Source organism: Agromyces chromiiresistens (genome assembly GCF_029167465.1).
GTDB lineage: Bacteria > Actinomycetota > Actinomycetes > Actinomycetales > Microbacteriaceae > Agromyces > Agromyces chromiiresistens.
The window spans coordinates 967,978-1,025,648 of sequence record NZ_JARFNL010000004.1 but is presented as its reverse complement, the minus strand read 5'-3'; the positions used below and the strand labels follow the sequence as shown (position 1 = coordinate 1,025,648).

The following is a 57,671-nucleotide window of genomic DNA, read 5'->3' as shown; positions in this document are numbered from 1 at the left end:
CACAGGCGCAGTACATCCCGGTGCCGATCGCCGATCCCGCGGGCGACGATCCCATCGAGGTGGCGATGGCGTGGGCCAGGGCGCGCGTGGCCGACCCGATCGACCTCGACTCGTGGGCCAGGGCGGTGCACCTCTCCCGGCGCACCTTCACCAGGCGGTTCCGCGATCGAACGGCGACGAGTCCGCAGCAGTGGCTGCTCGAGCAGCGCGTCGACCATGCGAGGTCGATGCTCGAGAGCGACGACGTCCCGGTCGAGCTCGTCGCCGCGAGATCGGGCTTCGGCAGCGCCGTCACGCTGCGTCACCACTTCCAGCGCCGGCTCGGCGTGAGCCCCGCGGCGCATCGCGCGCTCTTCCGAGGGCGGACGACAGCTTCTCGGCCCACGTCGGCGGCGGCATCCCCGGCGGAACTGTAGGAACTCTCGCGCGGCACGCCGATCATCCGGGACCCGGCACGGGCGTGCCGCGCGCGAGTTCCTACAGCTCGGCCGGCGGAGGCCGAGGCATCCGTGACCGGGATGCCGCGGCCCGGGCGGCGGCCCGGTGACGCTGCTGTTGCGGCATCCCGCCCGGGGGTTCCATCCCGGGCCGAAGGCGCGAATGATGGGGAGCGGTGCGGAGCACGCCCGCGAACCGCACCGACGACGAGCCGAGGCGCCCGTACCGCCCGGCATGCGAAGGAGCGAATCATGGGCATCATCGCCGCCGACCTGTTCGTCACGCTCGACGGGGTGTACCAGGCCCCGGGCGGCCCCGACGAAGACGAGGAGCACGGGTTTCCGTACGGCGGATGGCAGGCGCCGTACCTCGACGACGAGAACGGTGCCGACATCATGGCCGGCATCGACCGGCTCGACGCGCTGCTGCTCGGCCGCAAGACCTACGACATCTTCGCGGCGTACTGGCCGCACCAGACGGGTCCGATCGCCGAGAAGTTCGACTCGGTGCCGAAGTTCGTCGTCTCGCGCACGCTCCGCGACGCGGAGTGGGAGGGCACGACCGTGCTCGGCGACGCCGCACGCGACCTGCCCGCCGTGAAGGAGCGGTTCACGGAGATCCACACGATCGGCAGCGGCGACCTGCTGCAGACCCTCCTCGACGAGGACCTCGTCGACCGGTTGAACCTGTTCGTCTACCCGGTCGCGTTCGGCACCGGCAAGCGGGTCTTCCGCGACGGGGTGAAGCCGGCGGCGTTCACCCTCGCCGAGCCCGCGCGCACGTACCGTAGCGGCGCGATCGGCCTCGCGTACGACCGGGCCGGAGTCCCGGTGACGGGGATCAGGGTCGACGGGTGAACGTCTGAGCGGGAGGACCGACGACGTGGCGACGCGCGACGAGGGCTTCGCACTCCTCGAAGAGCTCGCGCCGGCATTGCTCGCCGAGCCCGACGTGGGCTTCGGCCGCATGTTCGGCTCGGAGGGCCTGTCGGTGCGCGGCAAGTTCTTCGCGTTCGTGTCGTCGCAGGGCGACCTCGTCGTGAAGCTCGATGCCGACCGCATCGAGGAGTCCGGCCTCGACAACATGGTGATGCGCGGGCGACCGATGCGGGAGTGGGCGGTCGTGCCCGTCGGCGAGGGCGTCGATCGGTGGCGCGAGGTCGCGCGTGAGGCGTACGAGTTCGTCGACTCGATCACGCCGCGCTGAGACGGCTCAACCGTTCGGGTACAGCGGCAGCAGCCAGGGAACCATGGTGATCGCCACGATCATCACGACGAGGGCGAACGGCGTGCCGATCCGCATGAAGTCCGCGAACCGATAGCGGCCCGGTCCGAGCACGAGCGTGTTCACGGGCGACGACACGGGCGTCATGAACGCGGCCGAGGCTGCCAGCATGACGACCATCGCGAACGGGTACGGCGAGGCCCCGAGCTTCTCGGCGGTGGCGATCGCCACGGGCCCCATGAGCACCGCCGTGGCGGTGTTCGACACGAACAGCCCGATCACCGCGGTCGTGGCGAACAGGCCCGCGAGCAGCACGACGGGACTCCCCTCGCCGAGGAGGCCGGTCAGGGCGTCGACCGCGAGGTCGATGCCGCCCGTGCGTTCGAGGGCGAGCGCGAAGGGCAGCATGCCCACGATCAGCAACAGCGTCGGCCAGTGGATCGACCGGTAGGCGCTCGGCATGTCGATGCAGCCGAACGCGCCCATCATGAGGCACGCGATGAGCGCGGCGATCACGTTCGGCACGATGCCCGTGACCATGAGCACGACCATGACGACGACGCTGAGCAGCGCGTACGGCGCGCGGTTCGCCGCGGGCGACTGCTCGCGCACCTCGGCGGGAAGCTCGAGTGCGACGAAGTCCGTGCTGCGGGCGGTGAGCCGCTTGACGTCGTCCCAGGCCCCGACGACGAGCAGGGTGTCGCCCAGTCGCACGCGTTCGGCGGCGAGCGAGCCCGGCAACGCCTCGGTGCCGCGACGCAGGCCGATCACGTCGATCCGGTACAGCTCGCGGGTGCGCAGTTCGCCGACGGTCCGGCCCAGCGCGGCCGAATTCGGCGGCGGCATCACCTCGCCGAGGCCCACCTCGCGGGATCGCTCGGCGAGGAACCCCTCGTCGACCGGGAGGACGCGCAGGTGCAGGCGGCGCAGGTCCTCGGCGAGGTCGTCGCGAGGTGCGAAGACGTCGACGAGCAGCACGTCGCCCCTGACGACCGGTGACGACAGTCCGGTCGCCGTGACGCGGAGCGTGCGCTGCAGCCACCGACGGCGCTCCACGGCGATGACGCGCATGCCGTGCCGGTGCAGGTCGATCTCGGTGGGACTCCGCCCGATGAGCGGCGACCCGCGCCCGACCTGCACTCGCCGATCGCGGTCGGCGAGCCGGTAGTCGCGCATGAGGTGACCGTACGTGCGGTCGTCCGCTGCCGAGTCGTCGGCCGTGTCGGCGCCGAGGAACCGGCGGGCGATCAGCAGGTAGCCGATGCCGAGCGCGAGCACCACGAGCCCGAACGGGGTGACCGAGAAGAACCCGAACCCCGCTTCGCCCGCACGCACGAGCTCGGCGTCGATCACGAGGTTCGGCGCGGTGGCGATGAGGGTCAGCATGCCGCTGATGAGCGCGGCGAAGCTCAGCGGCATCATGAGCTGGCGCGGCGAGATGCGCAGTCGCGTGGCGATGCTCAGCACGACCGGGATGAAGATCGCCACGACCCCGGTCGAGCTCATGAAGGCGCCCAGCAGCGCGACGCTCAGCATGAGCAGCACGATGAGCCGGGTACTGCTCGTTCCGGCCCTCGCCGAGAGCCAGTCGCCCAGCCGGTAGGTGAGCCCGGTGCGCGAGAGCCCTTCGCCGATCACGAAGAGCGCGGCGATGAGCACGACGTTGGGGTCGGAGAACCCAGACAGCGTCTCAGGGACCGTCAGCACCCCGGTGAGCGGAAGGGCGACGAGGAGACCCACCGCGACGACGTCCATGCGCGGACGGTTGATCGCGAACATCACGATCGACGCGACGAGCAGGGTGAGCACAACCAGCAGTTGCCAGTTCACGCTGCCACAGTATCGGCCGGGCGACCGGCCGTCACCCGCGCAGCAGCCCCCGCAGGGTCTGGATCGTGTCGGCGTCGGCCGGCCGCTTGTCGTCGCGATAGCCCTTGACGCGCGCGAAGCGCAGGGCGATGCCGCCGGGGTAGCGGCTCGACCGCTGCACGCCGTCGATCGCGATCTCGACGACGGTGACCGGCTGGACCCAGACCGTGTGCGGGGTGCGCCGCACCTCGATCTCTTGGAAGCGCTCGGTCTGCCAACGCAGCAGCTCGTCGGTGAGGCCCTTGAACGTCTTGCCGACCATGACGTAGCCGCCGGGCTCGCCGAACTCGCCATCGGGATCGAGTGCGCCGAGGTGCAGGTTGGAGAGCCAGCCCGTGCGGCGCCCCGAACCCCACTCGCACGCGAGCACGACGAGGTCGTACGTGTGCACCGGCTTGACCTTGACCCAGCTCGACCCGCGCCGCCCGGCGGCATACGTCGAGCCGATCGCCTTGACGACGACCCCCTCCTGCCCCGCTGCGAGTGCCTCGGCCGAGACCCGCTCGGCCGTCTCGGCGTCGGCGGTCACCTCTCCGGGGATGCGGTGCGCGGGCGCGATGCGCTCGAGCTCGGCGAGCCGCGTCGCGAGCGGCTCGTCGAGCAGGTCGCGTCCGTCGACATGCAGCACGTCGAAGAACCAGGGATGCAGCACCGTCTCGCGGGCGCGCTCGGCGCCGAACCGCGACATCGTCTCTTGGAAGGGGCGCGGCGCCCCCTCTTCGTCGAGCGAGAGCGTCTCGCCGTCGAGGATCACGTCGCGCACGGGCAGCGAACGCACCACCTCGACGACCTCGGGCAGCCGGTGCGTGACGTCGGCGAGGTTGCGCGTGAAGACCCGCACGTCGTCGCCCTCGCGATGCACCTGGATGCGCGCGCCGTCGAGCTTGTACTCGACGGATGCCTCACCCGTGAGCTCGATCGCGGCGGTCGGCGTCGATGCGGTCGCGGCGAGCATCGGCAGCACGGGCCGACCCACGACGAGCCCGACCGCCTCGAGCTGTTCGACCGTACCGGTGAGCGCGAGCCGCGCGGTCTCGCCGAGGTCGCCCGAGAGCATGGCCGCACGGCGCACGACGTCGCCCGGCCGGTCGGCCGCGCGTGCGATCGCATCGGTGAGCACGCCCTCGAGCGCCCCCGTGCGCATCTCGCCGAGCAGCACGCCGCCGAGGAAGTGCTGCTCGCGGTCGGTCGCGCGCCCGAGCAGGTCGGCCAGTTCGCGAGCACGGTCGCCCGACGAGCCGGCACCGCCCGCCGCGGCGAGCCGGTCGAGCGTCTCGTCGAGCTCGTCGACCGTGAGCGACGGCTCGACTGCCGCCTGCGTGGCATCGACCGCGGCGGCGAGCCCGCGCCAGCCGACGCCGACCCGACCCTGTCGCGGCTTGCCGACGAGGAAGCCCACGGCGGGCGCGATCTCGTCGGGTTCGAGTCGGCGCAGCAGTTCGGCGAGCGCGTCGACCTTCGCGAGGCGCGACCGGGTCGACGCGACGGCGTCGGCGGTGGTGACGAGCTCTTGGAGCAGCACGCGCCCAGTCTCGCACCCGCCGCCGACATGCGATCCGTGGTCGAGTGGGCGCGCATGGGCGTATCGAGACCACGAGCCCTCGCCGACGGTGGCCTCGATACGCGCTTCGCGCTCCTCGACCGGCCGGGAACGTACCCTTGGAGCATGACCACCGTGCTCGCCGCCGACGACTGGCGTGCCCGCGCCGGGGCGCACGCCGAGCGGGCCGACGCCCTCACGACCGGTCATCGCGCCCGCGCGGCGGCGCGCGAGAAGCACCCCATCGAGGACTTCCTCTTCACGTACTACTCGTACTCGCCGAGCCTGCTGCGCCGCTGGCATCCCGGCCCCGGCCTCGAGCTCGACGGCGCCGCCGGCACGCCTCGCGCCGAGTGGCGCTGGTACGGCGCCGGCCGCTCCCCCGGATCGCTCGTCGTCGACCGTGACGCGATGCAGGCGGAGAAGGGACCGATGCTCGCGACCGTCGAGCGCATGCTGCGGCTCACGGCGTCACGCCAGGGCGCGTTCGGATGCTTCGGGCTGCACGAGTGGGCGATGGTGTACCGCCAGCGCGAGCACCGCCACCCCGTGCCGCTGCGGCTCGGCCAGGCCGCGACCGACGAGGTCGTCGAAGCGCACGAGCTGCGCTGCACCCACATCGACGCCTACCGGTTCTTCACGGCCGACGCGGTGCCGCGCAACCGCTTCGAGCCGACCCGCGAGACGCAGCCGAGGCTCGAACAGCCCGGCTGCCTGCACGCCAACATGGACGTCTACAAGTGGGCCGTGAAGCTCGGTCCGCTCGTGCCCGGCGAGCTGCTGCTCGACGCGTTCGAGCTGGCCAGGGACATCCGCTATCTCGACATGCAGGCGTCGCCCTACGACATGGAGCCGTGGGGCGGCGAGCCCGTGCGCATCGAGACGCCCGACGGCAAGGCCGAGTACGTGCGTCGGCAGCGCGGGTTCGCCGAGCGGGCGAACGGGCTCCGGCGCAGCATCCTCGATGCCGCGTTCGCAAGGTCGACGCCGGCGACGGCCGGCACGTCGACGAGATCGCGCTGAATCGGGCTGAATCGGGCTGAATCGGGCTGAATCGGGCTGAATCTGGCTGAATCTGGCTGGGCGGGAGATCCACTTCCGTGGAGGCGTCCACAAGTCCACAAATCCACACCCGAGGCGTCCATGAATCCACAAATCCACGCCCGAGGCGTCCGCACATCCACGAATCCACACAGCCGCCGGCGCGATTCCCCGCCGGATCCGCTGAGCGCGGCGAGCGGTGCGCCGTCGCGACGATGCGCGCGAGCGCGACGGCCCACCAGATCGCGAGGCGTCGGTACGGACGGCCTCGGTGGCGACCGGCCTGAGGGCGCTCAGGGCACCTGGTAGCCGGCGGCGCGGAAGAGCTCGTACCACTCAGGGCGCGTGAGCGGCACGGCCGAGCCCGCCGCCGCGTCGGCGACGCGCGACGGGTTGGTCGTGCCGAGCACGACCTGCATGTTCGCGGGGTGCCGGGTGATCCACGCGGTCGCGATCGCGATCGGCGCCACGTCGTACTTCTCGGCGAGCCGGTCGATGGCCGAGTTGAGCTCGGGGTAGTCGGCCGACCCGAGGAACACGCCGCTGAAGAACCCCGCCTGCAGTGGAGACCACGCCTGGATCGTGATGCCGTTCATCCGGCAGTAGTCGACGATGCCGCCGTCGAGCATCGTCGACTGCCAGAACCCCTGCATGTTCGCCGAGATGCCCTGCGCGATGATCGGCGCGTGCGTGATCGACAGCTGCAGCTGGTTGGCGACGATCGGCTGCCGCACCGAGCGGCGCAGCAGTTCGAGCTGGCTCGGCGTGTGGTTCGAGACCCCGAAGGCGCGCACCTTCCCTGACGCCTCGAGCTCGTCGAACGCCCGGGCGACCTCGTCGGGCTCGACCAGGGCGTCGGGGCGGTGCAGCAGCAGGATGTCGAGGTAGTCGGTCTGCAGCGCCTCGAGCGACCCCTCGACCGACTCGATGATGTGCTCGTACGAGAAGTCGAAGTACGGGCCGTCCTTCACGATGCCGCACTTCGTCTGCAGGGTGACCTGCTCGCGCTCGGCGGGCGTCAGCTGCATCGCCTCGGCGAAGCGGCGCTCGCAGGCGTGCAGCGTCTCGCCGTAGATGTCGGCATGGTCGAAGAAGTCGATGCCCGCGTCGCGGGCCGTGCCGATGAGGGTGCGCACCTCGTCGTCGCCGAGCTGCTCGATGCGCATGAGTCCGAGCACGACGTTGGGAGCCGCGATGCCGGCGAGATCGATGGTCTTCACTGGTGCAGGCTATCGGTCGGCCACCCACTCGTCGAACGTCCGGGTCGCACGCACGGCGCCCGGACCGGGCAACGTGACGCCGGATCGCATCGCGGCGAACTGCTTGCCGGGCAGTGACACGGCCAGCACCGGTCCCTTCAGGCCCTGGGCTCTGGCGAGCTTGCGGATCATCTCCTCGAGCCGCTCCTCGCGCGGGCCGGCGAGGTCGGCGACGTGCCCGGCGGGGCCGGCCTCAGCGAGCGCGACGAGTCGCTCGCCGACCTCGCGCGCCGCGACCGGCGCGGTGCGCACCTTCGGCGCGAGGTGGACACCCGCGAACGACATGCCCTCGAGCATCTGCCCGGCGAACTCGTGGAACTGCATCGCGCGCTGGATGGTCCAGGGCACGTCGCCCTGCTCGACGACGCGCTCCTGGGCGAGCTTCGCCGCGTAGTACCCGTACGGCGCACGGTCGATGCCAACGATCGAGAGCAGCACGTGGTGGGGCACGCCGGCCGCGGCCTCTGCGGCGAGCAGGTTCCGCGACCCCGTCGTGAAGAACGCCTCGGCCTTCTTCGCGTCGAGCGTCGTCACGTTGCTCGTGTCGACGACCGCGTCGACGCCCTGCAGCGCCCGGGCGAGTCCCTCGCCCGAGATCACGTCGACCCCGGCCGAGCGGGTGAGCACCACGACCTCGTGCCCGCGTTCGCGGGCGACGTCGACGACGTGGCGTCCGACGGTTCCGGTTCCCCCGGCAACGGCGATCTTCATGATGGGCTCCTCTGCATTCGGGCCGCGGATGCGGCGGCGGGCGGGGCATCCGTTCGCCCCCTCACCATCTCGACGACGCAGCCCGCCGGAATGCAAGGTGCCGGGCGCGTCGCCGCGTGCGAGGCTGGGGGCATGCCCGATGCGCCCATCGCTCCCACCGACGCGCGCGACGAGGCGCTCGACGCCGAGCGGCCCGCCCTCGTCGGCCTCGCCTACCGCATGCTCGGCACGGTGGCCGACGCCGAGGACGCGGTGCAGGAGGGCTTCGCCCGCTGGTACCGGATGCCTCCCGCAGACCGCGACTCGGTCGACCGGCCCGGCGCGTGGCTGATGCGCACGGTGGGCCGCATCTGCCTCGACCAGCTCGGCTCGGCACGTCGGCGACACGAGCACTACGTCGGCGAGTGGCTCCCGGAGCCGTTGCCGACCGCCGACGCCGCACGGTTCGCGGTGCGGGCCGCCGACGACCCGCTCGATCGCGCGATGCTCGACGAGTCGGTCTCGACGGCGCTGCTCGTCGTGCTCGAGTCGCTCACCCCCGCCGAGCGGGTCGCGTTCGTGCTGCACGAGGTGTTCGCGATGCCGTTCGCCGAGATCGCGGAGGTCGTCGGACGCACGTCCGCGGCCTGCCGGCAGCTCGCCGCCTCCGCCCGCCGGCACGTGCGCGAGCGACGAGCGGGCGTCGTCAGCCGCGAGCGCCACGACGAGGTCGTGCGCGCGTTCGTCGCCGCAGCGGGCACGGGGCGGCTCGAGTCGCTGCTGTCGCTGCTCGACCCCGACGTCGTGCTCCACTCCGACGGGGGCGGATTCGTCTCGGCGACGCGACGCCCCGTGCTCGGCCCCGACCGCGTGGCCCGATTCATCGCCGGCACCCTCACCCAGCGCGGTCCGGCGCTCGAGTGGTCGCTGCATGAGACGGCCGACGGGCTCACGCTCGCCTTCGGCGAGGACGGGATCGTCGATACCGTCGCCGTCATCGAGGTGCGCGGCGACGCGATCACCAACGCCTGGGTCATGCGCAACCCCGAGAAGCTCGGGCGGTGGAACGCGCCGGCGTGAACACGCCACCCGTATCCTGAGCCGATGGAGCTCGACTTCAGCGGTGCGCTGTGGTTCTGGCGCGGTCCCGCCCCGTGGCACTTCGTGACGGTGCCCGACGCAGCGTGCGACGACCTCGCGGCGATCGCGCCGTTCGTGAGCTACGGCTGGGGCATGGTGCCGGCGACCGTGCGCATCGGCGACAGCGAGTGGCCGACCGCGCTGTGGCCGAAGGACGGCGGCTACATCGTGCCCGTGAAGGCGTGGGTGCGCAGCGCCGAGTCGCTCGAGGTGGGCGACGTCGTCGACGTGCGACTCAGGGTCGGAACGCCCTGAGCCGCACCGCGACGACTCACGCGTCGGCGGGGGCCGTGACCGGCGCCCAGGCGAAGCCGTCGGGGTCGGTGTACGCGCCGTCGCCGCTCGCGATCACGAGGCGGTGCGAGCCAGAGCCCTCCTCGGGCACGCCCGCGTCCTTCGCGAGCGCGCGGCGCTTGTAGAGGCCGAGGCCGATCGGGCTGCGGGGCGTGTCGAAGTCGACGTAGCTGCCGAAGCTCTTGCCGACGGCGAAGCCGTGCTCGGCGTAGAAGCGCTTGCTCGCCGGGACGTCGTCGACGCCGAGCAGCAGGACGAGCCGATCGAAGTCGCGGCCGACGGGAACCGTGTCCTTCTTCGCCGAGGTCGCGAACTTCCAGATCGCGCCGTCGGGCGCCTGCACCGATGCGCCGACGCCCCAGAGCGACTTGGCGACGGGCTTCAGCACCGTGGCGCCGGCGGCGACGGCGGCGTCGAAGAGGGCCTGCACGTTGCCGGGCTGCGCGACGACGAGCGACAGCGTGTAGCCGCGGAAGCCCGTCGACGGCTCAGTGGCGAGCCGTGTGCGCACCCGTCCGTCGAGGCCGAGGGCGTCGGTGTAGAAGCGGTCGGCGGCGGTGGGGTCGTCGACGTCGAGGGTGATGGATTCGATGGTTGACATGTCGATCACGCTACGAGCGAGGCCCGCCCCGACGCTTCTCGAATCCTGACCGATGTGCGCCGACGTGCTCTGGCAACGCAAACATGTTTACGTTGACATTGCGGCTGGCACCCCCATAGCATTGCGACCGCCAGGCGTCGCCGCGAGTGCAGCCCGACAGCATGACGACGCGGAGAAACGAACAGGGAGGTTCGAATGCATCGTCGCATCGCGACACTCGCAGTGGCCGCGGTCACCGCGGCGCTCGCCGTCTCGGCCATCGTCCCCGCGCATGCGGCGACCGAGTCGACGCCGATCGCACAGGTCACCGGGCCGCAGCTCGCGGCGTCGTGGACGCCGCCGCTGAGCACGAGGGGCCGGTACATCGTCGACGCCGACGGCGACCGCTTCAAGCTCGAGTCCGCCAACTGGGACGGCGCACAGGGCCATTGGAACGGCAGCGGTGACAAGAACGACCCGGCCAACCACAACAGCGGCATGAGCTACGACATCCCCATGGGGCTCGACCGCGTGCCGATGGCGACGCTGATGAGCGACTTCCACGGACTCGGGCTCAACAGCATCCGGCTGTCGTACTCGAACGAGATGCTCGGAATGACCGCCCCAGTGCCCGACGTCGCCGTGGCGGCGAACCCCTCGCTGAAGGGCAAGACCCCGCTGCAGGTCTTCGACGCGGTGGTCGACGCCCTCACGGCCGACGGCTTCGCGGTGATCCTCAACAACCACACCACGACGTCGCGCTGGTGCTGCGGCGCCGACGACGGCAACTCGAAGTGGTACAGCAGCCAGACCACCGAGAAGTGGATCAGCGACTGGGTGATGCTGACCGAGCGCTACGAGGACAACCCCCGCGTCGTGGGCATGGACCTCCGCAACGAGGTGCGGCGCGACGTCTGGAACGACCCGAACTGGGGCATGGGCGACGGCAACGATCTCTACCAGGCGTTCCAGAAGGCCGGCGTCGCCATCCAGCAGGCGAACCCCGACGTGCTCGTCATCATGGAGGGCATCAACTGGCAGGGCATCCCGCTCGACGGCTTCTTCCACGACCGGCCGCACCTCAAGCCCGTCGCGAACCTCTCGAACGCGCTCCCCTACCCCGACAAGCTCGTCTACGCGGCGCACATCTACGCCTACACGGGGCCGAAGCACACGGGTGCGACGGGGCTCGGCGAGACCCACGACCCCCGCTACCGCGACCTCACCCAGAGCGAGCTCGTGGCCGAGGTGAACCGGGCCGCCGCGTACGTCAATACGGCGGGCCAGCATTACACCGCCCCCGTGTGGTTCAGCGAGTTCGGCATCGGCCACGCCGCCGACACCGGCGCGCTCGACAAGGCCTGGTGGGTGAACTTCACCGACATCCTGATCGCGAACGACAGCGACTTCGCGGCGTGGCCGCTCGTGACGCAGGCCGATGCCGCCGGGAACTTCGCCGACGGCTACTCGCTGCTCGCCTACAAGCCCGACGGCACGAAGCTCAGCATCGCCGACGACTGGCGATACCCGCAGTGGGTGAAGCTCGTGAACGCGAACGGCAAGACCGGCCCCGTGGCCTCCGCGCCGCGCTGGAACATGATCGGCAGCGGCAGCTTCGTCGACAGTCAGTCGTCGCTGCGCATGCTGCAGGCGGGCGACTGGTCGCCGGGCCAGTGGAAGGGCACCTGCCCCGACAGCCAGCGCCTGCAGGGCATCGCGCGGAGCACCAACCGGGGCCTCTGCACCGACATCGGCGGCATCGCCACTTCGAACCCGCGCGTGCAGAGCGGCGAGGGCAACATCACGAACGACTGGGCCCCGGGGTACAGCAAGCTGCAGTGCAACCCGGGCGAGGTCGCCGTCGGCTACAGCCTCGGCACCGGCACCGGTACGAAGGCCGCGATGTGGAAGCTCGCCTGCGCGACGAGCACCACGGCGCTGCCGGCGAGCCAGGGCCGCCTGATCTGGTTCGACCAGGGCGACAACCGCCCGGCGGGCGGCGGCTCGACCGCGAGCGACTGGGCCCCGGGCTACTACAAGGGCCAGTGCAAGGACACCGAGTACATCGCGGGCGTTGCCTTCACCTACAACTGGAACCACGGCGGCGTGCCCGACGCGCTGCTCTGCAAGCCGCTGACCTGATCGGCGGACGACGAACGGGGCCGGGTCGCGATCGCGACCCGGCCCCTTCATTCCGCCCCGGCTGCTCGGCCGGCGTCCACGCGTGCCCGGTGAGACCAGCGGGCCGTTCCCGGCATCGAGAGCGAATCGGCCGCCGACGCTTGACGCGAGACTTCGCGATCGCCTAGGTTCGACTCCAACTTAGTTTACTAAGTCAACAAAGTCACCAGCGCGAAGCCCTCCAGCGGCGACGCGTTCACAACTTTCACACTCCTCGGATTCGTCGCCGGTGACGAGTCACCGCGACGGATCAGAGGCAACACCGACCCACACCCTGGGTCGAGGAGGCTGGATGATGCGCCCGATAGCAGGCCGCAAAATGATGCTCGGAACGGTGCTGATGTCAGCGTTGACGCTGTCATTGCTTTCCCCCTGGGTTGCGAACGCGGAGCCGTCCGCAACGCGGCCGTGCAAGTACGACCTGTATCCCAAGGTCCACAGCTGCACCTCTGGGCCGAGAAGCATGGCGATTCCGGAACAGACGACGATCAATCTCGTCGTCGACGATGGCGTCGGCCCCAACACCGCCGCCAAAGCGGAGGCACTGTTCGAGACGCGTGGCTTCGCGGTGACGACGGCGAGCCCGGACTCATCGCGGCGCGACATCGACGTTCTGGTGGGTATCGACGACGACGAGGGCGCCGATGACGCCTACCTCGACGGGACGTACGACCCGGCTCGTTCAATTGCCAACGACGACGGCTACGTACTCGAGATCAATGCCGCCGATCGGGTCGTCGCCATCGAGGGCAGGGACAACGACGCTGCGTTCTACGGCGTGACCACCCTCGATCAGATCCTCAGCCAGGCGGGCGTGGTCCTCCGCGACACACTGATCGAGGACTACGCGGACGTCAAGTTCCGGGGATTCATCGAGGGCTTCTATGGAACCCCCTGGTCGCACGAGAATCGGAAGGACCTCATGGTCTTCGGTGGCGATCACAAGATGAACTCCTACCTCTACGGACCGAAGAATGATCCCTACCACGCCGCCCGCTGGCGAGAGCCGTATCCCGCCGAGAAGCTTGCTGAACTGAAGGAGTTGGTCGACACGGGACGTGAAACCAACGTGCAGTTCGTCTGGGCGGCACACGTCGGCGGCAAGATCGACCTCGGCTCCGATGCGGATGTCCGAGCCCTCGAGGACAAGTTCGATCAGCTCTACGAAATCGGAGTCCGACAGTTCGCGATCTTCTTCGATGACGCCGCGACGAACAACGATCAGTTGGTGAACTTCATCACCCGCATCGATCGCGAGTACATCAAGCCCAAGGGCGACGTCCGCCCCATCATCTTCTGCCCGCAGTACTACCGAAAGGACGGCGGCAGTCTAGCGACGATCAACTACCTGAAGAGCATCAGCCGTTTCCCGAAGGATGTGGAGATCATGTGGACCGGCGACAACGTGGTGTCGCCGGTCTCGCAGAGCGCCATCGACTGGGTGACGCAATACATCGACCGGCCCGTCTACATGTGGTGGAACTACCCGGTCAACGATCTCGGGCGCGCCGGATATGTCCATATGGGACCGTCGAAGGGCCTGCACGCGGGCGTGGAGAACGTCTCCGGCTTCGCCGCGAACCCGATGAATCAGGCCCAGGCATCGAAGGTCTCCCTCTTCAGCGTCGCGGACTACACGTGGAACACCGACGATTACAATGCAGACCTGAGTTGGCAGGCCTCGTTCGCCCGCATCATCCCGGACGATGCGACGGCGGCCCGGGCGTTGCGGATCTTCTCGGCCCATGCCTCAGCCGGCCTGAATCCGTTCGACACCCCGGAGTCCGCCTATCTGCTGCCGGAGCTGGCCTCCTTCAAACAACTGCTCGCTGCCGACGGTGAGGTCGACGAATCAGGCGCGACCCTGATCCGATCCTTCGACGAGATCAGTAGCGCGATCGACACGCTCGAGGCGTACGACGGATCGAACGGCATCTCCGGAGAAGTGGGGCCTTGGCTCGACGAGCTCAAACGGATCGCGCAAGTGAGCAGGGCCACGGTTCAGGGAATCCTCGACCTGGACGACCTCACTCCGGATGATCCGGCGTCGATCCGAGCTGCGATGACCCTCATCTCGGACCAGCGAGCCGGCCTCAAGGCCGCAGTCTCGTCTTCGCCGAAGGTGATTGCGCAGAAGGAGCTCGTTCCCTTCATCGAGGAGATCCTCTCGCTCGTCGAGATTCGACTCATGAACGCGCTCTCGCTGCCGCCCAAGATGCATGGCTTCGGAAGCACGACCTTGGACTACCCGAAGATGCTGGACGGCGACCTGTCCACAGCGGCCGGATCGGGCGCATTCGTGTCCCGTGGAGCGTACTTCGGTGTGAATCTCGGCAGAACGACGCGCATCGACAACGTGCTCATCAGCATGGACGCCAAGAACTACTACAAGCAGGGCGTGCTCGAGGCATCGATCGACAACGCCACCTGGTCCGAAGTGGCCGGTTTCGACAGCAGTTCGGTCTCCGCTCGGCAACTCGACGTCGAAGCACAGTTCCTGCGCTACCGCGCCACCGACGAGTTCACGGATGAGGTCACCGGCTCGCCCAATCGCGGGTTGTCGGTCAAGGAGTTCCGCGTGAACGTGGAAGACCCTGCCGAGGTCTTCACGAACGTGGCCGGTCTGCAGGGTCGTGCCCTCTCCTTCGAAGGATCGACCGTCGCGCTGCGAGGCTCCGGCGGTCTCACCGTGGAGCCGGGAGAGTACTTCGGCTTCCGCTTCAACAAGCTCAAGAACGCGCATTCGCTGAGGATCGACGATGACCTGAGGTTCCTGAGCGCCGAGTTCTCGACCGACGGACGTGCATGGACCGCGATGAACTGGTCGGATCCGCGCATCAACGCAGCGACGTACATTCGCGTGGTGAACACGTCGACGGTCGCGCAGGACATCGCGCTACAGGAGCTCTCCGTTGCACTCGGCGGCTCCATCCGCCCCACGGCGAGCGCGCACAACGTGAGCGTCTACTCCGGAAAGGTCGAGAACATCGTCGACGGCGACCCGGTCACGTCCTTCTGGCTCCGAGGGGCGGGCGGTGACCGGCACTTCGTCTTCGATCTGGGACGCGAAATCCCGGTCTACGACCTGTGGATCAGATCGGAGAAGGACCTCGTGTCTTCGGGCCGCATCGAGTTGAGTTCTGACGGGACGAACTGGCGTGATCCGGTCACGTTCGCCAAGGCCGGGGCCGACAACGTCGTGAAGCTCGGCGGCGAATCGGCTCGCTACGTGAAGCTGACGGACGGCGTGCAGAGCAACTGGCTCAAGGTGCTGGACGTCGCGGTCAATTCGACTGTCGACGAAGACACCACGGTGCTCACCGGTGATCCGGGCGGCCTCGAGAGGCTGCTCGATCTCGACCTCTTCACCTCCGTCGACGTGGGCGACACGGCCGGCGCATTGACGTACAGCAACGTCAACACGCCCGACGCGACCAACCTCATCCTGGTCAAGGACGAAGAATCGGAGGTCGACCTAAAGGTCAAGCCGGCTGACGGTGAGGAGTGGATCGATGCGGGGACACTGACCGGCGGTTATGTCAATGTCGATCTGAGCAGGTTCGGGGAGATCTCCGAGTTCAAGCTGCAATGGACCTCGGGCTCGGGACTGCGGCTGAACGAGTTGTTCGTCGGGACGCTCGGCTAGGAACGACGAAAGGGGCCGGGTCGCGATCGCGACCCGGCCCCTGCTCGTTCGGGCGTGAGAGGTCAGGCGAGCGGCGCGAGCCGCACCTCCTGCAGCACCGTGCCCGCGAGGTCGCGCATCGTGAGCACGAGCTCCTCGGCGCTCGCCTCGCCGTCGATCCAGGCGGCCGCCTCCTCGCTCGTCACGTCGAAGTCAGGCCCGCCGCCGATGAGCTGCGCGTACGGGACGTCCTCGGTCGCCGGCATCCACGTCTGGTAGTGGGTGTGCCCCGAGACGACGATCTGCGCGCCCCACTCGACGAGCGCGTCGTGCCAGGCATCGCGGCTCATCCGGCTGAACCAGTCGTAGCCCTCGTCGTCGTAGTCGACGACCGCCTCGTCGATCCAGCGCAGCGGGATGTGGCAGAACACGACGCGGTACGGGGCGTCCCGGAACTCGGGGCGCGCGGTCACCTCGCGCAGCCACTCGGCCTGCTCGGCGCGCAGCGGCTCGAAGGCGACGCGCCCCTCGAACGTCGGGTGGGCGTCGGGCTTGTCCTCGCCGGTGTGGAGCACGACGCACGCGACCGGCCCGATGCGGAACGCGGTGAACGGCCGCCCCTCGGGCGTCGCCACGAAGTCCTCGAGCTGGTACGCCCAGGTGCCGCGCACGTCGTGGTTGCCCACCACGATCGCGAGTGGGCGCCCCGCACTGACGTCGAGGCCCGCCGGGTTCAGCATCGTCGAGGTGAACCACGACGGGTCCTTCCAGTCGTTGCAGAGGTCGCCGTTCCAGACGAGCACGTCGACTTCGGGGGTCGCCTCGTGCAGCGCCCGCAGGGTGTCGTCCTGCTGATGGGTGTCGTTCCACACGGCGAAGCGCGCGCGATCGGATGCCGCGTCGAGGGTGCGCACGGGCTTCCACCCGCTCTCGTGCCGCTCCGCCGGCGCCTCGACCGACTCGGTGACCGAGCGCACGCGCAGGGCGGTGCCGGCGGGCCACCCCGCGGTGCGGACACGCAGCACCCGGTCGCCCTGGGGCACCATGCCGAAGGCGTCGGCGGTCGCGGTGCCGCGCGTGCCGTCGGCCCCCTCCCACTCGAGCCATCCGCGGCTGAGCCGGCTCACACCCCAGACGACCTCGAACCCGTCGGCGCGCGGCGCCATCACGACGGGCGGGCTCGTCACGAGCTCGTCGCTCACCTGCCGAGCTCCAGTTCGAAGCGGTAGCTGAGGTCGTCGTCGAACCACATCCGGAAGTTCGTGCCCCAGACGTTGTTGTGCAGGTTGACGTGCAGGCCGTCCGCCGGCTCGGCCACGAGATCGTCGAACCGGAGCAGGCGCGGCTCGCCGACCGCGACGAGCGGGGCGTCGATCGTGCGGAGGCGGAAGTGCTGCGAACCTCGGCATTCGACCGCGGAAACCGCGTGCAGGCTGCGGTTGCCGCGCGAGACGACTCGTCGGGGGTCGACCGGCACGCCGAGCTTGTCGAGACGCCAGTCGCCGTCGACCCTCGGGCGGAAGCCGAACCAGCTCGCCTCGGGAAGCCGCGACGCCTCGCGGTCGAGCACGTCGAGCTCGATGCCGATCGGGGCGTCGGCGTGCGGGAATCGATAGCGCAACCGCAGTCGGCGGGGCGAACCCCAGAGCGCGGCGGCCCGCTCGGGCATGACGAGTTCGAATTCGATGCGGTCGGCATCGGCCTCGGTGATGCGGCCCGCTGACTCGACCACCGGTGCGGACACCTGCGCCGGCTGGCGTTCGGCGATCGAGAGCCCCGGCTTCGACTGGTCGGGGATCGCCCAGAAGCCGGTCTCGTCGAGGTCGCGGCAGTACTCGTCCACCCAGCGCGCCTCGTCGCGCTCGTCGAAGGTCTGATGGCGGTACGCACCGAGTCGATGCTCGGGACCTGCCCACTGCCGGCCCGCTTCGTCGACGAGCGAGACGATCGAGCCGTCGTCGCCGAACCGCACCGTGAACCCGCCGAGCGCGAGATCGTCGCCGTGCTCGACGGGTGTGCGCCGGGCGTCGCTGCTCGATGTGCCCCGCGTCTCGCCCGCCGACGTCGGCGTGAGGCCGGCGATCGCCGCGCGCGCCGCCGCACCGCGTTCGGGTGCGAGGGCATCGACCGCACGGTCGAGGTAGCCGCGCTGCTCCGCCCACGAGGCTTCGAAGCCCGAGTAGCGCAGGCCCTGCGCCCCGGCGTGCTCCGCGGCCCACTCGAACCGCGCCGCCTCCGGGGGGTTGGCGGCGAGGTCGATCTCGTCGCGCGAACGGGCCGCCGCGAAGTCGTCCTTCGTGTAGTTCGCGTAGTCGGGCAGGAAGGTCTTCAGGTCCTCGCCCCAGGTGTGCTCGGCGATGAGCAGCAGCGCCTCGCTGAACCGGTCGCACTCGTCATCGCCCTCGACGAGGTCGCCGTTCGCGATCCACTCGGCTCGCAGCCCGAGCAGGCCGCGCAGGCCCGCGGTCAGCAGCGGGTCGGCCCCGACCCCGTGGATCCAGGTGTCGCCGATCTCGTCGTCGACGACGGGCAGCTCGTCGCGCACGGCGAGTACGGCTCGTGCGAAGTCGTCGAGGCCCGAGGCCACGATGCGCGCATCCGGGTGCGCCTCCGCGAGCTGCGCGAAGAGCACCTCGACCTCGTCGGCCGAGGGTGGGCCGAAGTTGTCGCCCGTGAACGCGAGGTGCAGGGCGTCGGTGCCGCCGGGCACGACGGCGAGCCCGAGGTCGGTCGCTCCGTAGCTGCCGGCGTAGTTCACGACGACCTCGCTGCCGTCGGGTGCGACCCAGCGGAAGAACTCGGGGACCTCGGGAACCGCCGAGGCGCCGTTCACCCCGAGGTGCAGGTAGTCGAGCCCGGCCGCTGCGAGCGCGGGGACGAGGCCGACGGTGTGGCCGGGCACGTCGGTCATCTTCGCGGCGAGCGTACGACGTTCGAACCGTTCGTCGAGGCGCTTCGCGATCGAGATGCCGTAGTCGACGAGGGCTCGGTCCATCACCTCGGTGTGCGTCGTCAGGGGGAGGCCGTGCCAGTGGATGCGGCGCTTCCGGATCGCCTCCTCGAGCCGCGCCCGCTCGGCCGGAGCGCTGGATCGGAGGGCCTCGTGGATGAGCCACGAGCCGGTCGTCCAGGTGAACCGCGCAGGGCCGCCGCGCCGCTCGAGCTCCTCGGAGAGGTCGATCGCCCTCGGCAGGTACGAGTGCAGGTACCGGTCGGCGATGTCACTGGCGAGCGCCGTGAAGCCGATGTCGAGGTGCGTCTTGAAGACGACGTGAATGGTGCTGATCATGCGGTGCTGGCTCCTTCGCCGACAGTCTTGCATAACTGGTGTTTGCGCAAACATGATCCTGACGTATACTCCACTGGGAACGCAAACATTCACGAAGGAGTGCGACCGCGCATGACGAAGACGTCACCCGCCCGAGGTGCGAGAGCAGGCCGCAGATGACCACGGCGCACGTGCAGGCCGATCCCCCATCCGGCGTCTCCGCCGCGACGTACGCGAGCCGGGTCGCTCCCGATGCCGCGACGGGTCGAACCGGTCGCCGCAGGGTGCGCCGCGACTGGGCGGGCTGGTGGTTCGTCGGACCGTTCATGCTCGTCTTCGCGCTCGTGCTCATCGCGCCGCTCGCCTACGCGATCTTCCTCAGCCTCTTCCGCGAGACCCTGGTCGGCGGCACCCACTTCGTCGGGCTCGAGAACTACGCCCTCGCCCTGACCGACCCCAAGTTCTGGGACGCGACGATCCGGGTCACGGTCTTCCTCTGCGTCCAGGTGCCGATCATGCTCGGGCTCGCCCTCTTCGTGGCGCTCGCGCTCGACAGCGCGCGCCTGCGGTTCGTGCCGCTGTACCGACTCAGCATCTTCCTGCCGTACGCGGTGCCCGGCGTCGTCGCCGTCATGATCTGGGGCTACATGTACGGCTCCCAGTTCGGGCTCGTCGCCGACCTCAACCACTGGCTCGGCACGACCATCCCGGCCCCCCTCTCCGACAGCTACATCATGCCCGCGATCGCCAACATCGTGACCTGGGAGTTCGTCGGCTACAACATGCTGATCTTCTTCTCGGCCCTGAAGGCCGTGCCGCAGGAGCTCTACGAGGCGGCCGAGATCGACGGTGCGGGCGCGTTCCGCACGATCTTCGCCATCAAGCTCCCGTCGATCCGCGGAGCGATCCTCGTGGCGACGATCTTCTCGATCATCGGCAGCTTCCAGCTCTTCAACGAGCCGGCCGTCCTGCAGTCGATCGCCCCGAACGTCATCACGAGCTACTTCACCCCGAACCTGTACGCGTTCAACCTGTCGTTCGCCGGCTCGCAGTTCAACTACGCCGCGGCGATCGCGATCGTCTCGGGCCTCATCACGATGGTCGTCGCGTACTTCGCGCAGTCGACGGGCAACAAGCAGGAGAAGCGCTGATGGCCACCGAATCGATCACCACCGCCGGCCGTCGGCCGAGCCGTCTCGCGAGCGGGCGGGTGCCCTTCGCGAGCCGCCCTGCGCAGCGCCGCGGTCCGCGCAACCGCCGGGCCTCGATCACGCTGACGATCCTCATGATGCTCATGCTGCTGTACTGCGTCGTGCCGCTCGTGTGGCTCGTGATCAACGCGACCAAGAGCCGATCCGACCTCTACGACACCTTCGCGCTCTGGTTCGCACCCGACTTCGCCCTCTTCGACAACATCGTCGAGGTGTTCACGTACAACGACGGCGAGTTCACCCGCTGGTTCGCGAACACCCTGCTCTACGTCGTCGTCGGCGCGGGCGGCGCCACCCTGCTCGCCACCCTCGCGGGGTACGGGCTCGCGAAGTACCGCTTCCCCGGACGCCGCGCGGTGTTCGCCATCATCCTGGGCGCGCTCGCCATCCCCGGCTCCGTGCTCGCGGTCCCGCAGTTCCTCATGTTCAGCGGCATGGGCCTCACGAACACTCCCTGGTCGGTCATCATCCCGTCGCTCGTGAGCGCCTTCGGGCTCTACCTGGTGTGGGTGTACGCCGCCGAGGCGATCCCCGACGAACTCCTCGAGGCGGCGCGCCTCGACGGCGCGGGCGAACTGCGCATCTTCTTCTCGATCTCGCTGCGGCAGTTGGCTCCCGCCCTGATCACCGTGCTCATGTTCGCCGTCGTCGCGACGTGGAACAACTACTTCCTCCCGCTGATCATGCTGAGCGACCCCGAGTGGTACCCGCTCACGGTCGGCCTCAACCAATGGGCCTCGAAGTCGACCGCCGTCGGCACCCTGCCCATCCCGAACCTGGTGATCACCGGATCGTTGCTCACCGTGATTCCGATCTCCGCGGCCTTCCTCTACCTGCAGCGCTACTGGCAGTCGGGGCTCACCGCGGGGAGCGTGAAATAGCCGCCCCTGTCGGCCCGCACCACCCGCACCACCCGCAAGACACCTGCAAACACCTCAGATACAGCACCCGAGAAAGGGACCGCACGTGAAGAACACCACCAAGCGCCTGTGGAAGCGCGCCGGCGTCGTCGCCGGCACCGGCGCACTCCTCGTCGGCGCGCTCTCCGGCTGCGCCGCCGGCGCGTCGGGCGATGAGAGCACCGACATCGAGGCCGCCCTCGACACCGAGACCACCCTCACCTGGTGGACCTGGGGCGACACCACCCAGGCCTGGGCCGACGCGTTCATGAAGGAGCACCCGAAGATCACGATCGAGGTCGTCAAGGTCGACAACCCCGACGCCGCGGTGACCAAGCTGCAGAACGCCGTGAAGGCCGGCTCCGGGGCCCCCGACATCATCCCCGTCGAGTACCAGACGCTGCCCCAGCTGACGCTCGGCGACGCCCTCGCCGACCTGACGCCCTACGGCCTCGCCGACAACGAGGACGAGTTCACCGCATCGACGTGGAACGCCGTCAACGTGCAGGGCGAGCTCGTCGGCCTGCCGCTCGACTCGGGCCCCATGGTCATGATCTACAACACCGATCTCTACCAGAAGGCGGGCGTGGCCGAGGCCCCGAAGACGTGGGACGAGTTCGCGGCGGCGTCCGCGAAGATCCACGCCTACGACCCCGAGGCGTACATCGCCAACGCGGGCGACGCCGGCTTCTTCACGAGCATGATCTGGTCGTTCGGCGGCCAGCCGTTCAAGACCGACGGCGAGAACGTGACGATCGACCTCCAGGACGAGGGCTCGAAGCAGTTCGCCGACTTCTGGGGCGGCATGCTGGAGAAGGGCGAGCTGTCGCAGGTCCCGACCTGGTCGGACGAGTGGAACCGGGCGCTCGCGGCCGGCAAGCTCGGCACGCTCATGATGGGGGCCTGGGAGATCGGCGGCCCGACCGATGCCGGCGACACCTGGAAGGTCGCGCCGATGCCGTCGGCCGACGGTCAGCCCGCCTCGGCCGAGAACGGCGGCAGCGCGATCGCCGTCACCGAGCAGTCGAAGCACAAGGCGGCGGCCGCCGCCGTGCTGCAGTGGCTCGCCACCGGCGAGGGCCGCGACCTCGTCAACCAGGGCGGCTTCCCGTCGACGACCGCGACCATGAGCGACCCCGAGTGGCTCGGCCGCACCTGGCCGGAGGTCTACGGCGACCAGACCGCGAACGAGGTCGGCGCCGCCGCGGCCGAGTCCGTCATCCCCGGCTGGCAGTACCTGCCCTACCAGGGTTACGCGAACAGCGTGTTCGGCGACTCGGTCGGCAAGGCGCTCGCCTCGGAGAGCGACCTGAACGCCGCCCTGCTCGAGTGGCAGGACACCCTCGTCGAGTACGGCAACTCGCAGGGCTTCACCGTCAACGAGTAGCCGCACCGAACCGCGGGGGATCTGCTCGCGCAGATCCCCCGCGGCATGCCTCCCCACAACCGCTCCGAGCGTTTCGCCCGAGCCAGCACCTCCGAGAGAGCCCCGATGCCTTCCTTCACGATCGGCGAGACCGACTTCCTGCTCGACGGAGCACCGTTCCAGGTGATCTCCGGCGCGATGCACTACTTCCGCGTGCACCCCGACCAGTGGGCCGACCGGATTCGGAAGGCTCGGATGATGGGCCTCAACACCATCGAGACCTACGTGCCGTGGAACGAGCACTCCCCCGAGCGGGGCGCCTTCCGAACCTCCGGCGGCCTCGACCTCGCACGCTTCCTCGACCTCGTGCACGAGGCCGGCATGTTCGCGATCGTGCGCCCCGGCCCGTACATCTGCGCCGAGTGGCACGACGGCGGCCTGCCGGGATGGCTCACCGCCGACCCGTCCGTGACGCTGCGATCGAGCGATCCCGCGTACCTCGACGCCGTCGGCGAGTACCTCGACGCGGTCTACGACGTCGTCCGCACCCGCCAGGTGCACGAGGGCGGCCCGGTCGTGCTCGTGCAGATCGAGAACGAGTACGGGGCCTACGGCGACGACGCCGACTACCTGCGGGCGCTCGTCGAGCGCACCCGCGATGCGGGCATCGGCGTTCCGCTCACGACCGTCGACCAGCCCCTCGACGGCATGCTCGCCCGTGGCGGCCTCGACGAGCTGCACCGCACGGGTTCGTTCGGCTCGCGCGCGTCAGAGCGCCTCGCGACGCTGCGACGCCATCAGCCCACCGGGCCGCTCATGTGCTCCGAGTTCTGGTGCGGCTGGTTCGACAGCTGGGGCGAGCCGCACCACACCACGCCCGCCGCCGACTCGGCCGCGGAGCTCGACACCATGCTCGCCGCGGGCGCCTCGGTCAACATCTACATGTTCCACGGCGGCACCAACTTCGGGTTCACCTCCGGGGCGAACGACAAGGGCATCTACCGACCCATCGCGACCTCCTACGACTACGACGCCCCGCTCGCCGAAGACGGCACCCCGACCGAGAAGTACTGGCGCTTCCGCGAGGTCATCGCGAAGTACGCGCCCGTTCCCGACGAGGCTCCCGCCGAGCGCACCGACGCGCCGGTCATCGACATCGCGCTCGACCGCCGGGCGGCGGTCGGCGACACGGACCTCGTCTGCGACGCGACCTACGAGGGCCTGCCGGATGCCTCCGCCTTCGGCGCTCCCCGCGGCTTCTCGCACTACGCCGTCGACGTCGATCACGGCGGTCTCCTCGCGTTCTCGGAGGTGCGCGACCGCGCCCACGTCTTCCTCGACGGCGCCCGGGTCGGAACGATCGACCGCGAGCACGGCGAGCGGGTCATCGCGGTGCCGCGCGCCGGGCGGCTCTCGCTGCTCGTCGAGCATCTCGGCGGGGTCAACTACGGCCCGCGCCTCGGCGAGGCGAAGGGGCTCATCGGGCCGGCGACGCTCGACGGGCGGCTGCTCGAGGGCTGGCGTGCCGGCGGACTGGATCTCGGCATCGATCGGGTGCGCTCGGCGATCGCCGCCGCCGACCACCGCTCGTCCGCCCCCGTCGTCGGTCCGGCGTTCGCGGCGGGCACCTTCCACCTCGACGCGCCGAGCGACCTGCACCTCGATACGCGGGCCTGGGGCGCCGGGGTGGCCTGGGTGAACGGCTTCAACCTCGGACGGCACTGGAGCCGCGGACCGCAACGCACCCTCTACGTGCCCGCGCCGCTCGTGCGGGCGGGCGAGAACGAGCTCATCGTGCTCGAACTGTCGGGCCTCGTCTCGGCGACGGCGCGGTTCACCGACCGGCCCGACCTCGGACCGACCGAGGTCTGATGAACTCCAGCGGCCCACTGCCGGCACGAGGCATCCGCCCGCTATGCGGTGACGCGGGCGGGCCCGGTGCTGTCGCGCACGACGAGCCGGGTGGGGATCAGGATCTTCTGCCGCTCGACGGCCCCGCCGTCGATGAGCGCGAGCAGCGACTCGGTCGCCTTGCGGCCGACGTCGTCGAAGTTCTGGTGCACGGTCGTGAGCGCGGGCCAGAAGGCGAGCGCCTCGTCGCTGTCGTCGAACCCGACGACGCTCACGTCGTCGGGCACGCGCAGCCCCGCCTCGTGCAGGGCGTGCAGCACGCCGAGCGCCATCTGGTCGTTGCCTGCGAAGATCGCGGTCGGCACCTCGCCCGACTCGATGAGCGCGCGGCCGTGTGCGAGCCCGGAGGCGGCCGACCAGTCGCCGACGAGCACCTCGGGCACCGGCAGTGCGGCCTTCTCGAGCACACGACGATAGGCGTCGGCGCGGCGGGTCGCCGAGTACGAGTTCTGCGGGCCGGAGACGTGCACGATGCGGCGATGGCCGAGGCCGAGCAGATGGTCGAGGGCGAGCCTCGCGCCCTGCTCCTGGTCGGTGTCGACGATCGTGTACGGCAGTTCGGCGTCGGAGTCGACGATCACGACCGGGAGCCCGGCGGTGATCGTCCACTCGTCGAGCGGACCGACCTCCGCCGACATGACGAGGATGATGCCGTCGACCGCCTGCTCCTCGAGCCGGCCGAACGCGCCCGCGACGTCGAGCTGGGTGGGGTCGGCGATCGAGAGCAGGGTCGTCGTGTAACCGGCCGACTCGGAGGCGACCGTCACGGCGTCGAGCGTGCGCTCGTTGCCGAGCGTGGCCAGGTTGAAGGTCACGAAGCCGATGCTGCGGAAGCGGCCCGACTTGAGATTGCGAGCTGCGCTGTTCGGACGGTAGCCGAGCTCGCGCATCGAGGCCAGCACACGATCGCGCGTCGACGGCCGTACGTTGTTCTGCCCGTTCGCCACCCGCGAGACGGTCTGCGCGGACACGCCGGCGTGCGCCGCGACGTCGTTGATCGAGGCTCGGGCGGAAGAATTCGGACCTTGCTTCATGGCAACGTAAACACTATCCACAACCGCCCAGCGAGAGGAACCCTCCCATGACCGTCGTCTCAGATTTCGGCCTCCTCCTGCGCTCGGGCGGCGTCGCGCTCGCGCTGGACGTGCGCGGGGGCGGACTGCCCACGGTGGTGCATTGGGGGCCCGACCTCGGCGATCTCGACGCCGTCGGGTTCGGCGCCCTCGCCGACGCCGGAATCGCCTCGGTCGCGGCGAGCGAGGTCGACGAGCCGGTGCAGCTCTCGCTGCTTCCCGAGCACAGCCGCGGCTGGCTCGGGCAGCCCGGCATCAGCGGCTCGCGCGACGGCTCGGCCTGGTCGCCTCGCTTCACCACGACCGGTGCCCGGCTCGACGGGAGGCGGCTCGACGTGCTCGCGGACACGGGGATCGCGTCGCCCGCCGAGGCTCGCGCCTCGGGACGAACCCTCGTGAGCTGCGGCGCGGGTCGGGTCGTCTTCGAGGCTTCCGACCGGGTGGCCGGGCTCGGCCTCGAGCTCACCGTCGAACTCACCGAGTCGGGCGTCGTGCGATGCCGGGCCGTGCTCGAGAACCTCGAGCCGACGCCCTACCGGCTCGACGAGCTGCTGCTCTGCCTGCCCGTTCCGCCGTTCGCCGCAGAGACGCTCGACTTCGCGGGCCGCTGGGGCCGCGAGCGCGCAGCGCAGCGGCAGCAGGTCGGCGTCGGCCTGCACCGTCGCGAGGGACGCCACGGCCGAACCGGCCTCGATGCGGCGACCCTCCTCTTCGCCGGCGAGCCGGGGTTCGGCTTCGCGAGCGGCGAGGTCTGGGGCGTGCACACCGCGTGGTCGGGCAACCACGTGCACCAGCTCGAACGCGACCTCGGCGGCCGTCAACTGCTCGGCGGCGGCGAACTGCTGCTGCCGGGCGAGATCGTGCTCGAGCCCGGCGACCGCTATACGAGCCCGTGGGTGTACGGCGTGCACGGCAACGGGCTCGACGAAGCCGCGCGCCGCGTGCACCGGCTGCTGCGCGCCCGCCGGCAGCACCCGAGATCGCCGCGGCCGGTGACGCTCAACACCTGGGAGGCGGTCTACTTCGACCACGACTTCGACGTGCTCGCCGAGCTCGCCGAGCTCGCCGCCTCGGTCGGCGTCGAGCGGTTCGTGCTCGACGACGGCTGGTTCGGCGGCCGCCGCAACGACCGCGCGGGCCTCGGCGACTGGACCGTGTCGAGCGAGGTCTGGCCCGACGGGCTGCATCCGCTCGTCGACCGGGTGCGCGGACTCGGCATGCAGTTCGGCCTCTGGGTCGAGCCCGAGATGGTGAACCCCGATTCCGAGCTCGCGCGGAGCCATCCCGAGTGGATCATGTCGGCCCGCGACGGATGGCCCGTCGAGTCGCGCCACCAGCAGGTGCTCGACCTCGCACACCCCGGCTGCTACGCGCACATCCGCGATGCGCTCGTGGCGCTGCTCGACGAGTACGACATCTCGTACCTGAAGTGGGACCACAATCGAGACCTCGTCGACGCCGGCTCGGGACCCGGCCGCCGACCCGGCGTGCACCGGCAGACGGCCGCGTTCTACCGGCTCGTCGACGAGTTGAAGGCGCGGTACCCGCACCTCGAGATCGAGTCGTGCTCGTCGGGGGGCGGCCGGGTCGACCTCGGCGCACTCGAGCGCACCGACCGGGTCTGGGTCTCCGACAACAACGATCCGCTCGACCGCGGCGACATCAACCGCTGGACGACCCAGCTCGTGCCGCCCGAGCTCATGGGCACCCACATCGCCTCGGCCCGCTCGCACACGACCGGACGCACGCACTCGCTCTCGTACCGCGCGATCACGGCGCTGTTCGGCCACCTCGGCATCGAGACCGACCTGCGACGTGCCGACGATGCCGAGCTCGCCGAGCTCGCCGACTGGGTCGCGCTGCACCGCCGCCACCGGGAGCTGTTGCACGACGGCGACCTGGTGCGCCTCGACCACCCCGACACGTCGCTCGCGCTCGAGGGGGTCGTTGCCCACGACCGCTCGCGCGCGCTGTACGCCTACTCGTCCCGGGCGCGCTCGCCGCTGGCGGGCGCGGGCCGGATCCGGTTGCCCGGGCTCGCGCCGCACCGCGACTACCGTGTCGAGCCCGTGCGCCTCGGTGAGCAGCCCGATGCCGGCGACCGCCCAGCCTGGTGGGACTCCGGCCGGCTCGTGCTCACCGGTGCGGCCCTCGGTTCGGCCGGGGTCGCGATGCCGGCGCTGCACCCCGAACAGGCCGTCCTGCTCGAGGTGACCGCCGTCGACGCCGAGGTCTTCGCCGACCTCCCCGGGGGCGACCAGGGCACCTCGTGAGCCCGATCGTGCTCGCCGCGGTGCTCGGCGCCGCGGTGCTCCACGGCACATGGAACGCGATCGCCAAGGCCATCCCCGCGCGCCTGGTCGCCTCGGCGCTCATCGGTGCCGTCTACCTCGTCGCGGGGGCCGTCGGATGCCTCGTGCTGCCGCCGATCGCGGCGGCGAGCGTGCCGTACCTCATCGCGTCGGCGATCGCGCAGACGCTCTACCTGGTGCTGCTGACGGCCGCGTACGCGCGCAGCGAGTTCGGTCGCGCGTACCCGCTGACCCGCGGGCTGTCGGTACTCGGAATCACGCTCGCCTCGACGACGCTCCTGGGCGAGCGGCTCACCCCCGTGCAGCTGCTCGGCATCGCGGTCGTCGCGCTCTCGCTGCTCTCGCTGTCGTGGACGCGCGGGGGCGCACCGGGCGACCGGGTCGGCACGCTGCTCATGATCGCGGTCGGCGCGACCGTGACCGTCTACTCGGTGCTCGACGGCATCGGCGTCCGCGCCTCGGGGCAGCCGCTGGGCTACGCCGCGTGGCTCTTCCTGCTGCAGGGCGCGGCGATCCCGCTCGTGTGCCTCGCCCTCGCCCCCGATCGCCGGGCGTTCGTGCTGGGGTTGCGCACGCACGCGATGCTCGGGGTGATCGGCGGGGTGATCTCGCTCGCCGCGTACACGATCGTCGTCTGGGCCCAGTCGGTGGCCCCGCTGGCGGTCGTCTCGGCGCTGCGCGAGACGGGCGTGATCGCCGCGAGTGCGATCGGCTACGTCGTGTTCCGCGAACGGCTCCGGCCGTGGCGCCTCGTCGCGAGCCTGTGCGCCGTCGCCGGCATCGTGGCGATCCGCGCGGGCGGCTGACCGCCCGTCCCGACCGGCGGTCACCCGAACCCCGCCGCGGTCAGTCGAACGCGACCGCCCTGACCGGCGCCCCGTCGAGGTCGACGCGCAGCGGGAAGAACCCGATGCGCACCCGCTCGGCGAGCCCCTCGAGCCCGGTGAGGTTCTCGACGATGAGCCGATCGCTGCCGAGCACGGCCTCGTGCACCGGGAACGCGGTGCCGCCGTCGACCGTCGGGTCGGGGCTCAGGGTGTCGACCGCGAGCACGTGCATGCCCCGGCGAACGAGCTCGGCCGCGGCGGCCGGGTCCATCGCCGGATGCTCGAGCGCGGTGTCGGTGTCGAACAGCCGCGCCCAGCCGGTGTCGACGACGACGATCGGCGGCACCCGATCGGGCAGCGGGGCGCCGAGCGCCGCCTCGAGGTCGGCGAGGCCGTAGTGCGAGCGCGGCGCGAGGCCGCCGAGGTGCACGACGATCGCGTCGCCGACGAGCTCGTCGAGGCCGATCGCCCCGGTGGTGCGACCGCCCGCGACCGTGTGCGACGGTGCGTCGAGATGCGTTCCGGTGTGCGAGCCGAGGTGCAGCCGGGCGACGTCGACCCCGTCGGCGGCGAGCTCGAGCGCCGGTTCGATGCGCACGTCGGGGTCGCCGGGGTAGACCCGCATGCCCCCGACGACGGGCCGGCTGAGCTCACGCATGCGCCGAGGCATCCGCGTCGTCGTTCGCCTCGACCTCGGCGAGGTGCACGCTCGGTTCGCGCACGTTGCGCGCCCGCTCGGGCAGCATCGCGACGAGGTAGAGCACGAACGTGATGACGAACGCGGGGATCGTCGCGCCGACCGGGCTCGGCCACACGTAGACCATGAGGTACGACGCGACGGCGCCGATCGCCCACGCCGCGACGGCGATCCAGTTGACGCCGGCGAGATACCAGTACCGGCCGCCGCGGTGCTCGAGCAGGTCGCGGCCGTACGACGACCGCTTGATCAGGTAGTAGTCGACGATCATGATCGCGAACACCGGCACGAAGAACGCGCCGATCACGGTCAGGAAGGTCGTGAACTGGTCGAGCAGCGCGAGCCACGTCGAGCCGACGATCGAGATCACGCCCACGACGAGCGCGGTCGGCAGGAAGCGCAGCCTCGCACGCCCGGCGCTCGCGTTCACGATCGAGGTGGTCATGCCGTAGACGACCATCGAGTTCGTCGCCATGACCGAGACGAAGATGACGATCGCGATCGGGGCGCCGAACGCCGCGACGAGCACGCCCGGGTCGAAGGGGGCCGCCTCGCCGCCCGAGAGGATCACGTAGCCGATCGCCGTCGCGCCGAGCGTCATCGCGATGACCGTCGACAGCGTGTAGCCGATGCCCGAGCCGAGGATGCCGGCGCGGCTCGACACCGCGAGCCGGTTGAAGTCGGCCGAGAGCACCGTCCACGACACGGCGGTCGCGATCACGATGTCGAGCACGATCGCGGGGGTGTACCCGATCGCCTCGTCGACGGGGATCGCCTGGTACGCGCTCGGCGCGAAGCCCGTGAACGCGACGACGAAGATCCACGCGATGATCGCGAGCATGAGCACGGCGAGCCACGGCTCGACGCGCGCGATGCCCTCGTGGCCGAAGATCGCGAGGATGACGACGATGGCCTGGCAGATCACCGAGAAGAGGATGGGGCTCGAGAACCCGGTGAGGCTCTCGACCAGGTAGTTCACGGTGACGCCCGCGAGCATCGCCTGCACCCAGCTCCAGCCCATGAGGATGATGACGTTGGCCGCCATCGGCAGGTAGCCGCCGCGGGTGCCGAACGCGCCTCGGGTGAGCGCCATCGTCGGCAGGCCCGTGCGGGTGCCGATGTTGCCGACGAGCGTCAGCACGACGGCGCCGCCGAGCGTGCCGAGCACGATCATCGTGATCGCGACGCCGTAGTCGACGGCGGGGATGAACAGGGTGCCGGTGAGCAGGGTGGTGACGACGAGGTTCGCCGCCAGCCAGATCATGCCGATGCGGGGCGTCGACAACGTGCCGCGGACCGGCCCGGAGTTGTCGGCCTGCTCGGCGAGGCGGCGGTCGAGACGGGTGTAGAGCGACATTGCTGCTTCTCCTCGGGGGTGGAGGTCGGGGTGGGTCGTCAGTCGGCGGATGCCTCGGCGCCGGCGCCGGGCAGGGGCGAGAGGTGCTCGTGCACGGCGAGGAGTGCGTCGCCGTCGACGCGGAAGACGATGGTCTCCCGTTCGCGGTACGCGTCCTCGCCGTCACCGGTGTCGACCCGCGTCGCGACGTCGTGCGAGAACACGGCGCCGCCGGGGTGGGTCTGCACGAGCCGGTTGGCCGACTCGCACGCGAGCACGTGCCAGCCGCCCGCCGTCCACTCGGCCCAGAGGGCCTCGTAGGCGGCACGGTCGTCGAGTCGGGCGGGCTCGGTGTGGAACATGAAGCTCGCGTCGGGGGCGAAGCCCGCGAAGTAGCGGGGGCCGTCGGTTGCGGCGAACGCGTCGACGATCGCGTCGGCGGCGGCGAGCACCTCGTCGCGGCTCGGTTCACGGGTGGTCATGTCGATCTCCTTCGATCGTGGAGTGGGCGGCGAGGGAAGGTCAGGCGCGAGGCGCCATCGCGCTGATGAGCTCGTAGGCGACATGGGATGCCGCGACGGCGGTGAGCTGGGCGTGGTCGTAGGCCGGGGCGACCTCGACGACGTCGGCGCCGACGATGCGCTTGTCGGCGAGCGCGCGGATGATGCGGAGCAGTTCGCGGCTCGTGAGCCCGCCGGCCTCGGGGGTGCCGGTGCCGGGGGCGTGCGCGGGATCGAGCACGTCGATGTCGATCGAGATGTAGAGCGGCTTGTCGCCGATGCGGGTGCGGATGCGCTCGATCGCGGCCTCGACGCCCCGCTCCTCGATGTCCTCGCTCGTGACGATCGCGAAGCCGAGGCGGGCGTCGTCCGTGAGGTCCTCGACGCCGTAGAGCGGGCCGCGCGTGCCGACGTGCATGCTCGCGGTGAGGTCGATGAGCCCCTCCTCCGAGGCGCGGCGGAACGGCGTGCCGTGCGTGATCGGCGCGCCGAAGTACGTGTCCCACGTGTCGAGGTGGGCGTCGAAGTGCAGAACCGCGACCGGGCCGTGCTTCGCCGTGACGGCGCGCAGCAGCGGCAGGGCGATCGTGTGATCGCCGCCGATGACGACGAGTCGGTCGGCCTGCCCGTCGAGCGCCTTCGCGCCGGCCTCGACGTCGGCGACGGCCTCGTCGATGTCGAACGGGTTCACGGCGATGTCGCCGGCGTCGGCGACCTGCTGCACGGCGAAGGGCAGCACCCCCTGGGCGGGGTTGAACGGGCGCAGCAGGCGCGAGGCCTCGCGCACGTGCGACGGGCCGAAGCGCGCGCCCGGACGGTAGCTCACGCCACTGTCGAACGGCACGCCCACGACCGCGATGTCCGCGTGCGGCACCTCGTCGAGGCGCGGCAGGCGGGCGAACGTGGCGATGCCCGCGAAGCGGGGCACGCGGCTCGCGTCGACGGGTCCGACGGGGGTCGGCCGGACAGCGCCCGATGCGGCGGCGCCGGAGGTGTTCTCGGTGTCATCGAGTTGCATATCAGTAAACCTTTGATATCCTTGAGGAAACTTGCGGCCATGCTACGTCGCCCGTGCCGGGCTGTCAACGCCGCGGCCGTCGACTGCGAAGGGGGCACCGATGCCACGACCCGTCCCGCCCGGTCCGAGCGGCTCCCCGCTCGCCATCGGCGCGCGAATCCGCAACGCCCGCACCGCCCAGGGCATGACGCTCGCCCAGGTCGCCGAGGCGAGCGGACTCACGAAGGGGTTCCTCAGCCGGCTCGAGCGCGACGAGACCTCGCCGAGCGTCGCCACGCTCGTACAGCTCTGCCAGGTGCTCTCGCTCACGATCGGCTCGCTCTTCGCCGAGCCCGAGATCCAGCACATCGCGCTCGACGGCGCACCGCGCGTGAACTTCGGCGGCACCGGGGTCGTCGAGCGGCTCGTCTCGCCGCGCGGCGAGTCGCGCGTGCAGGTGATCCGGTCGTCGATGGCTCCCGGCGCATCCGGCGGCGCAGAGCTCTACACGATCTCGAGCGACGTCGAGGTGCTGCACGTGATCTCGGGGTCGGTGACGGCGCGCTTCGTCGACCGCGTGGTCGAGCTCGCCGAGGGCGACGCCCTCACCTTCCCGGGTCGCGAGCCCCACTCGTGGGAGGCCGGCGACGGCGGCGCCGAGGTCGCCTGGATCATCGTGCCGGCGCCGTGGAGCGGCGCGGCCTGATCACGCCGCAGGCTCGTCCTCCGCGCGCAGCGACAGCCCGCGCGGGCCCTGCAACTGCTCGATCATGCGGTCGACGTAGAGCGCGACGGCGGCCGCCTCGTCATCGTCCGGCCGCCAGAACATCGCCCGGGCGACGTCGTCGATGAGCGCTTCCGGCACCTCCGCGTACTCGGCCAGCAGCGTCGACACCGTGTGCCGACCGTCGTCGAGCAGCGCGCGTGCAGCGCGCCGGCGCGCCCATCGCTCGCGCTCCGCGTCGCGGCCGTCGAACCGGTCGGGAATCAGGTCGCACTCCGTCACGAGCGCGGCCCGGAGGATGCGCGCGGCGTCGGCGAGCGCCTCGACCTCGTTCGCATCGAGGTCCGACCGCTGCACGACCCGCGTCTGCGTCGCGGGGACGACGAGGTCCTCGGGTGAACGCACCCCCGCCCGTTCGAGCTGGAGCCTGACCCTGCGGAACCGTTCGATCTGCCAGGCGTCCTCCATCTCGAGGAGCACCGCGTCGCGCATCCGGACACGGCGCGGCCGCTCCGACCGCCGAGGGTCGACGAGCGGGGCGAGCTCTGGATCGGCGAGCGCGAGGTCGCGGTACTCGTCGACCCAGCAGACGCCGCCGAGCCGCCGGACGAGGTCGTCGAACTCGGCCCCGTCGCCCGATTCCTCGTCGACGATGCAACGGCTCTGGTAGCACGCGACGGAGTACTTCACCTCGATCGCATCCGACTCCATCGCGGCTCGCTTCCACTCCGTCGCGAGGCGGATCCGCTCGCGCGAGACCTCGTCGTCCGCTGCCTCACCCAGGCGCCGGCATTCCTCGGAGAGGAGCAGCAGGCCGAGCGCAGCGCGCTGCTCCATGCGTTCGAGCGACGTGCGCTGGTCGGCGTACTGGGCCCTCCGCCGCCGCTTCTCCTCCTCCTGCTTCAGCTCGCCGAGGGCGGCCACGAGTTCGCCCGCGACGCTCGTCGCCCGACGGAGCCGGTCCCGACGCTCGGTGGCCTCGTTCAGCACGTCGTCGTCCGAGACGAGCCAATTGCGCATCGTCATGAGGTAGTAGCTCTGCAGCCGCAGCATGAGCATCGGCGGCTCGTCGAACTGCCGGCGGCGCCTCCGGGCCCCGGCAGCGGCCTCGGCGGCCTCGCGAGCCGGGCCTGCGTCGACGGGCGGTGTCGTGCCGTGCCAGGGCTTGCGCTGTGCGCCCGCGAGTCCGAGGTGCCGCCCCGTCTGCTCGGCGGCGACCTCGATCATGGGTTCGAGCCGGTCGATGAGTTCGCGCAGTCGTCGCGCGTCGGTCACCCCGGCGTACCGCTCGTAGAGGTCCTCGAATTCGACCAGGATGCTTCGGGGATCGGCGTCCCTCGCCCGCGCGATGTACCGCTCTCGGAGTTCGGCATCGTCGGTGCGGCGCGCGACGCCGATGAGCCCGAGTCCGAGCCAGTTCTCGGTGTTGTAGAAGCCGACGATGTCGGGGTACTCGTGCGCGACCTTCACGGCGGCGAACGCCGCGGCGAGCGTGAGCAGCTCACCGGGATGCTCGCCGTCGGCCGGCGGGGCGGGCAACCGGAGGGAGGCGTCCTCGACGACTCGGCCGTTGCGGCGCAGCCGCGCGACGCCCGAGTCCGCGTTGAACACCGTCACCTCGAGTCGCCACGGGGTGAGGTTGAGCAGCATCGCCATCGCGCCGCCGACGAGCGCGACCGCCCAGTTGTCGGTGCGGTCGGCGATCGCGACGAGTTCGTTGAGGTCGGATCCGTCTGGCCGCTCGATGCGACCCTTCGGGTTGTCGGCGTTGAGCTCGCGCATGCGCACCGTCACCTCGGTGGCCCACGCGTCGTTCGTCGCGCCGCCCGTGCCGGTCACCGTGATCTTGAGCCAGGGTGTGGTCGCCATGCCGAAGGCGAGCACGACGACGCCGGCGGCGCCCAGGAGTCCGACCGTGACCCACGCGAGCGGGGTCAGCGGCGCGATGGCACTCGTCATCGCACCGACCGCGACGAATGCGGCGGCGGCGAGGGCGGTGATGAGGCCTCCGAGCACCTTCGCCGTCATGCTCCGGTGCCGCGTCGTCGGCCGCCTCGTCCAGAACCTCAGCGCCGAGAGCAGTCGCGCAGCCACGACCGCGACGAGCCAGACCGCGACCCAGACGACGCCGAAGTCGATGAGCGGCCCGATGAAGCCGGCCTGGAAGAGTCCCCAGTCCGACGCGTCGTCCGCCTCGGCGGCGACGGACGCGATCATTGCGAGGGTGCCGTCCACGTCTCCTCCCGATGGTGCGTGCCGCGATGCGGCTGGGCTGAACCATCGAAATGATAGAAGCTCGGGTTTCGCCGCGTCCTCCGGGCTGCCACCGAATCACGCGAGCCCGGGCATCCGCCCTCGTGGGCATGACGAACGCGTGACGGATGCCTCGGCGCAGCGTGCGCGCCGAGGCATCCCGCCCGTCAGATCGTGTCGAGCGCCTCGCTCACGTCGACGAGCAACGTGCCCTGCAGGGCGTTCCACTCTGCGGTGTCGGGGTCGGGCCAGGTCGAGAACTTCACGATCACCGAGTCGGTCGCGGGGTCGAGCCAGAGGTTCTGCCCGTGGATGCCGATGCCGCTCACGTTGCCGCGATCGTTGCCCATGCACCACCACTGCGCCGTGTACGAGCCGCCGGGGAACGCACTCGTGAAGCCCTCGTACGTCATCGCCTCCCGATCGCCCCCGGCGAGGATGCCTCGGGCCCACGCCTCGGAGACGACCCGGCCGCCGGGCGCGACGCCGCCGTCGAGCACGGCGCGGCCCACCCGGGCGAGGTCGCGCGCCGTGCACGAGACGCCGCCGTTCGCGAAGCCGAAGCCCGACCGGTCGACGGTGATGGTCGCGTCTCGGTCGGCGCCGAGCTTCGACCAGACCAGCTCGGAGACGACGTCGTGGTAGCGGGCGCCGGTGACCCGCTCGACGATCCAGGCGAGCACGTCGGTGTTCGCCGAGCAGTACTGGAACTCCCCCACCGCTCCGCTGCCGCGGAGCGTCGTCAGGAACGCGTACGTGTCGACGGGGTCGCTCGGTCGGCGCACCCGCCAGCCCGCCGAGCGGTCGTGGGTCTGCACCTCTGCCGCCGGGTCGACGTAGTTCTCGTCGTAGTCGATCGCGACCTGCATGTCGAGCACGTGGCGCACGGTCGGCCCGTCGTAGACCGAGCCGGCCAACTCGGGCACGTAGTCGGTGACGCGGCGCGCCGGGTCGATGCGACCCGCGTCGACGAGCGCGCCGACGGTGAGGCCGCAGATCGACTTCGAGACGCTCATCAGCAGGTGCCGCTGGTCGGGCGCGAAGCCGGGCTTGTAGTACTCGGCGACCACCTCGTCGCCGCGCAGCACGAGGAACGCGTCGGTGAACGTGGCCTCGAGCCGGCGTTCGAGGTCGGGCAGCGCGTCGCCGAACGCCTCGAGCCGCACGGTCGCGGCGCCGGCGCGGTCGCTCGGCGGGGTGCGGGAGATCGTCGCCGTCGGCACGAGCTCGCCGAGGTCGCCGAACGCCCAGCGGTTGCCCGGCGCCTCCTGCCAGGTGTCGAGCGTCGGCACCCCGGCCGGCGCGCCCGGGTAGCGCGGCGGGTGCGGGCCGGTCGCGGCGGGGTCGTGCGGATCGATCGGAAGGGTCGCGTCGCTCATGTCCGCCATCATGCCGCGGGCTCGGTCGAGGGGTCGGCGGGGCTCGCGGCCCGCGCGGGCTGCGCGGCCTCCGCCACCTGTGCGGCCCGAGCGGTCGGCACCTCCTCGAACCGACCGAGGCCGGTCTTCGAGAGGCCGAGATAGACGAGCGCGGAGACGATCATGCCCACGGGCACCGACAGGTCGACCCAGCCCATCGCCTCCGAGACCGGCCCCGTCCAGACGTCGGTCGAGAGGCAGGCCGCGGTCGCGATGCCGCCCACGACCACCGACGTCATGCCGGGGATGCTCCAGCCGGCGGTGTACCAGTACCTGCCGCCGCGCTCCTCGTCGAAGAGGTCGGTCGCGTCGTAGCGGTTGCGGCGCAGCACGATGTCGGTCGCGAAGATCGCCATCGCCGGGCCCGAGACGATCACGAGGAACTGCAGCATGAGGTTGACGGCGTCGAGCAGGTTCGTCGACATGACGAGGTAGAGGGTGAGCGCGGTGCCGATGACGCCGATGACGATCGCCGACGGGATGCGGCGGATCGGCACCCCGACCGACTGCAGCGCCATGCTCGAGGTGTACGTCGTCATGCCGTTGAGGGCGATCGTGTTGACGATGACCGCGAGCACGAGCGGCGGGCCGAGCCAGGTCGGAAGCAGCCCGAGGATGGCCGATTCGATGCCCGCCTCGAGCTGGGGACCGGTGAGCCCGGTCACGATGAGCGCGCCGACGACGGTGAAGAAGATGCCGGGCAGTGCACCGCCGAGCGCGGTCGCCGCGATGATGTGCGAGGGTTTCGTCTCGCGCGGCAGGTAGCGGGCGATGTCGGGGCTGTTGATGTACGAGAGCGGCGTCGAGGCGAGGATCGTGAAGCCGATCGTGATGGCCGACCAGAGGGGCACTCCGGTGAGCGCCTCGGGCGCCTGGTAGCCCCAGTCGACGGTCGGCAGTGCGAACGCGGTCACCGCGAGGAAGATCACGAGCAGGCCGATCGAGATCGCGGTGTAGCTCTTGATGATGAGCCCGTGGCCGTAGACCGCGACGAGCACCGTGATCGCCGAGACGACGAGGGTGACGGCGACGGGGCCGAACACGGGGTCGGCGAAGCCCCACTGCGCGAGCAGGTCGGCACCCATGAACGACGAGGCGAGCCAGTTCAGCGCGAGGAAGACGGCCGAGACGAGCCATCCGGTGAAGGCGATGATGACCTTGTTGCCGATGATGCCGTAGAGGGCGCGGCTGATGACCGAGCCCGACGTGCCCGCCGCGGGACCCGCGATCGCGATGAGGCCCGGGAAGACCCAGAGCAGGTTGGCCGCGACGATGACGGCGACGGCCTGCCAGATCTCGAGGCCGAGCAGGATCATGGTCGCGCCGATCGTGAAGTTCAGGATGCTCACGTTGGGGGCCGCCCAGACCCCGAAGAGGTCACGGGCACGACCGTGCCGCTCGGACGGGCTGACGACCTCGATGCCGCGGGTCTCGGGCTGGGTCGGCGCGTCGACGAAGTCCTGCGACGCTGCGGGAGTCTGGGATGACACGGGGGATCCTCTCGGCGGGGCCTGGGTCGCGTCGTCAGGGCCCTGCCGGTGGCGACGCTGCTATTGGTCGCTTGACCAATGGGCTATTGGTCGCTTATCCAATAACATGATCGACATGATGTCAAGCGCGCCGGCGACCCGCGCCCGCAAGCCGCCGGCGGAGCGTCGCGCGGAGATCGTCGCGACCGCCGCGGCGATCGCGCTCGACGACGGGCTCGAGGGCATCACGCTGCGTGCGGTCGCAGATCGGCTCGGCGTTCGGCCCGGGCTCATCAGCCACTACTTCCCCGTCGCGGAGGACCTCGTCATCGCCGCGTTCGTGCACGCCGTCTCCGACGAGCGCGAGACGCTCGTGCCCGAAGGCGGCGAGCCGCTCGAACGCATGGCCCGTCTCGTCGCCCGGGTCGAGAGCCCCGAGGCCCGCCCGATCTCGCGGCTGTGGCTGAACGCGCGCCATCTCAGCCGTTTCAGCCCCGCACTCGACGAGGCGCTCGAGGAGCAGGAGGCGCTCGACCGCGCCCGGCTCACCGAGCTCGTCGACGCCGGCATCGCCTCCGGGGTGTTCGCGCCCGACGACGCGTTCGCCGCGTGCGTGCGCATCTTCGTCGCGATCGACGGCTTCGGCGCCTACGCGAACAACACCGGCGCGTTCGACTCCGACGCCTACTGGCGCTTCGTCACCGACGCGACCGAATGGGCGCTCGGCCTCGAGCGCGGGCGCCTGCGCGCCGAGGTGGCCGCGCTCGGGAGCTGAGGCATCGGCCGTCGCTACTCGGCCGTCGCTACCCGCCCGGCGCGGCGCCGCCGTCGAGCTCGCGCCGACGGCGCTCGAGCTCGGCGCGCTGCTCGTAGAACTCGATCTCTCGGTCGAGGTCGGCGAGCTGCTCCTCGGTGCTGCGGGTGTCGCGCGGCACCGCCGGCGGTGCGACGTACGGCTCGGGGCTGCGCCCGGCCGGGGTGAAGCCCCCGAGGCCGGCACCGCGGGGCGCGTACTCGCGCCCGAGCACGAACCAGAGGATCGTGCCGATGAGCGGCAGCAGCACCACGAGCAGGATCCAGCCGAACTTCGGCAGGTGCTTCACCTGCGACTCGTCGCGCATGATGAGATCGACGAGCGCGTAGACCATGCCCGCGACGACGACGACGGAGAAGATCAACGGCATGGCCGCCAGCCTAGGGCGACGAGGCCGGGCGGGTCGAGCACGGCGCGATCACGGCCGGGACCGCCGGTCACGGCGCCTCACGGAGGTGCACGCGCTCGCCCTGGGCGCTCAGCAGGTTGAGGATCTCGGCCGGTTCGAGCGACGCACTCGCGGTGCCGTGCGGCACGCGCGTGTCGAACTCGGCGGCCTCACCCGGCTCGAGCACGAGCTCTTCGTCGCCGAGCGCGAGCCGCACGCGACCACTCAGCACGTACACCCAGTCGTACCCCTCGTGCGCCCGCCGCTCGACGGGCGCCTCGGGCGGGTGCCCGGGCAGCACCATCTTGAACGCGTGCACGTCGGGGTTGCTGCGGGTGAGCGGGATGATCGCCTTGCCGTCGCGGTAGAACGGCTTGGGGTGCACCCTCGGGTCGGCGATCTGCGGTGCGCCGACGAGGTCGTCGAGGCTCGCCCGGTACACCGCGGCGAGGCGGATGAGCAGGTCGAGGGTCGGCCGGCGGCCACCCGACTCGAGCCGCGACAGGGTGCTCGCCGAGATGCCGGTCTCCTCAGCGAGCTCGGCGAGGGTGAACCCTCGGCGGGTGCGAAGCGCTCGCAGTCGTGGTGCGACGCCCTCGAGCATGCGGTCGAGGTGCAGGTGCTCGGCGTCGTCTGACATGGTTTCCCTTTGCTGTTTCGGCAAACTTGCTTGCCATTCCATCATGTGCGGCCGACGATCGGAAGATGCAGCAGACCTCGTGGGACGTCATCATCGTCGGCGGCGGCAGCGCCGGACTCAGCGCCGCGCTCATGCTGGGCCGCTCCCGCCGCCGGGTGCTCGTGCTCGACGAAGGCAGCCCGCGCAACCGCTTCGCCGGTCACATGCACGGCGTGCTGGGTCGCGACCACACCTCGCCGCTCGACCTGCTCGCCGACGGACGCGCCGAACTCGAACGATACGAGGGCGTGACCGTGCGCGGCGGGATCGCCGTCGACGCGCGCGCCCTCGACGACGCAGCGGAGCCCGGCCGCACTGCGGAGTCGAACGGCCGCGGGCCGCGCGTCGCGCTCGAGCTCGCCGACGGCGAGCGCCTGCACGCCCGGCGACTGCTCGTCGCGAGCGGCCTGCGCGACGTGCTGCCGCCCGTGCCCGGTCTCGCCGAGCAGTGGGGCCGCGGCGCGTTCATCTGCCCGTACTGCGACGGGTGGGAGGTGCGCGACCGGCGCATCGCCGTGCTCGCCGCGAGCGCCGCGCAGGTGCACCAGGCCCAGCTCATGCGGCAGCTCTCGGTCGATGTGACGTTCTTCGCGCACGGTGCCGAGCTGACCGCCGAGGCGCGCGCCGGCCTCATCGCACGCGGCATCTCGGTGGAGGATCGCGCGGTCGCGGCCGTCGTCGCCGACGACGGAGGCCGCCTCCGAGGCATCCGGCTCGATGACGGCACGGAACTCGCGACCGACGCGATCTTCGCCGGGCCCGTGCCCGAGCCGAACGACCCCGTGCTCCGGCGTCTCGGCGCCGATCGTGCGCCGCACCCGATGGGCGGCGAGTTCGTCGTGGTCGACGCGATGGGCCGCACGAGCGTGCCGGGCGTCTGGGCCGCGGGCAACGTGACCGACCCCCGTTCCTCGGTGCCGTTCGCGATGGCGGCCGGCAGCATGGCGGGAGCGGCGATCAACGCCGACCTCGTCGAGGAGGAGGTGCGCGCGGCCCTGGCGGCGAGCTGACCGCTCGCGTCCGGCGAGGATGACGCGACGAGACATCCACGGCCGGCGTTCACCTTCGAACGCCTAGGCTGAGGGGATGCTGGTCATCAGCTACAACCTGCGCAAGCACCGCGCCATCTCCGAGCTGGCGGCGCTCGATGAGCGGTACTCCCCCGACGTGCTCTGCCTGCAGGAATGCGACACCACCGACCTCGCCGAGGCCGTCGGCCGGCTCCGGCTCGCGCACTCCACGACGGGCAACCGGCTCGGCCTTGCGATGTACTACCGCGCCGATCGCTTCGAGCCCCGCGACATCCGCGCCTTCGCCCTCAAGAAGTCGTTGCACGACCGCATCCTCCGCCCGGCCCACGAGCGCCTGCTCGGCGCACGCCTCACCGACCGCGAGCACGGGCGCGACATCGTCGTCGCATCGTTCCACGCGGCACCCCTCACCGCGCTCAACTCGCTACGGCGGCACCAGATCAATGCGGCGCTCGGCTCGCTGCAGCTCATGGGCCCGCACCTGCCGACGCTGATGGTGGGCGACTACAACTACCCGGTCTTCAAGGACAACCTGGCCGAGAAGGTGCGCGACGCGGGTTACGAGCTCACGCTGAGCGACAGCCGCACGTACACGCGGTACAAGTACTTCCGCGGGCACTTCGACTTCGCGACGTCGGCCGATTTCGAGATCCGCCGGGTCGAGACGCTGCCGCGCGGGTCGAGCGACCACCTGCCGATCCTCGTCGACGCGCAGTACGTGGGCCTGCTCGCCGACGACGCGGTCGACGTCGTCATCTGATCGTCCGCGGCTCCGAACCCCTGCGAGCGGGCGCCGCGACCGGACGGCCGATCACGCGGCGAGCGCGACCCCCACGCAGGTGAGGCCGAGGAACAGGTCGAGCCCCATGCACCAGAGCGCGAGCGAGCGACCGACGACGACGTTGCGGCGGTAGTGCACGGCGTCCCAGCCGGCGTGCGCGGCGAGCGCGAGGCCGGCGATCGCGAGCCCGGCCCGCGGGTCGAGCGCGAGGGCGACGACCGCGACGCCGAAATAGGCGAGCATCGCCACCGCCTGCGGAGCGGTCACCCGCGGACGGCGGATGACACCGACGACCGCCAGCACCAGGCCCGCCGCCGCGATCACGAGCCACCTCGGCACGTCGAGCAGCTCGGCGCCGAACACGAGCACGGTGCCGAGCACGACGACGAGCCAGGCGACCCAGCGCACGCCGGTGACGGCCGCGGCGAGGTAGCAGAGCGTCGCGATGCCGAGGGCGGTCATCGGCACGGTCGTGCCGAGCGCCTCTGGATAGCCGCTGAAGAGCAGGCCGACGCCGCTCGCGACGCCGATGACGAGCACGACGACGATGAGCCAGGCGGGCTGTCTCGTCGTCGCCTGCTGTGTGCGATCGGCCGTGGCCGCCGTTGATTCGAGCCGGTTCATCGGGATGCCTCCTCGCTGATGCGTATCATCGGATATCTATACCCCCTGTGGGTATATCACATCGGTGTGCGGGCCGCCACCCCTCGAGGGACGCCCGGATCGCAGCCCCCGCACCCCCTCGATGTGGGGCCGCGCTCGACGTTCGCGCTCCCTACACTGGCGCGCATGACCGACTCGACGAGGCCCGAGCTCCCTGCCGAGGCCGCACTGCGCACGGCCTGGCTCGTCGTCGCGATCCTGGTCGGCCCGACCCTCATCGTGGCGGTCCTCGCCGACGGCCTCGGCAGCTTCGGCTCCGAGAACTCGAATCCGTGGGCAGGTCCGCTCACGGTGGCCTGCTGCATCGTGAGCATCGTGTGCGGGCTCGCGGCATTCGCGTTCGAAGCCCCCTGGTGGTCGGCGCTGCTCATCGCGAGCCCGGGCTTCACGTGGCTCGCGACGAGCTTGACGCAGGACATCGTCTGGTCGATCGCCATGGTGCTCAGCCCGCTCGCCGCGCTCGGCGGCGCCGTCAGCGGGTTCATCGTCTCAGTGGCGACGGCGGCCGGCGACGAGGGCTCCGCCGACGAGTGACCGGCCGAGTCGACGGGAGGCTCGAGGCACCCCGCTCACCGGCGAAGATGGAGGGCATGCAGATCATCGTCATCGGCGCGGGCGCCTGGGGGCTTCCGGCCGCGGCCGAGCTCGCCGGGCGCGGCCACCACGTCACCCTCGTCGACCGCTACGGGCCGGGCAACGCCCTCTCCTCTTCGCACGGACCGACCCGCATCTGGCGGCTCGCCGACCCCGACCCGGCGAAGATCGCGATGACCCGGCAGAGCCTCGAGGCGATGGAGCGGCTCTCGTCGATCGCCGGAGAGCCGGTGTTCCTGCGGCGCGGGCTCGTGTGGCGCGACGAGGCGGCCGCCCTCGACGGCTTCGAGTGGGCGCTCGCGATGGAGGGGATCCCGCACCTGCGCCTCGGCGCCGATCGTGTCGGCTCCCGCTTCCCGGGGCTCGTGCCCGACGGGCGCGGCGCGATCTACACCTCCGAGGCGGGCCCCGTGCTCGCCGAGGTCTCGCTGCGCGCGCAACTGCGGCGCTTCGAGCAGGCGGGCGGCGAGCTGCGCATCGCCCACGTCGTCGACGTCGAGGCGGATGCCTCGGGTGACGGCCCCCGCCGCGTGCACCTGGCCGGCGGTGAGGTGCTCGAGGCCGACGCCCTCGTGATCGCGGCCGGCCCCGGGGCATCCGCCCTGCTCGACCGCCTGGGGCTCGCGGTGCCGCTGCGTCCGCACCTCGAGCAGGTCGTGCACGTCGCAGACCCGGCGCAGGCGTTCGACGACCTGCCCGACCTCATCGACATCGCTGCGGGCGAGCGGCCGACGCTCTACGCGATGGCGACGCCGGGGGTCGGCTACAAGCTCGGCCTCGACGCACCGCTGCGCGAGGCCCGGTGGGGCGTCGACGACGACCGCACGCCCGACGATGCCCGCACCGCGACGCTGCTCGACTACGCGCGCACGGCGCTCGGCATGACGGGGGCCGCCGTCGTCGACGCGAAGGTGTGCAGCTGGACCGACTCCCCCGACGGCCGCTTCGTGATCGGCACTCCGCTGCCCGGCGTGACCGTCGCCTGCGGCGACTCGGGCGAGGGCTTCAAGTTCTCGGCACTCATGGGGCTCGTGCTCGCCGACCTCGCCGAGGGTGAGATGCCGCCGGTCGACCTCGCGCCGTTCCGGTTCGACCGCTTCGCCGGCGCCGACCCCGCCGCCGCTGCGGCGGCCGCGGGCGCGCTCGACTCGCCCACCGCCCTCGGCGGCGCGCCCGAGGCATCCGCCGGCTGACCCGGCCGTGCCCGCCGCCCCCGCGACGCGCTACGCGGACCCGGCGCCCTCGGTCGTCGGCTCGGTCTCGACCGATGTCGGCGCTCGCCCCGGCCGGAGCGCACCGATCGCGGCCGCGACGACGAGCGTCGCCATGAGCACCCAGTTGATCCAGTCGGTGCGGCCCGTGAGGAGGTCGAGGTTCGTGAGCATCAGGTACAGGCCGGCCGCGAGGCCGACCACGCCGAGCACGGGCGCGACGACGACCCGGAACACGCCGTGCCCACGGCGGTCGCGGCTGAAGAACCGCACGACGCTGACCATGCAGAGCAGCTGCAGCGCGACGATTCCGATGATGCCGACGCCGTTCGTCCAGAGCAGCAGGTGCAGGTACGGGTCGCCGCGCAGCCCGAGCGTGATCGCGATGAGCACGACCGACGCGATCGTCGTCACGAGGCTCGCGAGCACCGGCGAGTGGAATCGGGCGTGGGTGCGCGCGAGCTTCGCGGGCAGCACGCCGTCGCGGCCGAGCGCGAAGAGGTAGCGGGAGGTCGCGTTGTGGAACGCGATCGTCGCCGCGAGGATGCTCGTGACGATGAGGAGCCCCATCACCGTCGACGCCCACGCGCCGAGGTACGACTCGGCGAGCATGAAGTAGAGGCCCTGGAACGCGTCGGACAGCGAGAACTCGGTGAGGCCGTCGATGCCGAGCGCGGCGACGGCGACCCACGCGATGAAGCCGTAGAACAGGGCGAGGAACCCGACCGCGATGTACGTCGCCCTGGGCACCGTGCGCTCGGGGTCGCGCGCCTCCTCGGCATAGATCGCGGTGCCCTCGAAGCCGATGAACGCGCCGAGCGCGAGCACGAACATGCCGCCCGAGGCGAGGTTGAACACGTTGCCCGGCGCGAACGGCTCGACGGTGAAGTTCGCCGTGCCCTCGGTGGCGAGCACGGCGATCGCGAGCACGACGAGGATGAGCACCTCGAGGGTCATGAGCACGGCGAGCACGCGGGCGCCGACGTCGATCTGCCGGTAGCCGAGGAAGGCCACGATCGCGACACCCGCGAGCGCGTAGACCGACCAGTGCACGTCGACGCCGAGCATGCCGTTGAACGTCTCGGCGGCGTAGAAGCCGAGGAACCCGTAGAAGCCCCCGCAGATGAGTGCGTACGACAGCAGCGCGACGAGCGCCGCGGCGCCGCCCGCGCGCCGACCGAGGCCGCGCCCGATGAAGGCGTAGAACGCGCCGGCGTTGCGCACGTGGCGGGCGAAGGCCGTGAACCCGGCGGCGCACAGGATGTACACGATGCCGCTGAACACGTAGGCGCCCGGGGCGCCGATGCCGCCGAGCCGGAACGCGAGCGGGGCCGCGCCGGCCATGACGGCGAGCGGGGCGGCCGCGGCGACCACGAAGAAGAAGATGTCGAAGGTGCCGAGCTTGCCGCGGGCGAGCGTGCCGCCGGCGGCGGTCGTGGGGGTGGTGGACGTGGAGGTCATGGTTGCTCCTGGTCAGCGACGGTGGTGACGGAGGGACTGGGGGAGGTTCGGGCCGGGGCGGCTGCGGCCGCCCCGGCCCGGTGGGTCAGAGCTCCGGCCACCAGGCCGGATCGGTCCAGAGGGCGAGCTCCTGCTCGAGGGCGGCGCCGACGCGGAAGACGGTCGCGTCGTCGTACGTGCGGCCGACGATCTGCACGCCCGTCGGCACGCCGTTCGACGCGATGCCCGACGGCACGGCGAGCACCGGTACGCGGCCGATCACGTTGAACGGCAGCGTCATGAGCTTCGAGAAGATCGCGGCGCTGTCGGTCGACGCCTCGTCGGCGGCGAACCCGGTCGTGGCGATCGTCGGGCAGACGAGCACGTCGTAGTCCGTCATGAGCTCGGCGAAGGGGCGGTAGAACGCCGTCTCGGCGACGAGTCCGTCGACGTAGGCGCCGCCCTCGGCGGCGGCCGCGGCGAACGCCCGCGTGTACGGCATGAGCTGCTCGGCCCGGGCGGGGTCGCCCTCGAGGATCGACTCGATGAACGGCCCCATGACGGCGCCGAAGTGCGGCCACGCGGTCGCGAGCGTGCGCTCGGGGCCCCACGGCAGCTCGACGACGTCGACGGTCGCGCCCGCAGCCGCGAGCGCGAGCGCGACGGTGCGCGTGTTGAGCTCGACGGCCGGGTCGACGTCGTAGCCGCCGAGGTCGAGGCAGAGGGCGATGCGCACGCCCTCGAGCGAGCCCACGGTCCCCGAGACGGTCGCGATGTCGCGCAGGGATGCCGCGTCGCCGACCCACGGGCCGGAGATGACGTTCTGCAGCATCGCGACGTCGGCGACGCTCCGCCCCATCGGCCCGTCGGCGCAGTACGTGTCGGAGTTGAACGGCGCCATGCCCGGCACCCGAGCGAACGGGGGCTTGAACCCCACGACTCCGCAGAACGACGCCGGGATGCGGATCGACCCGCCGATGTCGGAGCCGGTCGCGAGCAGGGTCGAGCCCGCGGCGAGCACGGCGCCCGACCCGCCCGACGAGCCGCCGGGCGTGAGGTCGGTGTTCCACGGGTTGCGGGTCACGCCCCAGAGCTTCGAGTGGGTGACGGGCGCGCAGCAGTACTCGGGCGTCGTCGTGCGGGCGTGGATGACGGCGCCTGCCGCCTGGATCCGCTCGACGATCGGGTGGGTCTCGGAGGCGACGTGCCCCTGCTCCAGGAGGCATCCGTCTTCGAGGAGACGGCCCGCGACGGGCTGCTCGTCCTTGAGCATGAGCGGGATGCCCTCGAGCGGGCGCAGGTCGTCGCCCGCGGCGAAGCGCGACTCCGACGTGCGTGCGGCGTCGCGCGCCTCGTCGATCCACTGCTCGGTGACCGCGTTGATCGAGGGTTCGGTCGCCTCGGTGCGGGCGATGACCGACTCGAGCAGGTCGACGGGCGACAGCTCGCGCCGGCGCATCAGCTCGGATGCCTCGGTGGCGGTGAGCCGGAAGAGTTCCATGTGGTGCCTTTCGGGGTGGGGCGGGGGTCGGTCGCGAGCGCGTCGGGCGTGCCGAACGTGTCGAGATCGACTCGTACGTCGTACGCTTCCGTACACTGTACGGACGATACTCTTGCACGCATGGCCTCACGTCAAGCGGCAGTTCCGGCGAAGCCGGGGTCGCGCGCTCGCACGGCACGCCAGACCCTCACCCGCCGCGAGGTCACCGATGCGGCGATCGCCCTCGTCGAACGCGACGGCCTCGACGGCCTGACCATGCGCCGCCTCGCGACCGAGCTCGGCTGCGCGCCGATGAGTCTCTACACGCACGTCAGCAGTCGCGACGACCTCGTCGACGCGATCGTCGAGCAGCTGATCGAGCGCCTCGACCTGCACGAGCAGCCCGGCGAGACGTGGCAGCAGGCGGTGCGCCGCACGCTCGCGTCGTACCGCGACCTCGCCGTGCAGGTGCCGCACGCGTTCGAGCTGCTGGCGCTCGCCCCGTACGACACCTCTCCCGTCGCACCGCACCTCGCCGGCGTGCTCGCCGGCCTCGAGCATGCGGGCCTGACGGCCGACCAGGCCCGGCAGGTGCTCGGCATCGTCGACGCCTACGCCTCGGGGTTCCTCGTGGTGTGGGCGCGCAGCCATGCGGCCGAGCGCCCGTCCGGCGCAGGGGTCGCCGCTGCCTCGACGGCCGACGTCGCCGGCATGCGCGAACTCGCAACGTTCGACCAGGGCCTCGAAGCACTCATCGCCGGGCTCGACGCGACGCTCGTGTCGGGCGCGAGGGCCACCGACCCTTGACACCGGCCGAAGCGCCCACTAACGTCGCTCGGCGATGGGTACGCTGATCTACTCCTGAGTGGTGAGCCGTGTCGAGCAATGCTCCACGGCTTCCGCATCGATGCCGGCGCTGAGCGCCGCTGATCGACGCGCAATCGAACGCCACTGATCATTCGGCTCGCAGCCGTCGACGCTCGCGCGCACCCCCTTCGGGCGGTGTCCGCCGACGAACCTCGACCGGCGCTCGCGACCTCGCGAGACGGGCCGGGAAGGAGCTTCCTCCATGTACCCCACCAGCCAACTCTCCCTCCACGCCGTGACCAAGCGCTTCGGCGAGCGCGTCGTGCTCGACCGGGTCGAACTCTCGCTCCGCCCCGGCGAGCGCGTCGGCATCATCGGCGACAACGGCTCGGGCAAGTCGACCCTGCTGCGCCTCATCGGCGGCGCGCTGAGCCCCGACGCCGGCGAGCTCGTCGCGCGCTTCGCCGGTGGCGTCGGCGCGCTCGACCAGGTGCTCGAGCTGGCGTCGGACGCGACCGTGCACGACGCGATCGACGCGTGCTCGACCGAGCTGCGCGGGCTCGAACGCGAGATGCACGCGGCCGAGCAGGGGCTCGCCGACCTCGAGGGTGCCGCGCTCGACGACGCCCTCGCCGAGTACGCGGCCATCACCGAGCGCTTCGAGGCGCGCGACGGCTACGGCGCTCCCGCCCGGCTCGATGCATCGCTCGACGCGCTGGGCGTCGGCGGCCTCGACCGCGACCGCGCGTGGGAGACGCTCTCGGGCGGCGAACGCTCGCGCGTCGCGCTCGCGGCGACGGTGGCTGCGAACCCCGAGCTGCTGCTGCTCGACGAACCGAGCAACGATCTCGACGACGACGCGTGGCAGTGGCTCGTCGATCGCCTGCGGGTGCACGACGGCACCGTGGTCGTGGTGACGCACGACCGCGCGTTCCTGCAGGCGCTCACGCAGGTGATCTGGGAGGTCGACGCCGCCTCGGTCGCGCGCTACGGCGACGGCTACCCCGGCTACCTCATCGCGAAGGCGAACGAACGCGAACGGCACCGGCTCGCCTACGAGACGTGGAAGGCCGAGCTCGCCCGCAACCGCGAGCTCGTCGCGGCGAACGCGGGGCGGCTCGCCGCGATCCCGCGCAAGCTCGACAAGGCCGGCATGGGCACGGGCGCGTTCCGGCCCCGTGGCCGCGACCACGGGGCGATGGGCCGCATCCGCAACGCGAAGGCGAGGATGTCGCGGCTGCTCGCCGCGCCCGTGATCCCGCCGGCCAAGCCGCTCTCGTTCGCGCCGACGGCCTTCACCGGTTCGGTCGACGCCCAGGTCGAGGGCGCCCCCTTGCTCGTGCTCTCCGGGGTACGGGTGGCCGAGGCATCCGTCGACGACCTCGTGCTCGCGCCCGGGGGCCGGCTGCTGATCACCGGACGCAACGGAGTCGGCAAGACGAGCCTGCTGCGCGTCATCACCGGGGAGCTCCGCGCCGATGCCGGCACGGTGACGGCCACGCCGCGCATCGGGCACCTGCGCCAGCAGAGCGCGATCCGGCCGAGTCGTCGCACCCTGCTCGAGGCGTACGCGGCGGGGATCCGCGAGGACCGCGAGACGGCCGAGGCCCGGCTGATGTCGCTCGGGCTGTTCCATCCGCGGGACCTCGTGGTGCCGGTCGGCGCGCTCTCGTACGGGCAGCGGCGGCGGCTCGAGCTCGCGCTGCTCGTGAGCGAGCCCCACGAGCTGCTGCTGCTCGACGAGCCGACGAACCACCTGTCGCCCGACCTGGTCGAAGACCTCGAAGGCGCGCTCGAACGGTTCACCGGCGCGGTCGTGCTCGTCTCGCACGACCGGCTGCTGCGCGAGCGGTTCGGAGGTCAGCGGCTGCGGCTGGACGGGCCCGAGTAGGCCGCACCGCGACATCGGGGATCGCCACGGTCTCGGTCCGACCGGCGCGGATCCTTCCGATCCTGCGGCGATCTCCGATCGCGCGGAGGCCGCCCGGCGACGCGCGAACGCCCGGCCCGCTGGATGCGGGCCGGGCGTTCGCGCGGCGGATCAGCCCTTGCCGGGCTTGGTCGCCTCGATCGGGAAGCTCCACGCGTTGACGCCGTCGCCGCTGCCCGCCTCGATGCCGCCCTGCTCGGCGTACGAGACGAGGATGCGGGCGTCGTCGGCGAGCGCCGCGCGGGTGGCCGCGTCGATCGGCACGGCGAGCTTGCCCGTCCCGGCGTCGACGGCCTGCTCGAACGAGCCCAGCAGTCGGCCGCTCATGTCGGGCGCCCACGGCGGGGCCGCGCCGTCGGCCGGCGAGCAGGCCTCGAAGCCGTACACGTCGCCGGCGCAGCTCGTGGCCCAGACCGGGATGAACGTCGTATCGCCCTTCCAGAGGAAGACGCGCACGGTGCCCGCCTCCTCGGCGTCGTAGGAGATGCGCACGTTCTTCTGCTGGACCTTGACGTCGGTGACGCTCATCGCATCGCTCGGCTGCACCCCCGAGATCGTGCCGCCCCTGGTCGCCGACTGCGCGACCGTCTGCGGCGACTGCACGCCCTGCAGGGCGGTGTCGGGGATGATCGGCGCCGACGCCTCGGTCGACCGGTCGACCGGCGGGGCGTACCCGTCGAGGTAGGCGTGACCCCAGCGGTAGGGCTCCGACTGCTGGCTTCCGAAGGCCGACCACGCGGTGCGGGTCTGGCCGATGAAGTCCTGCGTGTCGGAGTCGTACGGGGTCACGTTGAGCCCCAGGTACCGCGGGTCGACGTCGTTCTGCGCGGCGTCGCCCGACGGCACGGCGCCGGTCGGGCCGACCGCGGCGGGCAGGGCCGCGAGCGGCACCTTCACCTCGAGGTCGTAGCCGCCGCCGGCGTAGGTGCCGTCGGCCTCGCGGGCGACCTCGACCGCCACCTCGACGCCGACGGCGTTGAGCCCGCCCTCGACGGTCTCGGCGAGCGGCCCCGTCGAGAATCCCTGGTGGTTGTCGGCGTCGCGCGACCAGCACGGGCCGTCCTCGCCGTTGCCGTTGGCGCCTTCGGCATCGTCGGTGAACGGGAACATGCCGAGCTTGAACGTCGTCGACGTGTCGACCGAGTCGCCGCGCGGGTCGAGCAGCAGCTCGACCGAGTCGACGAGCCAGTGGCCGAAGCACCGGTCGGGCGTCGCGGCGGCGCTCGCCACGTCGTCGGTCACGCGGATCTGCGCGTAGAGCGCGTCGTCGTACCAGCCGAGCTTCGCGAGGCTGCCGTCGCCGCAGTCGACGCCCTCGACGGCGCAGGCCGCGCCCTCCCACCGGGTGCCGATGTCGACCGGCTCGCCCGTGTAGACGTCGTCGGCGGTGCCGTCGACGGTCGGGGCCGAGGCGAGCTGCGGGATCACGACCGTCGGCACGAGGTACACCGTCTCGTTCTCGGTCGAGGTGCCCGCACCCGAGGTCGTCGTCGCGGTGAACGTCACCGTGCGGCTGCCGGGGTCGGCTGGGTCGGTGTGCGTGACGACGAACTCGACCGTCGCGGTGTCGCCCGCGGCGAGCCCCGTGAACGGCTTGGATGCCTCGTCGGCGACGAACCCGGCGGGCAGCGCGAGCGCGACCTCACCCGACTCCGTCGAGGCGGTGCGGTTGGTCACCTCGACCGGCACCGTCACCGTCTCGCCGGCGCCGATCTGGGCGACGGCGTTCGAGCGACCGCCCACGTAGGCGTCGTGGTCGCGGGTCCACTGCTCGTACTCGGCCATGTTGCCCCAGCGTTCGAAGCGGCCCTCGACGGGCGCGACGAGCGCGATGCGGGTGTCGTTGTACGCGGTGACCTCGCCGTCGAACGAAGCGGCGAGCTTGTAGACGCCCGCTGCCGCGTCGGCGGCCGGGGTGACGGTGAACGTCGCCGTCGAGGCATCCTCGTCGCCGATGCCGTCGAGCTCGACGGGGTCGGAGACCTGCCAGCCCGCGGGAACCGCGAGGCTCACGGTGCCGCCGCCGAGGTCGCCCTCGCCTGAGCGCGCCGAGACGGTGACCTCGAACGGCTCGCCGGCGGCCTCGTAGTAGTCGTCGACCGCGAGCGAGAACTCGGAGCCGAGCGGCATGCCGCCGGGGTCGGCGACGACGGCGCCGTAGAGCACCGCGTCGTCGTTCGCGGAGGCCGGCGAGCTGTTCGGCTGCATCGGCACGATCGACTGCGAGACGCCGTAGCGCTGGCAGGTGGGGTTGGTGAGGCCCTTCTCCATCACGCGCGCCTGCGTGGGGTGCGCCCGACCGCCCTCGCGACCGACCTGCGCCCACGACTTGGCGGTGCCCGCCTGCTGGCCCTGCACGTTGCCCTCGGCCCAGACGTACGGCGAGTCGTAGCCGGTCCACGTGCCGACGACCGTGAACGGGTTCGTCGCGGCCGGCGTGAAGCCGGTGTTGCAGTTCGGCGCGGCCGTGCCTCCCGAGCCGGTCGTGAGGCCGCCGGCGAGGATCTTCTTGACCTGCCAGGTGTCGACGGCGCCCGTGCCTTCGAGCTGTTCGGGGAACATCTCGGGATCGGCGGCCGCGGCCGCGGCCTCCCAGATCATGCGGCCTTGCGCGTACTGGTGGTTGCCGTGCCCGGCCGCGAGCGACGGCGTCGAGCCGACCAGGATCTCGGGCTGGGTTTCGCGGATGATGCGCACGGTGCGGCGCAGGGTCTCCTCGGCGTCCCACACCTGCGCGGTGAGCGCCGCCGAGGTGTTGTAGAAGAAGTCGACCCGGTCGAGGTTGAAGATGTCGATCGTGCCCGAGCGCACGTGGGAGGTGCGGTCCTCGTTCTCCCGGCGGAGGCCGAGGTCGGGGCCGGCCTCGGGGCCGACCGAGTTCGAGCCGCCCTCGCCGCGCGTGGCCATGATGATGCCGCAGCGCACGCCGTAGAGGTCGTGCCAGACGCCGCAGGGCGTCGTGAACCCGGCGTCGTCGTCGGGGTGGGCCCAGATGCCCATGATGTCGATCTTGCCGCGCTCGGTGTCGATCGCGATCGAGGGGTCGCCCGCCTCGAGCTTCGTGGCGGCATCGGCCGCCGGGGTTTCGGTGCCCATCGTCGCTGCCATCGCGGTACCCGGTCCCATGAGTACGGCGGCCGTGACCAGCGAGGTCAGCAGCATGGCGTGATGTCGTTTCATGCGGTCCTCCGTTGGACGCTCGGACGACGGACTGCCGCCCGATCTCCCATCAAGCTAGAGCAGACTCGATCGAACAATCAAGCAGTTTCACGCAGTTTCACGCATTAACGCGTGCGCGGAGTTGCGCACAGCGGGCACGCCGATGCGGGGTGCACGCCGAGACGACGCGCGCACCCCGCTCTGCGCCGGCCGGCGCGCGGGCCTCACTCGCGCACGGCGCCCTCGATCATGCCCTTGATGAAGTGCCGTTGCAGGAACACGTAGAGCAGCACGATCGGCAGCGCGACCATGACCGCGCCCGCGGCGAGCAGCGCCGTGCCCTGCGTGTACTGACCCTGGAAGAACGCGAGCCCGAGCGGCGCGGTGCGCACCGACCCGCTCGGCGACATCACGAGCGGGATGAGGAACTCGTTCCACGTCCACATGAACGTGAGCAGCACGAGCGTCAGGATCGCCGGGCGCCCGATCGGCACGAGCACCTGCCAGAGGATGCGCATCGAGCCCGCCCCGTCGAGGCGCGCGGCGTCGATCAGCGCCCGGCTCGAGGTGCGGAAGTACGTGCGCATCCAATAGGTGCCGAACGCGATCGACATCGCGATCTGCGGCGCGGCGACGCCCCAGACCGTGTTCGTCAGCCCGACGACCCGCAGGTCGAAGTAGAGCGGCACGATGAACGCCTCGGTCGGCACCATGATGCCGAGCAGGAACACGTAGAACATGAGCGTCGCGCCGCGGAACTTCATGGTGCCGAGCGCGTACCCGGCGAGGATCGACGCGAGCACCGCCACGACGACCACGATCACCGCGACGATCACCGAGTTGAGCATGTACTGGCCGAACCGGCCGATCTCCCACGCCTCGGGGAAGTTCTCGGGGTGGAACAGCCCGCCCTCGCGTGCGGCCGACGCGCTCTGCGGCCCGAAGGCGAGCGAGACGATGACGGCGATCGGGCCGAGCACGATGAGCGCGAACGCGACGAGCACGACGTAGTTCGCGCCTCGTTCGATCGGGGACACCTTCACTTGCGGTCTCCGATCATGTTCACGACGCCGTTGATGGCGAAGACGATGATGGTGAGCACGACGCCCACCGCGGTCGCGACACCGACCTCGCCGAGCTCGAACGCCCGACGGTAGATCTCATAGCTCGGCACGGTCGTCGACGTGCCCGGCCCGCCGCTCGTCGTGACGTAGACGAGGTCGAACGTCTTGAGGGCGGCGACGATCGTGAGCGTGAGCGCCACGGTGATCTCGCCGCGCACCATCGGCAGCGTGATCGCGAAGAACTCGCGCACCGGGCCCGAGCCGTCGAGCCGCGCCGCCTCGTAGAGCTCGCGGGGCACGCGACTCATGCCGGCCATGAGCAGCACGGTCACGAGGCCCGTGCACACCCACGTGCCGATGAGTCCGACCGCGGGCAGCGTGAACGCGTAGTCGCCGAGCCACGGACGCGCGAGCGCGCCGAGCCCGATCATGCGCAGGAACCCGTTGAGCGGGCCGTCGGGCGCGTAGATCTGCCGCCAGGTGACGGCGACGACGACCATCGCGATGACCTGCGGCAGGAAGATCACGCTGCGGAAGAACCCGAGCCCGCGCACCTGGGCGCGGGTGAGCAGGCTCGCGAGCAGCAGGCCGATCACGAGCGGCAGCACCGCGTAGAAGAACACGAGCACGAGCGCGTGCCAGAAGGCCTCGCGCAGGCGCTCGTCGAAGATGATCTCGACGTAGTTGTCGAACCCCACGAAGGTGGAGGCTCCGAGCCCGTCCCACTCGAAGAACGAGAACTGCGCGGCCCGCACGAGCGGGAACAGCAGGAAGACCCCGTAGAGCAGGAGGGCGGGGGCCAGGTACGCCCAGGGAACCCACGCCGATCGGGCGGAGCGCCGAGAGGCGCTCCGCCCGACCGTGGTCGTGCCGTCAGCCATTGCTTTCGACGAACTCCGAATAGTCGGCCTCGAGGGTCTCGGTGAACTGCTCGGGTGTCGCCTGCCCGGCGAGCAGGTCCTGCAGCGCCTGTCCCATCGTGTCGCCGAAGGTCGGCGTCGCGTAGTCGAGGTAGGGCAGCAGGCTGCCGTTGCCGGTGACGTCGCCGAACACGGTGAACACGTCGGCCATCACGCCCTCGCTCGGGGCGAGTTCGGCGGTGCGGTTGACGGGCAGGTTGCCGGTCTCGGCGAGCACGTCCATCGCCTCATCGCTCGTGATGAAGTCGATGTACGCCGCGGCGACGTCGGTGTTGTCGGCCGCCGAGGTGATCGTGAACGGCAGGCCGGTTCCGCCCGTCGTCGCGGGCGTGCCGTCGCCGGTGTTCGGGATGAAGAACCCGACGTCGTCGCCCATCGCGTCGGCGAGGTCGGCGGCGAGCCACGAACCGCCGATGAGGAAGACGCCGTCGCCGGCCGCGAGCGACTGCCAGGCCGCGTCGTAGTCGGTGCCGTTCACGCCGTCGTTGAAGTAGCCGGCCTCGACCCAGCCCTGCAGGGTCTCGGCGGCCGCGACGTTCTCGGGCGTGGTCCAGCTCTGGCCGGCGTTGCCGAGGCCGAGGTCGGTGATGACCTCGGCGTCGACGTCGTCGCCCTGCACCGGGCCGAACACGTGCAGCGCGGGCCACTTCTCGATGTTGCCGAGCAGCATCGGCGTCTCCCCCGCCGACTTCGCGGTCTTCAGGGCCGCGTCGAACTCGGACCAGTCGGCCGGCACCTCGAGGCCGAGCTCCTCGAGCTTGGACTTCGAGTAGAAGACGCCGACGACCTCGCCGACCTGCGGCAGGCCGTACAGGTTGCCGTCGCCGAACACCTTCGCGTCATCGCTGTACGTCGAGTACTGCAGCACCGACGGCGAGTACCGGTCGAACCAGCCGTACGCCTCGGCGTAGTCGTCGAGCGGGCGCAACTGCTCGGCGGCGACGAACTGGCCCATCGTGTTGCGGCCGTTGTTCGCCTGCACGACGTCGGGTGCGTCGGCGTCGGTGAGGGCGAGCCGCAGCGTGGTCGCGAGGTCGTCGAACGACTGCGAGTTGCGGTCGATCGTCACGTTCGGGTACTTCTCCATGAACGCGGCGTTGAGCTGCTCCATCTGCTCGTTCTGGCCGCCGCGCACCTCCTGGTCCCACACGGTCAGGGTGACGTCGCCGACATCCGAGATGTCGGTGCTGATATCGCCCGTGTCGGCGGTGTTGCCGGGGCTCGCACCGGTGCCGGGGGCGCAGCTCGTGAGGGCGACGACGAGGGCGGCGCCCGTCAGCGCCACCGCGGTCAGTCGGGTGTTCCGTCTCATGATGTACCTCTCTTCTCGGGATTCGATCGCCGGGCCGCTGTGGTGCCGTAGTCGGCGAAGGGGAAGGTGAGCTCCGCTCTGCGGCGCCCGGATGCCTCGGGGACGGCGTCGCTCAGGAAGCCGAATCTCGTCGCGAGCTCGCGATCGTCGCCGCCCTGCGCACGACTCCACCAGTCGGCGACGTCGCCCCAGCCGGGGGCGCCGACCGCGCCGCCGGGGTGCTCGACGGCGAGCGCCGCGCAGAGCGACGCGAACGAGAGCCGCTGTTCGAGGTCCCAGTCGCGCAGGGTGCCGAACACGAGGGCCGCACCGAAGACGTCGCCGGCGCCCGTGGCGTCCCGTCCGCTCGTCGGCACCGCGGGCACGACGACTTCGTCGCCGCTCGCCGAGTCGATCGCGACGGCACCGTGCTCGCCGCGCGTGACGACGACGAGCGGCACGAGCTCGGCGAGCGCGCGGGCCGCGCCGGCCGCCGAGTCGGTGCGCGTGTAGGCCATGGCCTCGGTCTCGTTGGGGGTGAAGGCGTAGCAGTCGGCGAGGAGGCGCAGGTCGGCCGGGTCCCAGCGTCCGCTCGAGTCCCAGCCGAGGTCGGCGAAGATCTTCGTGCCCGAGTGGGCTGCGGCCCGCCACCAGGCGTCGACCTCCCGGCCCCCGCGCGAGGCGCCGAGGTCGACGAAGGTCGCGCGAGCGGCGGGTCGGTCGCCGACGAGCTCGCCCCCGGTGAACGGCGCCGGCTCCTCGCGGGTGACCATGCTGCGGTCGCTGCCGGAGGCGATCGAGACGGTGACGGGCGTGGGCCAGTCGGGCACGAGGCGCGAGCGGCCGAGGTCGATGCCCTCGCGGTCGGCGAGGAACTCCCAGCACCAGCGACCGTAGACGTCGTCGCCGAGCGTCGCCGCGAGCGCGGTGCCGAGGCCGAGGCGGGCGGTGGCGACGGCGAGGTTGGCGACGCCGCCCGGGCTCGACGCGAGGCCCTCTGCGTACACCTCGGTGCCCGGGCGCGGTGCCCCGTCGACGCCGGTGAACACGAGGTCGAAGAAGACGGGCCCGGTGAGGAGCACGTCGACGCCGTCGTCGGCAGCCCGTTCAGCCACGCATCCTCCTTGATTGCGATCGCCTGCGCGATCGTCGATCGGCTTTGACTGAACATACTCTCGAATGAACGGTGCTGCGTCAATTCATGCGCGAAATTGTCAATTCATGCTCGAAGTTGACTGCTAGCATCATGCTCATGCTCACAGCAACGCGACAGGCGC

The 57,671-nt window shown here is 71.1% G+C and carries 48 protein-coding genes (2 of these 48 only partly in view); 23 read left to right on the top strand and 25 right to left on the bottom strand.

Annotated features, from left to right (window positions below; translation table 11 throughout):
• The 3 genes from PX701_RS12080 to PX701_RS12070 all read left to right on the top strand — a co-directional run.
• A protein-coding gene (locus PX701_RS12080) for a GlxA family transcriptional regulator (protein ID WP_231431849.1) crosses the window boundary here: on the top strand, window positions 1–416 show its final stretch. The gene continues 595 nt to the left of window position 1, outside the view; the window shows 416 of its 1,011 coding nt (coding positions 596–1,011); the start codon falls outside the window, past its left edge; its stop codon occupies window positions 414–416.
• A 273-nt stretch (window positions 417–689) separates the two neighbouring features.
• Complete coding sequence (locus tag PX701_RS12075; RefSeq protein ID WP_275506419.1) at window positions 690–1,295, top strand: dihydrofolate reductase family protein; 606 nt, start codon at window positions 690–692, stop codon at window positions 1,293–1,295.
• 25 nt (window positions 1,296–1,320) lie between these two features.
• A complete protein-coding gene (locus tag PX701_RS12070; RefSeq protein ID WP_231431851.1) occupies window positions 1,321–1,644 on the top strand; it encodes a TfoX/Sxy family protein in 324 nt (107 codons plus the stop codon).
• A 6-nt stretch (window positions 1,645–1,650) separates the two neighbouring features.
• Here PX701_RS12070 and PX701_RS12065 read toward each other — a convergent pair whose 3' ends face one another.
• Both PX701_RS12065 and PX701_RS12060 read right to left on the bottom strand, forming a co-directional pair.
• On the bottom strand, window positions 1,651–3,492 hold the full coding sequence (locus PX701_RS12065) for an SLC13 family permease (protein WP_275506418.1): 1,842 nt from the start codon (window positions 3,490–3,492) through the stop codon (window positions 1,651–1,653).
• A gap of 31 nt (window positions 3,493–3,523) precedes the next feature.
• Window positions 3,524–5,053 (bottom strand): ATP-dependent DNA ligase, encoded by a 1,530-nt coding sequence (locus tag PX701_RS12060; RefSeq protein ID WP_275506417.1) that lies wholly within the window; start codon window positions 5,051–5,053, stop codon window positions 3,524–3,526.
• Window positions 5,054–5,197: 144 nt separating this feature from the next.
• Between PX701_RS12060 and PX701_RS12055 the strand changes: the two genes are divergently transcribed.
• Entirely contained in the window at window positions 5,198–6,094 is an 897-nt protein-coding gene (locus tag PX701_RS12055; RefSeq protein WP_275506416.1) for a 3-methyladenine DNA glycosylase, read from the top strand.
• A gap of 311 nt (window positions 6,095–6,405) precedes the next feature.
• Here the strand turns inward: PX701_RS12055 and PX701_RS12050 are convergent, their stop codons facing one another.
• Window positions 6,406–7,332 (bottom strand): aldo/keto reductase, encoded by a 927-nt coding sequence (locus PX701_RS12050; RefSeq protein WP_275506415.1) that lies wholly within the window; start codon window positions 7,330–7,332, stop codon window positions 6,406–6,408.
• Window positions 7,333–7,341: 9 nt separating this feature from the next.
• Window positions 7,342–8,082 (bottom strand): SDR family oxidoreductase, encoded by a 741-nt coding sequence (locus PX701_RS12045; protein WP_231431855.1) that lies wholly within the window; start codon window positions 8,080–8,082, stop codon window positions 7,342–7,344.
• 132 nt (window positions 8,083–8,214) lie between these two features.
• On the opposite strand from PX701_RS12045, the gene sigJ reads away from it, so the two are divergent.
• The gene (gene sigJ / locus PX701_RS12040) at window positions 8,215–9,141 is read left to right on the top strand and encodes an RNA polymerase sigma factor SigJ (protein WP_275506414.1); all 927 of its coding nucleotides are present in this window, start codon (window positions 8,215–8,217) and stop codon (window positions 9,139–9,141) included.
• A 24-nt stretch (window positions 9,142–9,165) separates the two neighbouring features.
• Entirely contained in the window at window positions 9,166–9,456 is a 291-nt protein-coding gene (locus tag PX701_RS12035; RefSeq protein ID WP_231431857.1) for a DUF1905 domain-containing protein, read from the top strand.
• Between the two features lie 16 nt (window positions 9,457–9,472).
• On the opposite strand, the gene PX701_RS12030 is transcribed toward PX701_RS12035, so the two are convergent.
• Window positions 9,473–10,096 (bottom strand): VOC family protein, encoded by a 624-nt coding sequence (locus tag PX701_RS12030; RefSeq protein ID WP_231431858.1) that lies wholly within the window; start codon window positions 10,094–10,096, stop codon window positions 9,473–9,475.
• Between the two features lie 195 nt (window positions 10,097–10,291).
• On the opposite strand from PX701_RS12030, the gene PX701_RS12025 reads away from it, so the two are divergent.
• Both PX701_RS12025 and PX701_RS12020 read left to right on the top strand, forming a co-directional pair.
• A complete protein-coding gene (locus PX701_RS12025; protein WP_275506413.1) occupies window positions 10,292–12,217 on the top strand; it encodes a glycoside hydrolase family 5 protein in 1,926 nt (641 codons plus the stop codon).
• A gap of 379 nt (window positions 12,218–12,596) precedes the next feature.
• Window positions 12,597–15,902 carry a glycoside hydrolase family 84 protein gene (locus PX701_RS12020; RefSeq protein WP_275506792.1) on the top strand — a complete coding sequence of 1,102 codons (3,306 nt, stop codon included), beginning with the start codon at window positions 12,597–12,599 and terminating at the stop codon, window positions 15,900–15,902.
• A gap of 62 nt (window positions 15,903–15,964) precedes the next feature.
• Here PX701_RS12020 and PX701_RS12015 read toward each other — a convergent pair whose 3' ends face one another.
• Window positions 15,965–17,083, bottom strand: a complete 1,119-nt coding sequence (locus PX701_RS12015; protein ID WP_275506412.1) for a metallophosphoesterase family protein — start codon at window positions 17,081–17,083, stop codon at window positions 15,965–15,967.
• Window positions 17,080–19,170, bottom strand: a complete 2,091-nt coding sequence (locus PX701_RS12010; RefSeq protein WP_275506411.1) for a DUF5054 domain-containing protein — start codon at window positions 19,168–19,170, stop codon at window positions 17,080–17,082. Before PX701_RS12010 ends, PX701_RS12015 begins: the two co-directional genes overlap by 4 nt.
• A gap of 155 nt (window positions 19,171–19,325) precedes the next feature.
• On the opposite strand from PX701_RS12010, the gene PX701_RS12005 reads away from it, so the two are divergent.
• The 4 genes from PX701_RS12005 to PX701_RS11990 all read left to right on the top strand — a co-directional run bounded on the left by PX701_RS12005 (window position 19,326) and on the right by PX701_RS11990 (window position 24,497).
• A complete protein-coding gene (locus PX701_RS12005; protein ID WP_231431863.1) occupies window positions 19,326–20,300 on the top strand; it encodes a carbohydrate ABC transporter permease in 975 nt (324 codons plus the stop codon).
• Window positions 20,300–21,241 carry a carbohydrate ABC transporter permease gene (locus tag PX701_RS12000; protein WP_374201146.1) on the top strand — a complete coding sequence of 314 codons (942 nt, stop codon included), beginning with the start codon at window positions 20,300–20,302 and terminating at the stop codon, window positions 21,239–21,241. Before PX701_RS12005 ends, PX701_RS12000 begins: the two co-directional genes overlap by 1 nt.
• 85 nt (window positions 21,242–21,326) lie before the next feature.
• On the top strand, window positions 21,327–22,646 hold the full coding sequence (locus PX701_RS11995; protein ID WP_231431864.1) for an ABC transporter substrate-binding protein: 1,320 nt from the start codon (window positions 21,327–21,329) through the stop codon (window positions 22,644–22,646).
• A 105-nt stretch (window positions 22,647–22,751) separates the two neighbouring features.
• Window positions 22,752–24,497: a glycoside hydrolase family 35 protein gene (locus PX701_RS11990; RefSeq protein ID WP_275506410.1), complete on the top strand. Its 1,746-nt coding sequence runs from the start codon at window positions 22,752–22,754 to the stop codon at window positions 24,495–24,497.
• A gap of 41 nt (window positions 24,498–24,538) precedes the next feature.
• Here PX701_RS11990 and PX701_RS11985 read toward each other — a convergent pair whose 3' ends face one another.
• Entirely contained in the window at window positions 24,539–25,570 is a 1,032-nt protein-coding gene (locus tag PX701_RS11985) for a LacI family DNA-binding transcriptional regulator (RefSeq protein ID WP_231431866.1), read from the bottom strand.
• Between the two features lie 47 nt (window positions 25,571–25,617).
• On the opposite strand from PX701_RS11985, the gene PX701_RS11980 reads away from it, so the two are divergent.
• Both PX701_RS11980 and PX701_RS11975 read left to right on the top strand, forming a co-directional pair.
• The gene (locus PX701_RS11980) at window positions 25,618–27,882 is read left to right on the top strand and encodes an alpha-galactosidase (protein WP_275506409.1); all 2,265 of its coding nucleotides are present in this window, start codon (window positions 25,618–25,620) and stop codon (window positions 27,880–27,882) included.
• The gene (locus tag PX701_RS11975; protein ID WP_231431868.1) at window positions 27,879–28,727 is read left to right on the top strand and encodes a DMT family transporter; all 849 of its coding nucleotides are present in this window, start codon (window positions 27,879–27,881) and stop codon (window positions 28,725–28,727) included. Before PX701_RS11980 ends, PX701_RS11975 begins: the two co-directional genes overlap by 4 nt.
• Window positions 28,728–28,767: 40 nt before the next feature.
• Here PX701_RS11975 and PX701_RS11970 read toward each other — a convergent pair whose 3' ends face one another.
• The 4 genes from PX701_RS11970 to speB are packed head-to-tail and all read right to left on the bottom strand — an operon-like array spanning window position 28,768 to window position 32,299.
• Entirely contained in the window at window positions 28,768–29,406 is a 639-nt protein-coding gene (locus tag PX701_RS11970; protein ID WP_231431869.1) for a cyclase family protein, read from the bottom strand.
• On the bottom strand, window positions 29,399–30,802 hold the full coding sequence (locus tag PX701_RS11965) for a purine-cytosine permease family protein (protein ID WP_231431870.1): 1,404 nt from the start codon (window positions 30,800–30,802) through the stop codon (window positions 29,399–29,401). The genes PX701_RS11970 and PX701_RS11965 overlap by 8 nt, the downstream gene beginning before the upstream one ends.
• A gap of 38 nt (window positions 30,803–30,840) precedes the next feature.
• On the bottom strand, window positions 30,841–31,263 hold the full coding sequence (locus PX701_RS11960) for a YybH family protein (RefSeq protein ID WP_231431871.1): 423 nt from the start codon (window positions 31,261–31,263) through the stop codon (window positions 30,841–30,843).
• Window positions 31,264–31,303: 40 nt separating this feature from the next.
• Window positions 31,304–32,299: an agmatinase gene (speB, locus tag PX701_RS11955; RefSeq protein WP_231431872.1), complete on the bottom strand. Its 996-nt coding sequence runs from the start codon at window positions 32,297–32,299 to the stop codon at window positions 31,304–31,306.
• 100 nt (window positions 32,300–32,399) lie between these two features.
• Between speB and PX701_RS11950 the strand changes: the two genes are divergently transcribed.
• Window positions 32,400–32,984 carry a helix-turn-helix domain-containing protein gene (locus tag PX701_RS11950; protein WP_231431873.1) on the top strand — a complete coding sequence of 195 codons (585 nt, stop codon included), beginning with the start codon at window positions 32,400–32,402 and terminating at the stop codon, window positions 32,982–32,984.
• Here PX701_RS11950 and PX701_RS11945 read toward each other — a convergent pair whose 3' ends face one another.
• From PX701_RS11945 to PX701_RS11935, 3 genes are all read right to left on the bottom strand, one after another.
• Entirely contained in the window at window positions 32,985–35,237 is a 2,253-nt protein-coding gene (locus PX701_RS11945) for a hypothetical protein (protein ID WP_275506408.1), read from the bottom strand.
• A 185-nt stretch (window positions 35,238–35,422) separates the two neighbouring features.
• The gene (locus PX701_RS11940; RefSeq protein WP_275506407.1) at window positions 35,423–36,634 is read right to left on the bottom strand and encodes a serine hydrolase domain-containing protein; all 1,212 of its coding nucleotides are present in this window, start codon (window positions 36,632–36,634) and stop codon (window positions 35,423–35,425) included.
• An 8-nt stretch (window positions 36,635–36,642) separates the two neighbouring features.
• The gene (locus PX701_RS11935) at window positions 36,643–38,163 is read right to left on the bottom strand and encodes a purine-cytosine permease family protein (RefSeq protein ID WP_275506406.1); all 1,521 of its coding nucleotides are present in this window, start codon (window positions 38,161–38,163) and stop codon (window positions 36,643–36,645) included.
• 115 nt (window positions 38,164–38,278) lie between these two features.
• Here PX701_RS11935 and PX701_RS11930 point away from each other — a divergent pair, with 115 nt between their 5' ends.
• Window positions 38,279–38,917 carry a TetR/AcrR family transcriptional regulator gene (locus PX701_RS11930; RefSeq protein WP_275506405.1) on the top strand — a complete coding sequence of 213 codons (639 nt, stop codon included), beginning with the start codon at window positions 38,279–38,281 and terminating at the stop codon, window positions 38,915–38,917.
• A 28-nt stretch (window positions 38,918–38,945) separates the two neighbouring features.
• On the opposite strand, the gene PX701_RS11925 is transcribed toward PX701_RS11930, so the two are convergent.
• Window positions 38,946–39,326 (bottom strand): PLDc N-terminal domain-containing protein, encoded by a 381-nt coding sequence (locus tag PX701_RS11925; RefSeq protein WP_275506404.1) that lies wholly within the window; start codon window positions 39,324–39,326, stop codon window positions 38,946–38,948.
• 67 nt (window positions 39,327–39,393) lie between these two features.
• On the bottom strand, window positions 39,394–39,984 hold the full coding sequence (locus PX701_RS11920) for a helix-turn-helix domain-containing protein (RefSeq protein ID WP_275506403.1): 591 nt from the start codon (window positions 39,982–39,984) through the stop codon (window positions 39,394–39,396).
• 65 nt (window positions 39,985–40,049) lie between these two features.
• Between PX701_RS11920 and PX701_RS11915 the strand changes: the two genes are divergently transcribed.
• Both PX701_RS11915 and PX701_RS11910 read left to right on the top strand, forming a co-directional pair.
• Window positions 40,050–41,033: an NAD(P)/FAD-dependent oxidoreductase gene (locus PX701_RS11915; RefSeq protein WP_275506402.1), complete on the top strand. Its 984-nt coding sequence runs from the start codon at window positions 40,050–40,052 to the stop codon at window positions 41,031–41,033.
• Between the two features lie 76 nt (window positions 41,034–41,109).
• A complete protein-coding gene (locus PX701_RS11910) occupies window positions 41,110–41,814 on the top strand; it encodes an endonuclease/exonuclease/phosphatase family protein (RefSeq protein WP_231431881.1) in 705 nt (234 codons plus the stop codon).
• Window positions 41,815–41,865: 51 nt separating this feature from the next.
• Here the strand turns inward: PX701_RS11910 and PX701_RS11905 are convergent, their stop codons facing one another.
• Window positions 41,866–42,459, bottom strand: coding sequence for a hypothetical protein (locus tag PX701_RS11905; RefSeq protein WP_275506401.1), 594 nt, complete (start codon window positions 42,457–42,459; stop codon window positions 41,866–41,868).
• A 165-nt stretch (window positions 42,460–42,624) separates the two neighbouring features.
• Between PX701_RS11905 and PX701_RS11900 the strand changes: the two genes are divergently transcribed.
• Window positions 42,625–43,032: a hypothetical protein gene (locus PX701_RS11900; protein WP_275506400.1), complete on the top strand. Its 408-nt coding sequence runs from the start codon at window positions 42,625–42,627 to the stop codon at window positions 43,030–43,032.
• 56 nt (window positions 43,033–43,088) lie between these two features.
• Window positions 43,089–44,285: an FAD-dependent oxidoreductase gene (locus PX701_RS11895; protein ID WP_275506399.1), complete on the top strand. Its 1,197-nt coding sequence runs from the start codon at window positions 43,089–43,091 to the stop codon at window positions 44,283–44,285.
• A 30-nt stretch (window positions 44,286–44,315) separates the two neighbouring features.
• Here the strand turns inward: PX701_RS11895 and PX701_RS11890 are convergent, their stop codons facing one another.
• Window positions 44,316–45,764, bottom strand: coding sequence for an APC family permease (locus PX701_RS11890; protein WP_275506398.1), 1,449 nt, complete (start codon window positions 45,762–45,764; stop codon window positions 44,316–44,318).
• Between the two features lie 85 nt (window positions 45,765–45,849).
• Window positions 45,850–47,244, bottom strand: a complete 1,395-nt coding sequence (locus tag PX701_RS11885; RefSeq protein WP_275506397.1) for an amidase — start codon at window positions 47,242–47,244, stop codon at window positions 45,850–45,852.
• A 120-nt stretch (window positions 47,245–47,364) separates the two neighbouring features.
• On the opposite strand from PX701_RS11885, the gene PX701_RS11880 reads away from it, so the two are divergent.
• Window positions 47,365–48,030: a TetR/AcrR family transcriptional regulator gene (locus PX701_RS11880; RefSeq protein WP_275506396.1), complete on the top strand. Its 666-nt coding sequence runs from the start codon at window positions 47,365–47,367 to the stop codon at window positions 48,028–48,030.
• Between the two features lie 262 nt (window positions 48,031–48,292).
• Window positions 48,293–49,921, top strand: coding sequence for an ABC-F family ATP-binding cassette domain-containing protein (locus tag PX701_RS11875; protein ID WP_231431887.1), 1,629 nt, complete (start codon window positions 48,293–48,295; stop codon window positions 49,919–49,921).
• A 150-nt stretch (window positions 49,922–50,071) separates the two neighbouring features.
• Here PX701_RS11875 and PX701_RS11870 read toward each other — a convergent pair whose 3' ends face one another.
• The 5 genes from PX701_RS11870 to PX701_RS11850 form a co-directional block, all read right to left on the bottom strand.
• The gene (locus PX701_RS11870; protein WP_275506395.1) at window positions 50,072–53,140 is read right to left on the bottom strand and encodes an NEW3 domain-containing protein; all 3,069 of its coding nucleotides are present in this window, start codon (window positions 53,138–53,140) and stop codon (window positions 50,072–50,074) included.
• Window positions 53,141–53,343: 203 nt separating this feature from the next.
• Complete coding sequence (locus PX701_RS11865) at window positions 53,344–54,162, bottom strand: carbohydrate ABC transporter permease (protein WP_231431889.1); 819 nt, start codon at window positions 54,160–54,162, stop codon at window positions 53,344–53,346.
• On the bottom strand, window positions 54,159–55,064 hold the full coding sequence (locus PX701_RS11860) for a carbohydrate ABC transporter permease (RefSeq protein ID WP_231431890.1): 906 nt from the start codon (window positions 55,062–55,064) through the stop codon (window positions 54,159–54,161). The genes PX701_RS11865 and PX701_RS11860 overlap by 4 nt, the downstream gene beginning before the upstream one ends.
• Complete coding sequence (locus tag PX701_RS11855; protein ID WP_231431891.1) at window positions 55,057–56,415, bottom strand: ABC transporter substrate-binding protein; 1,359 nt, start codon at window positions 56,413–56,415, stop codon at window positions 55,057–55,059. The genes PX701_RS11860 and PX701_RS11855 overlap by 8 nt, the downstream gene beginning before the upstream one ends.
• Window positions 56,412–57,509, bottom strand: a complete 1,098-nt coding sequence (locus PX701_RS11850) for a PfkB family carbohydrate kinase (RefSeq protein ID WP_275506394.1) — start codon at window positions 57,507–57,509, stop codon at window positions 56,412–56,414. Before PX701_RS11850 ends, PX701_RS11855 begins: the two co-directional genes overlap by 4 nt.
• 137 nt (window positions 57,510–57,646) lie before the next feature.
• On the opposite strand from PX701_RS11850, the gene PX701_RS11845 reads away from it, so the two are divergent.
• Window positions 57,647–57,671, top strand: the 5' portion of a protein-coding gene (locus PX701_RS11845) for a DeoR/GlpR family DNA-binding transcription regulator (RefSeq protein ID WP_231431893.1). It continues 725 nt past the right edge of the window; only the first 25 of its 750 coding nucleotides appear in the window; it begins with the start codon at window positions 57,647–57,649; the stop codon falls past the right edge of the window.

Bases quoted from the DNA above. Each gene is read 5' to 3' on its own strand.
- PX701_RS12025 (WP_275506413.1), top strand. From the start codon at position 10,292: ATGCATCGTCGCATCGCGACACTCGCAGTGGCCGCGGTCACCGCGGCG.
- PX701_RS11890 (WP_275506398.1), bottom strand. From the start codon at position 45,764: ATGACCTCCACGTCCACCACCCCCACGACCGCCGCCGGCGGCACGCTC.
- PX701_RS12045 (WP_231431855.1), bottom strand. From the start codon at position 8,082: ATGAAGATCGCCGTTGCCGGGGGAACCGGAACCGTCGGACGCCACGTC.
- PX701_RS12010 (WP_275506411.1), bottom strand. From the start codon at position 19,170: ATGATCAGCACCATTCACGTCGTCTTCAAGACGCACCTCGACATCGGC.
- PX701_RS12005 (WP_231431863.1), top strand. From the start codon at position 19,326: ATGACCACGGCGCACGTGCAGGCCGATCCCCCATCCGGCGTCTCCGCC.
- PX701_RS11970 (WP_231431869.1), bottom strand. From the start codon at position 29,406: ATGCGTGAGCTCAGCCGGCCCGTCGTCGGGGGCATGCGGGTCTACCCC.
- PX701_RS11900 (WP_275506400.1), top strand. From the start codon at position 42,625: ATGACCGACTCGACGAGGCCCGAGCTCCCTGCCGAGGCCGCACTGCGC.
- PX701_RS12055 (WP_275506416.1), top strand. From the start codon at position 5,198: ATGACCACCGTGCTCGCCGCCGACGACTGGCGTGCCCGCGCCGGGGCG.
- PX701_RS11950 (WP_231431873.1), top strand. From the start codon at position 32,400: ATGCCACGACCCGTCCCGCCCGGTCCGAGCGGCTCCCCGCTCGCCATC.
- speB (WP_231431872.1), bottom strand. From the start codon at position 32,299: ATGCAACTCGATGACACCGAGAACACCTCCGGCGCCGCCGCATCGGGC.
- PX701_RS12075 (WP_275506419.1), top strand. From the start codon at position 690: ATGGGCATCATCGCCGCCGACCTGTTCGTCACGCTCGACGGGGTGTAC.
- PX701_RS11960 (WP_231431871.1), bottom strand. From the start codon at position 31,263: ATGACCACCCGTGAACCGAGCCGCGACGAGGTGCTCGCCGCCGCCGAC.
- PX701_RS11980 (WP_275506409.1), top strand. From the start codon at position 25,618: ATGACCGTCGTCTCAGATTTCGGCCTCCTCCTGCGCTCGGGCGGCGTC.
- PX701_RS11985 (WP_231431866.1), bottom strand. From the start codon at position 25,570: ATGAAGCAAGGTCCGAATTCTTCCGCCCGAGCCTCGATCAACGACGTC.
- PX701_RS11930 (WP_275506405.1), top strand. From the start codon at position 38,279: ATGATGTCAAGCGCGCCGGCGACCCGCGCCCGCAAGCCGCCGGCGGAG.
- PX701_RS11910 (WP_231431881.1), top strand. From the start codon at position 41,110: ATGCTGGTCATCAGCTACAACCTGCGCAAGCACCGCGCCATCTCCGAG.
- PX701_RS11990 (WP_275506410.1), top strand. From the start codon at position 22,752: ATGCCTTCCTTCACGATCGGCGAGACCGACTTCCTGCTCGACGGAGCA.
- PX701_RS11860 (WP_231431890.1), bottom strand. From the start codon at position 55,064: ATGGCTGACGGCACGACCACGGTCGGGCGGAGCGCCTCTCGGCGCTCC.
- PX701_RS11915 (WP_275506402.1), top strand. From the start codon at position 40,050: ATGCAGCAGACCTCGTGGGACGTCATCATCGTCGGCGGCGGCAGCGCC.
- PX701_RS11870 (WP_275506395.1), bottom strand. From the start codon at position 53,140: ATGAAACGACATCACGCCATGCTGCTGACCTCGCTGGTCACGGCCGCC.
- PX701_RS11855 (WP_231431891.1), bottom strand. From the start codon at position 56,415: ATGAGACGGAACACCCGACTGACCGCGGTGGCGCTGACGGGCGCCGCC.
- PX701_RS11880 (WP_275506396.1), top strand. From the start codon at position 47,365: ATGGCCTCACGTCAAGCGGCAGTTCCGGCGAAGCCGGGGTCGCGCGCT.
- PX701_RS11920 (WP_275506403.1), bottom strand. From the start codon at position 39,984: ATGTCAGACGACGCCGAGCACCTGCACCTCGACCGCATGCTCGAGGGC.
- PX701_RS11925 (WP_275506404.1), bottom strand. From the start codon at position 39,326: ATGCCGTTGATCTTCTCCGTCGTCGTCGTCGCGGGCATGGTCTACGCG.
- PX701_RS11885 (WP_275506397.1), bottom strand. From the start codon at position 47,244: ATGGAACTCTTCCGGCTCACCGCCACCGAGGCATCCGAGCTGATGCGC.
- PX701_RS11965 (WP_231431870.1), bottom strand. From the start codon at position 30,802: ATGTCGCTCTACACCCGTCTCGACCGCCGCCTCGCCGAGCAGGCCGAC.
- PX701_RS11895 (WP_275506399.1), top strand. From the start codon at position 43,089: ATGCAGATCATCGTCATCGGCGCGGGCGCCTGGGGGCTTCCGGCCGCG.
- PX701_RS11940 (WP_275506407.1), bottom strand. From the start codon at position 36,634: ATGAGCGACGCGACCCTTCCGATCGATCCGCACGACCCCGCCGCGACC.
- PX701_RS12020 (WP_275506792.1), top strand. From the start codon at position 12,597: ATGTCAGCGTTGACGCTGTCATTGCTTTCCCCCTGGGTTGCGAACGCG.
- PX701_RS12030 (WP_231431858.1), bottom strand. From the start codon at position 10,096: ATGTCAACCATCGAATCCATCACCCTCGACGTCGACGACCCCACCGCC.
- PX701_RS11905 (WP_275506401.1), bottom strand. From the start codon at position 42,459: ATGAACCGGCTCGAATCAACGGCGGCCACGGCCGATCGCACACAGCAG.
- PX701_RS12000 (WP_374201146.1), top strand. From the start codon at position 20,300: ATGGCCACCGAATCGATCACCACCGCCGGCCGTCGGCCGAGCCGTCTC.
- sigJ (WP_275506414.1), top strand. From the start codon at position 8,215: ATGCCCGATGCGCCCATCGCTCCCACCGACGCGCGCGACGAGGCGCTC.
- PX701_RS12035 (WP_231431857.1), top strand. From the start codon at position 9,166: ATGGAGCTCGACTTCAGCGGTGCGCTGTGGTTCTGGCGCGGTCCCGCC.
- PX701_RS11875 (WP_231431887.1), top strand. From the start codon at position 48,293: ATGTACCCCACCAGCCAACTCTCCCTCCACGCCGTGACCAAGCGCTTC.